Below are 56,502 nucleotides of genomic sequence, written 5' to 3' on the forward strand. Positions count from 1 at the left end.
TATGAACCTACTTCAAATGTTCCATAGCTTGCAGCATTCCAGAACGGTGTGGATTCTAATACTTGAACACTAACATCTATTCCAAAGCTTCTCCACATTTCAGCAGCTGCCTGTCCTAATACAATGGCATCGTATTCATATGTTGGTATATTGATTGTTATTTTCCATGGGGCTCCATTAGGCAATAACCACTTTCCATCAGGTCCACGCTTAAATCCTACTTTCTTTAGTAATTGCTCTGCTACATCAGGTGCATATTTCCACCATCCAATACCCCATGTATATGTTATTCTATCTTTACTCCACTCTTGTGTTATATATCCTTGTGCCTTTGCCCATTCATATATCTTAAATGGTATTATGTCGTCAAAAACTTTGAATTGCGTACCATTGGGTAGTGTTATAGCGAATTCTTTTAGCCATGGCAATAATCTTTCTTGCCAGTAGAGAGTAGGTCCTTCTGTGCCAACAGGTAGTATAACAATTCTTTGAATACCTCTGTAGGCTTCTATCATAAGCTTTGTCATGTTAATTGCTAAAGCTAATGCCCATCTAACCTCGGTTATGTTATATGGATACTTCATTATGTTAAAGTATATTCCTCTATTTGTTGGGTCATAACCCCAGAAGTATGGCCATTGAGGAAGCCATGTAACTATTCGATTACCCATGGACTTTAGTATTGTTTCAAAAGCTTCTGGGCTTGGATCAAATATTGTGTCTAGGTTTCCTGCAAGTGTTTCTAGAACCTTGGTTTGCTGATCCAAGAAACCTCTTTCAAGAACCCATGTGGGTCCTCCATACCAGCCATATTTCTGTATTAAATCACCTAAATCTGATCTTAAATAATCATCTCGTCTCTTCCATAGGAACCACATTCCACCTGTATCATAACTATGCAACACATAAGGTCCTATGCATACAGGTGGGTTAAATTTATCTTCATGGATTTTATCCATTGATATGCCTTTGTTTTCAAAATAATGCTTTGGCATTATGTACATAGCATTCCAAGCTTGGACGAGGAAGATGTAATGTGCATAGGGGTTTGGTTGTGTAAGTGTTATCTCCACAGTGTATTTATCGAGGGCTTTAACATCTTTAACCCATGTCTTTGCTGTGGCATACCATATTAGGTTGGGGTTGTTAAGCATGGCCTGAATAGTAAAGACAACATCATCTGCTGTAAATTCAACTCCATCACTCCAGTAAACACCTTGCTTAAGTTTTATAGTCAATTTTGTATAGTCTGGGCTATATTGTGGTGGTGCAGCAGCTAATATGTTAACTGGTTTGCCCATTGGATCAGAGAGATTGCCATACCACAAAGCATCTACACAAAATTGATGTATATGCCCTTGAGGCACTCCAACAACCCATACATTGAAGTTGCTAGGATCAGGTGTTCTGCCATGTATTATATCAAGTATAACAACATCCTTCCTGGAGACTCCTGGTGGGAGAGGAAGTTGTGCTGAAACTTTGGGCGTAAATCCTAGTATTAGTGATGCAAACATTATTACAATGAGAATTATTGCAGCAATTTTTACAACATTCATTGCTTGTTTCATATTGAAACCCATGTACATCACATATATCACCCATTATGCAACCTTTCACAGTCTGTGCATGTCCTGCGTTTTTAAGCTTTTTGTATGTATGAAGGTATAAAGGTAAGATAGGGTATGTAAAATTGTAGAAAACAAAATAGTATTATTCAATCGCTATTACTATTAACCGTTACGTAACATATAGCCAGCATCTAACGGCTCTACCATTAATTTTTATTTCTGGTGGTGGGGTTTCATAACACTTTTTGGTAGCGTAGGGGCATCTCATAGCGAATTTACATCCCTGAAGTAGAAATTCTTTCAATTCTATTGTTGATCTTTTAAGAGGCTTCACCTTTTTACGTATATCTAGACTGGGTTCAAGAACCGATGATAGTAATAGTTGTGTATATGGATGCAAAGGCTCGTTATAAACCTTTGTAATTGGGCCTAACTCTACAAGATCACCTCTATATAGAACTGCTATTCTATCCCCAACATAATATGCAGTCAAAATGTCATGTGTAACATATATTATTGATGTTTTTAGATTCTCTTTAACATCTTTCAAAATGTTTAGAATATCTACACGTAATGATGCATCAAGCATTGAAACAGGTTCATCAGCTAAAAGCAGCTTTGGTCTAGATAAAAGTGCTCTTGCTATTGAAATTCTCTGTAATTCTCCCCCAGAAAATTCGTTGCTTCGTTTTCCATCAACTTTTTCTAGACTTAAACCTACAAATCTAAGTGTTTGATCAATTAATGTTTTTCTTTCTGACGCATTTCTCACTTTTAATAAATACTTTAAAGTGTCATTTAAATAGTCCACAACAGGTCTTAAAGGATTAAATGTTTCGAATGGATCCTGAAATACGGCTTGCACCTCTTGTCTATACCACCTAACCTCAGAAGATTTCATTTTGAAGATGTTCTTACCCTTATACAAAACAGTTCCATAATCTGGTACCAGCATTCTTAGTATTATTTTTAAAAGAGTTGATTTTCCACTACCTGTTTCACCAACAATTACTAAGATCTCTGGTTCTATAGGCATAGTCAAGGAGACATTGTTTAATGCTCTGAATTTTCTCAATCCAAGTAAACCATAGCCAAAAAGCTTAGTTACATTATTTATGTGCAACAAAGTATCTGTATTATTCATATTTTTAATCACCTTTTTGCATATAGCCAGCATGTAACAAAACGATTCTTGCTAATTTCAATTATTGGAGGCTCTTCCTTTCTACAAATATCCATTGCAAATGGACATCTTGGATGAAACTTACAACCAGATGGAGGATTCCTCAAATCTGGTGGTGAACCAGGTATTCCTCTTTTAAGACCTTTATCTCCTCTAACTATTAAGGAACTCATAAGCATTTTAGTATATGGATGTAAAGGTTCTTGAAATACCTCTTCACTTTTGCCATACTCTACAATAGATCCTGCATACATTATTGCAATGGCTGTATCCATATATGCATGAACTCCCATATCATGTGATATTATAACAATAGAGCTTTTCTTACTATTTTGATATTCTCTTAAAAATGTTAAGATATTTAATTGTGTAACAACATCTACAGCTGTTGTAGGCTCGTCAGCAATGATTATTCTAGGATTTAACATCATTGCTAGTGTTATTACAACTCGTTGACGCATACCACCAGACAATTGATGGGGATAGGCGTTTAATACATCAGTTGGTAGTCCAACAAAATCAAATAAATCCCTTACGTACTTAGTAACCTCGTCTTTGCTTATCTCTATTCCATGAAACTTAAAAGTCTCAATTATTGTATCACGTATTCTCTTCATCGGATTTAGAACATTCATAGAGTTCTGTGGTATATAACTTATTTCTCTCCACCAAATCCTCTTAGCTAAATCCTCTTTATCCAATTTAGTTATATCTACTATTCTTCCTTCTGAAGTGTGTAAATATATGCTTCCTCTTCTTAAGACAAGTGGAGGATCTACAGCTCCATAAAGTATTTTAGCTAATGTAGATTTGCCACAACCAGACTCTCCAGCTATGCCCAAAATCTCATTGTAATTGAGATTTAATGATACGTTTCTTACTGCATGAACAAATCTCAACTCTTTTTCGCTTGACCCTATAACATAACCTCCATCCAAGTTAACTGCTCTTAGAACAAAATCTTGAGAGGTCATAATTAGGCAACACCTCCATAGAATATATGCTCATCTATTTTAATGCCGATAATGTATAAAGTTACTACAACGATTACTAGGAATATTGTTGGTATTGTATACCACCACCAAAGACCTAATAAAAATGATTGATAACGCAAAGCCCAATAAAGTGTTGTACCTATAGTTGGAACCTCCATTTTCATTGCTCCAAACATTGCTACTGTAGTCTCCATACCTATTGCCCAGAGCACTAAATTCACAAAGTTCACCAGTAAGTATCTAAGTGTGTAAGGTATGAAGTCCTTGAGCACAATAGTGTATTTTGGAGCTCCTGTTAAGTATGATGTGTATATAAATGTTCTCTCCTTTAAACTTATTAGAAGTGATACTAATGCTCTCGAGGGCCAAGCCCATCCAAATATAGATAAAATGAGACCTATCATAGGCAGTGTTATAATGTCACGCCATGCAAATACTAATGTGATTAACGCTGGAAGAGGTGGGAGACTACTCATTATATCTATAAACGTTAGTATTATGCTTATACCTCGTCTTATTAGAGCGGTAGTTGATGCTAAAACTATGGTGATTAGTATAGATACAGAAGCTGTTACAAAACCTATTGTAAGTGAATTTAGTAATGCAGCAGGTATAACATCAAATAGGTTTTGACCTGTTAATGTTGTGCCAAATGGGTATTGCAAAGATGGTGGAAGACCTTGTGGAACTTGATACCATCTACCTGGATTAGTTTTTACAAAATATCTCAGATGTATAATGCTGAATAATACAATGAACAAAAATACTGCAAGCGCAACTATAAATACTTTATCTCTGATTAATTCTCTGTAGCCCATATTTAATCACCATTCTTCACTGTCCAGGGTATCTTATCCTCGGATCTATCAATGGATATATTAAATCAAGTATAAAAGTGGCTATTGCAACACCTACAATTGATAGATATGTTATTCCCAACATTAAATTGTAATCAGCATTTATTACAGATACCACAAGCAATATTCCTATTCCAGGATAGGAAAACAAGTATTCTACAAGAGCATTACCTGTGAACATCATTCCTAAACTTAGTAGCAAGTATGTGAATTGTGGTGCTAATGAATTTCTGAATACATATTGGAATATGGTTCTGCTTGGAGCACCTCTAAGCCTAGCAAATTGTATGAAGTCTTCGTTCTTTAACTTTATAGCTAGGTTATGCATGGATAAGAAGTTGCCCATCCACCCCCAAAGAATTAGCGCACCCAATGGAGCTATGGATCGCTGTAATGCCATTATCATAATCTGATACCACGAAGCCCCTACGAATGTACCAGTAGCTATAGAACCTTTTAATACAAGTACATATAGTATTAAATATGCTGTAGCAAGTATTGCAAAAGGAATTGGGTTTAAACCTAGAGCTATAACTTCAAGAGTTCTTGCAAGTTTTCTTCTCTTTGTTAAAGCTGTTAAAGCACCTAAAATATTTCCAATAAGCCATGTTGTTATTGATGCTAAGAGGAGTAGAAGTATTGTCCAAGGCAAGGCATTCATAATTATTGATATTGCAGGTGTGGGGAAATATGCAAATGAAGGCCCTAAATTCCCTGTTAAATAGTTGCGTATAAATCTAAAATATTGCTCTATAGGAGATCCCGATAAACCAAATATCTCATACAATGTGTTTCTCATAGTAGCTATTTCTTCTGGGCGCATACTCATAGCATATGATAATAAGCGTGATACTAGTATATCAGCAGGATTAAAAGGCATAGCTCTCGATATAATAAATACTATTGTTAGTCCAATCCAAATTGTTACAAACATCCTAATAACACGAATTATTATGTATTTTGCTAAAGGATGCAGAGACTTCACCTAACACTTTTCACTGTTCATATGCACGATAGAGTAATGAGATTCAGCAAAATAAATCTTTATGGTTTTCATAAAAACATTTTTCCTAAATTTTCATACCAAAATGCTATCAAAAAATCACAATCTATCCATTTGCAGAATCCCAACATTAAGATATATGTGGTAAACATAATTGATGTCTCTACAGAGGTATGTACTGGATATACACATTCTTGAAAATTGTAGAATTCCTCTCATTTCATTATAGATTAGTTGTAATAACATTTTATCATGTCTCAAAGCATGTATTGCTTGAAAAATATTTGGAAAAAGCTCTAGGAGACTGTTAATATAGTAATTGATAATAAAGTGTTGGAATATATCACTTTGGAATAGCTCCTAAATAATTGTTGATGCTTCTACAATATACTAATAAATGTAAAGAAAAGGAATTAGTTAGAAGAGTTGTGATTCCAGAAATTTGTGTGAATATAACAATCCTAATATGCTGAAGTTAGTTTTATCAACAATTTAACATTTATTTAATTGCTTACCTACATACCACATTAATTGCTAAATAGTCTTTTCAATGCTAACTTTACTTGTTCACGATCTATTTGATTGCCTTTGAATTCTATTATGTCTACAACTTTAAACTTAGATAGTAGCTCCTTTAACTTTTTGCCTGCTACAGAACCCCATCCATAGGATGCTAAGATGAGTATTTTCTTGTTTTCAGGTATTTTTGCATTAATAAGATTTGCTATGTGTTTCATTAAGTGGAAAATGTCTGCATCATATGTTGATGTGGCTAGAACTATGTTTTCAGAGTCTAGCACATCACCAATTATATCGCTTTCCGCATCTCTATGAGTATCTGTGAATCCATATATTCTGTACTTTGCTTCAATATTTTTAATTTCTTCTTCAACAATTTTCACAGCTTTTTCAACAAATCTATACATGGAGGTGTAGACTATTGTGGTTTTGTTCTTTACAAACTGCTTTGAGCTCCAAAATTTGTATAACTCTAGAATTGGTTTCAAATCTCTGTATAATGGTCCATGACCAGTTGCAACAATTCTTATATCAAGATTCTGGTTTTGAAGTTTAGCTAAGTTCTTTTGAACCCAGTCTATGTACTTGCCAATTATGTTAGCAAAATACTTTTTTGAATACCATTTGAACAAGTTTTTCTCTTTCTCATCCATATCATCAAAAAACACTTTTGATGGTATTCCATAAGAACCGAAAACATCGCATGAAAACAGCATTTTCTCTTCCTGCAGGTAACTAACTATGGTATCTGGCCAGTGAAGCCATGGAACATGAATAAATTTCAGAGTGTATCCACTAAAAGTAATATTTTCATTATCTGATACAGCTTTAAACTTTGTATTTAAGCCGTAGAAAGAGTTCAAAAGATCTTTAACCATTGGATGACCAACAACAATTGCATCTACAATTGAAAGCAGGTTTTTAAGTGATCCACTATGGTCAGGCTCTGTATGGTGCACAACAACATATTTAATGTCTTTTAAATCAACATGCTGCTTCAATGTTTCAATAAATAATTCTCCATATGTATGCTTCCACCCATCAAAAACTATGGCACCTTCTGGAAGCGTGGCAATATAAGCATTGTATGTCACACCCTCTGGTATGTACCACAAACCCTCAAAATACTTTGTTTCATCATCACAAAGCCTAAGCATTAAAACATTTTTAGTTATTCTAGATACCTCAACCTTTGGTATGGGCAATCACCAAAAATTTTAGCCTGTTAAGCAAAATAATAAAAGCTTTTTAGTGACAACACCCTTAATGCTAAATGAAATTAGTAGTGCGCTAAGCAAAATCAGATTCATAACAAGTTGCAATACTATTGCTTGTGTTTTTCTCATTTATCACAAAAACTTTTAATGCGTGTCATTGCAACACTTCATTCTTTAGCTGGTGTCCAATATTGTGGAGATAGATCCAATGATAACACTGGGATATGTAGTATCAATACTAGCACTAGTTATTGGGGTTTTGGTAGGGGTATATAAAGAGGTTAGGAATAGAGGTGAATGATTATTGTGGTGCAGCAAACGGTTTTTGACATTGATGCAGCAATTATCTTTGTAGTAATAGCCACATCAATAGTAATTGGTTTTATAGGCTATAGAGCAAATAAGACAGTATCGCAATTTCTGTTTGCAAATAAGGCGCTGGGTTCATGGCTATTAGCATTTTCGATAATGTCAACATACTATAGTGCAGCGTCGTTTCTTGGTGGTGGTGGAGCTACATACTTGTATAATCTAGGGTTTGGTGCATGGCTAACAGCATGGCATGTTATAGGAGTTCTAATTCTATGGTTTGTTGTAGCAAGCAAGTTATTTGATTACGTGTCAAAAACTAATGTGTTAAGCATTCCAGAACTAATTGAGCATAGATATAAAAGCTTTGGAGCTAGGGTTATAGCATCATCGATAATAATATTGTTGTTCACGCTATATCTTGTGAGTGTATATAAAAGTGGAGCTATTGTCATTGCAAAACAGTTTAGTATAGACTTCTCAATAGCTCTACTGATACTTGTAATCCCGGTTTTGATATACATTGTTGTTGGGGGTATGAGAGCTGCAGCAATAAACAATCTATTCCTGGGAACATTGATGCTTGTAGCCGCTGCATTAACATTTTACTACATAATGTCATATGTTGGAGGACCAATGGAGGGCTTGAAGAAGCTATCCAACACTACTATACTCGGCAAATATCCAGGTGACTTGTGGCTTAGAATAGATGGTATGGGACCACCACAAGCAATGAAAGAAAATGCTGTTCCGCAACTTATTATGAGTATAGCATTCTCTATTGGAATGGCTCAAGTGGCTTTGCCAAATCTTTTACTGCAATTCTATGCAGCTAGAGATAAAAAAGCTATATCTAGAGGAAGAATAATTGGTCCTGTACTAGTTGCTTTATATGCCATGCTCATGTTTTCATTAGGTGCTTTTGCACATTTAATAATAGACAATAAGCTTTCGAAGGAACAGGTTACTGCATTGATGAAGGATGTGGACTGGGTAATACCAACAACAATTTCTATGATAGTAGAGCCCGGGTTGAGGGGAATCATAATAGCAGGCCCCATAGCAGCATCAATGACAACAATAGCACTTACAGTTTTAACAATTGCAAATACCGTTGTAAGAGACTTTATACAGCCATTTAAAAACATAGAAAAAGAGTCAACGCTTGTTCTAACAGCAAAAATAGCTTCAATTATGTTCTCACTCATACCAATACCGCTGGCGCTAACTCAAAACCAGCTAATAATAGATTTAGTTTCAGCATCATTTGGAACAATATTTGCATGTTTTATAGGTCCAGTAACAATAGGTTTATACTGGAAAAAAGCATCTAGAGAAGCTGCAATTGCTTCTATGCTTATAGGAGCTGTAACTGGTGTTACATGGTATATGCTTATATATAGAAAATACACATGGATACACTCAACAATACCAGCAACAATATTAGCAATTCTAACCTTTACAATACTAAGTATTACAACAAAGCAAAAATGACTATAAAAATCAACTAATTTTGTTTTTTATTTTATTTTTATTTTTAAATACACAGCAAAATAAATTAAAGCATTTTAGTCATTATGTAATAATGCTTTACTCTTTCAATGCCAGGTACCTGAGCATAGAAAAATAAATGCGAAGTCCAAGGTATTACAGCATGTCTAAATCCCATTTCCTTTAAATCATTCAATGCTTTAAAGAGAAGAACAGTGCCAACTCCAAGTCTTCTTTTACTTGGATCAACACCTATTGGTCCAAACTCGTTTTTCCCCATTCTAAGATATACTGAAAATCCTATTAGTTCATTTTCTTGTTCAGCTATCCATATAGATGGTGGTTTATTTCTAAACGCATATAGAGACTCTAAGCGCCAAAACGGAGAATCAAAAGTCTTTCCAACCCAGTGACTAACCCTCTCAGCCTCATTCTCAACACCTCTTCTAAACTTGACACCCTCAGAAACAAGCTTACTCTCTAATTTTCTAACCCTCTTTAAGTAAACGAATTGCGCCAGATTTACCTCATAATTAACTGTTTCTTCTTTCTTTGAGTATCCCCTAGACTCAAAAAATTCTAAATAGTTTTCGTAAAGAGTATTTATTCCAGGCATGAAATAATAAGGTGCATAGGCATAGAGAACAACATACTTCTTACCACGGCCCTTACTCATTAACTCAAACTCTAATAAAAGCTTATCCAAAACACCTCTCCACTCATCACTAGATAAATCTGGGTCTACAACAAGCTCTTTAATCCATATAACATCTCTATATTTCTCAACAACCTCACTAGGCTCTTTAGCAATTTCAACACCAGCCAAAAAACCTCTAACATTACCAAAATCATCAAATATGAAAAGGGTTAGCTCTTCATCAAAATTGGCATCATCTACAATAAAGGACTTGAATATGCCGCAATCAACATTATCAAAAGGAAAAGCCTTGTTATGAAATCTACATACATAATCTAAAAGCTTTTCATCTCTAACATCCCTATAAAGAGCTACTTTAAACATAACATTTCACCTAGATCCAATGAAAATACAAAAAGCAAAGCAATAATATGCATTTCGCTTTAGAAAGCAGCAATGCTAAAGCAAATCAATAAGAATTTTGGTACTCTATTAAGGTAAAAATAAATTTACGTCCTTCTCTCAACCTTTTTGTTAATTACACCTTCCTCAAGAATTTAATAAATGTTAACCCTAAGTTAAAGTAGCGATTAGTATATGATGATGAAGAGCGCTTGAAACTCAAACTAATAAGAACTAAGAACTAACAAAGTACTTTAAAATAAAGATTCCCATCCCTAGAATTGGAAGGAGGTTAAAACAGTCAAATCCTTCTGATTTGAAGATTAGCCTTTGTTAAAGAGCCTTTACACAAATCTTGCCTTTATTTGTGTCTTACATGTACTTAAGATTTGTAAGTCCAAGATTTCGTGTAATTAATTGTGTTTTTGGCATTATCTTATTTAGATAACTTGGATAAGAATTGAATTAAAATATGTGTTCAGTTCTTCACATTACAATATTATTGCATACTAACTAGTAAAGAGCATATGTATTGAGAATATAATGTTAGAAGAAAAGCTTTTATTCCCCTCCATAGCAAACAGACTTAGCTAAAATTGTTGAGGTTTCAAAAATTGGAGAGTATCAAGCTTATTAGGTACTCTCCGTGGCTTGTTCATTTCAATACTGGTGCTTGTAATGGTTGTGATATAGAGGTTCTCGCAGCTATAACCCCTCTATATGATCCTGAGAGATATGGAGTCAGACTTGCTCCTTCTATTAGACATGGAGATATTCTTGTTGTTACAGGTGTTGTTACCAAGAAGTCTGCGGAAAGGTTGAAGAGATTATATGAGCAAATGCCTGGTGTTAAATATGTTGTTGCTGTAGGTTCATGTGCATATGATGGAGGTGTTTTTAAGGGTAGTTATAGTGTTGTTGGTGGTGCAAACAAGGTTGTTCCTGTTCATGCTTATGTGCCTGGCTGTCCCCCGAGGCCTGATGAGATTCTTAGAGCACTTCTTCTACTTTTGCAAAGAGAAAAGCAAGAGGTGTTAGAAGCTGGCGGCAAGTAGAGGTGTGGATGATGTATTGAAGCAATATATGGTTAGAAAAGAGTTTATGAAGCCAAATAGAGATGTGTACGTAGTTAACGCAAAGAACATTAGAGATGTTATGAAGGCTTTGAAAGAATCTTATAGTGGGGGTATATACTTAGCAACAATAGCTGCTGTAGATAAGGTGAAGGAAAATGTTTTTGAGCTAAACTACTTTATTCACATAGTTTACCTAAGCAAAACAATTGTTATAAAAACAACTGTACCTAGAGATAACCCAAGAATAGACACAGTCATAGACATATTTCCAGGGGCTTACGAGGCTGAAGCAGAAGCCTATGATCTAATGGGTATAGAATTTGTAGGTAATAAATACTTGAAGAGACCATTCTTTGCACCAGTTGATGTAGTTGCTCAAAATATTTACCCACTAAGAAAAGATGCTCCGGTGTAGAAAAATGGCGGAGCGTGAAGCCACAACAGTAATTAAAATTCCAATAACACTTGACATACCCATAGGGCCTCAGCACCCAGCTATACATGAACCTGTTATGCTTAAGATCTATGCCGATGGTGAGGAGGTTGTTCATGCTGAGGTCAACACGGGTTATAATCATAGAGGAATAGAAAAGCTTATGGAGAAAAACTCCTTCTACAAGGATAAATTCATATCTTCAAGAGTATGTGGAATATGCAATGCTGTTCACGAGAATTGTTATACAAGAGCTGTTGAGTACTTAGCTGGGCTAGAGCCATCGCCACGAGCAAAATACATAAGGGTTTTGGCTATGGAGCTTGAGAGGATACACAGTCACATGCTAATTAATGCTATTATGGCTGAGGTAATAGGCTTTGACACTTTATTCATGTATATAATGAGGGATAGAGAACTTGTTATGAAGGCAAAGGAGATTCTAACAGGTAATAGAGTTGAAGCAGAAATACACATGTTTGGTGGTGTTAGAAGAGACATAGATGATGTTAAGAAGGATAAAATAATGGATATTCTAAAGAAGTTAGAACCCAGATTAAAATACTATAGAAAGCTATTTGAGGAGGATCCAACAATTAATAGTAGATTAGCTGAGATTGGAATACTAAAACCCGAAACAGTATTGGGATATTCTCTTCTCGGCCCCATTCTAAGGGGTAGTGGCATCAAGAGCGATGTTAGAGCTGAGGATAAATATGATGCTTATGGAGAAATACCATGGACTGTAATAACAAGACCTGAAGGAGATTCTCTTGCTAGAATGCTTGTGAGATGGGATGAGGCGTTAGAGTCTCTTGAGATTTGCAAATACATTCTTGAGCATCTTCCCCAAGGCCCTGCTGTTGTTGATGAAAGAAAACTTCCTAGAGTATTTCCACCTGGAGAGTCTTATGCTAGGGTTGAGGCTCCTAGAGGAGAACTTGTTTACTACATAAATAGTGTTGGTGGTGCAAACCCCTATAGAGTGAAGATAAGAACACCATCAGCAGTAAACATAATTAATAGTGCTTTTAGCTATGTTGGTCACAGTATTGCTGATGTGCCGGTAATACTTGTTAGCTATGATCCATGCATATCATGTATGGAAAGAGCTATTGTTTTAGATTTGAAGAATAATGTTGAAAAAAGAGTTCCGTTGAAATACATAGCCCAGAAGAAGGTGAGGCTATGAGCATAATAAAGGAGGTAATCAAAAACTTTTTCTCAAAACCATCAACAATTGAATATCCACGTAAAGCAGAAATACCTGTTGAAAAAGATTTTCGTGGAGAATTCTATGCAGATTTGAAGAAATGCACAGGTTGCACATTATGTGCATTGGAGTGCCCTGCTAGAGCTATTGAAATGAAGAAGTTGCCTGAGAATATAAAACTTAAGCATAACCCCCGAGGTCTATACCCTGTTGTTAACTACATGACATGTGTATACTGCTATCGCTGTGTAAGGGTATGCCCAGTAGATGCATTTATAACCACACCCAATTACAAACTATCATCAGTAAAAGAAGTTTACTCTGAAGAAAAAACTTTAAAAACATTGGGGATGGGGTAATGGATCTTGAAACCCATGTTACAACAGTTCTCTCTGCAGCTATTCCCATATTCACAGTATCAATAATTCTTTACTCAATAAGATTCTTCAAAGGGCCAACAATTCCAGATATGGTAATATCAGTTGATGCAATATCATATGCAATGGCTGTTTTTCTAACTGTTTTAGCTGTAATCTTTAAATCTCCTATACTCATACCATGTGCAATAGTTTTGATGCTATGGGCTTATGCTTTGGATATTTATGTAGCTAAATATCTTGAAGCAAAAGAGTATGGTGATTAGCTATGATAGATATGAATTGGGTACTTGTAATAATTGGGGAGACAATGGTGATTTGGGGTGCGATATGTAATTTAATAGCTTCAATAGGTCTTTTAAGATTCCCAAACTTTTATGTAAGGCTACATGCACTCACTGTGGGAACAATTTGGGGAGCTTTTGTGCCCTTGATAGGTGTAGGTCTAATTGCTGCAGGTTCTGAATTCCTTGGAGATTACAGATGGTTTATGGCTGGAGCAGCATTTGTAACAGCAACTCTACTTCTATTTCTTGCTCCAGTAGGTTCTCACGCAATTGCTAGAGCCGCGCACAAGTCTAAGGCAGCTATTGTGTATCCAAAGGTTGTTGATAAACTTGAGGAAGATAGAGAGAAGGGTGAGATAAGATGATAACACTAGAAGTCTACTATTTATTAATGGCTGTAGCCACTGTCTTATCTACAGTAGCAACGTATTTTGCTGTAATAGAAAGGGATTTAGTCAAGGCAGCTATATTCTCAGCTCTTCAAAGCAGTTTCTATGCATTGATTTTCTATTTATTGATGGCTCCAGACATATTTCTAACCTATGTCCCTGTGTCTGTGGGTCTATATACAGCTCTGGTTCTTATCTTAATAAAGAAGACTGAAAGGTATGAAGGTGAATAAAAATGAAGAGTAGAATGCATGCAGCAATACTTGCAACAATAATAATTATAGTTGTGGTTTTAGCTATGGCATTTGCCTTAAAAGGTATAGCACTATATATTCCTCCACGTAATGTGCGTACACTAGCAGAAATATTCCTCAACACAACCTTCAATCAATGGGTAAACATAAGCGCCATGGCACCTGAAGCTGTAACAGCTATTGTTTGGGATTATAGAGGTCTCGACACACTATTTGAAACATCAGTTATGTTTATAGCTATATTGGGTGCCTTAACTCTTAGCAGAGGAGTTGGTGAGAAACTATTTACTAATGGAGCATCTGAAGCAGGAGGGCTTTCAGTAATAGTAAAGACTATAACAAGAATAATTCTGGTTATGACGTCAGCTGTTGGAGCATCTATAGCACTTCATGGGCATTTAACCCCTGGAGGAGGCTTCCAGGGAGGAGCAACATTAGCTGTAGCACCAATGATACTCATAGTCACTTTTTCTGTTTACTTCCTAACTAAGAGAATAACAATAAACAAGGCTGTGATACTTAGAACTGCAGGACTAAGCGTAATAGCATTAGCAAGCTTCATTGTGCTCATAGTGGCTTTACTTCAAGGTAGTGTAGCTTATATATTTCAAAATCAGGTAAAGATGTTTTCACCATATAGTATACCTTCATATATGGGAGATTCTCTTGTTCTTGGAGGAACGCTTCTGCTCTTTAATGCGTCTGAAACTTTTGCAGTATTCTTTGGCTTCATTGTTTTATTAATTTTGATAACACTTCCTGAGGATCAATTTAGGAAAGTTGTGTTGGAGAGTGAGGAGTAATGGAGATAATACATGTGCTTTTCAACATAACTGTCCTTGCTCTAATTGTAAACACAGGGTTATCTCTATATGGAGTATTTGCAAGACCCAGTTTAGTGAAGAAGATAATAGCTCTCTCAATATTTAGTGACACCATTAATCTAATAGTTGTCTTAATTGGTTTTAGACATGCTGAGCCTAATCCAGTGCCACCTATACTTATATCTGTGCCTCCAACAAAGGAGGATATAATAACTTTTATGCAGAAAGCCGTAGACCCTGTACCACAAGCATTAGTGCTAACGGCAATAGTTATAGGCCTTGCTGTAACGTTGTATCTAATGTTCTTAACAATTCAAATTTATAGAATCTATGGAACAACAGATGTGAGGAAAATAGCAAAGCTTAAGGGGTGAGAGCAATGGGTAGACTTGCAAGAACCATACCTGCAATCATGTTAGCATTCATAACATATATTGTTTTCTCAGGATCAACATCTATATATGATTTAGTAACAGGTACAATAATCTCTATAATTGTTGGGGTTATAACATCAAATATTTTGCTTGAAAATCCGTCGAAAATAATTGATGTAAGAAGATGGTTTTGGCTCATAGTCTATGCTTTGCACTATTTCTTCATAGACGAGGTTAAAGCTCATATGGATGTAATTAAAAGAATTCTTCATCCAAAAATGCCTATAAATCCTGGCATAGTCAAGGTGCCTATAAAGGTTAAAACTGATTATACATTAACAGCTGTTGCAAACTCTATAACTAATACCCCTGGTACAGTTGTTGTTGAAGTAGATAGGGAAAAGGGTTACTTCTATATACATTGGATAGATGTAGCAACAGTGGAACCTGAGGAGGCTAGAGCTCAAATATCTGAAGTTTTTGAAAAATTTGCGAAACATGTTTTTGAATAGGTGATGAACATGAGTATGCCTCCAAATCCGCTCTATGGATTAATTCCACCACTACTAATATCACTTGCATTTATAACGCCTTTGTTAGGCATGATCGTTAAAGACAAAAGATTTTTACAGTTGTATGCATGTAGTATAGCAGTAGTAACATTTTTATTGTCAATTGTTATACTTGGTGATATATTTGCTAAAAATGTTGTTGTTTACCCATTTGGTGGGTGGCCACCTCCAGTAGGTATAGCTTACGAAATAGATAAGCTAAATGCATTCCTAGCCTTTATAGCTTCAGCAATAATTTTAGCATCTGTTATATCATCAACAGCATATCTCAATAGGTATAAAGCCTCAACAATATCCTATCTCTATACAGCTATAATAGGTTTTGCAACAGGTGTTTTAGGGGCCTTGTATACAGGGGATATATTCAATTTGTTTGTAATGATGGAGGTGCTGTGCATATCACTATATGTCATGGTCTCGTTCCATAGAACTAAAGCTGAAGCCATTGAAGCTTCAATAAAGTATTCGCTTGTAAGTATAGTTGCCTTGGTCTTCTATTTTCTCTCCACAGTACTAATATATTCAGCATACCAAACACTGACTATGGCTGATTTAGCTATTAAATCAACACTCAACACAAATTTGGCAACTCTTAGTGGAGGATATTTTGGTGACATACATGTTGTTACAGCCATAGCTATGGCATTAATAATTTGGGTATTCACACTAGAATCAGCTTTGTTCCCAAATCACTTTTGGTTACCTGACGCAATTAGCGAAGCACCAACACCTATATCAGCAATGATTCCTGTAGCAGAAGCTGTTGCAACATATGTTATCATACGTTATCTCTTCACAATCTTTGGTCCCAACACCATTCTAAGTATGAACAATGTTAGAAATGTGATGCTGTACCTACTTCTGATATTAGGCATTATAGCATCTATTGTGGGAAGCATTATGATGGCTCTTCAAAGAGATGCTAAAAGACTTCTAGGATACAGCTCAATAAGTCACATAGGCTTTATATACACAGCCATAGGTTTAGCAGCCTTTGCATCATCTCCAGAAGCTGTAGAGCTACCTCTGACAGCTGCAATATTTCACATGGTGAACTATGTAATTTCAAGTTCCCTTCTATTCCTTGCCGTTGGAGCTATTGAAATAAGTGCTGGTAGTCGTATTATTGATGAGATTACGGGATTAGGTAAATATGCTAAAGTAGCTAGTATCAGCATAGTTTTAGGTGTTTTCAATTTACTTGGGCTACCACCTCTGGGTGGTTTCTTCAGCAAATTGATGATATATCAAGCAGCGCTTACCTCTAATCAACCACTAATATTCATATTAGTTGTTATTGCAACAGCTATAAGTGTCATGGGATATGCAAAACTATTGTTGATACCCTTTGGTATTAGCAGAAAAGAAGTTAAGATTAGAGAAAGTCTAGGTTTCTCCATTCCAAGCATAGCTTTAGCTATTTCAATTATTCTTCTAGGTTTGCTACTACCTATAGGGCTAATGGATCTACTCAAAAATGTTGCTCAGGCAGCTTATGCAAATAGTCAATACATAGCCGAGTTTATTAAATATATGAAAAGTCTTTGGCCATGAGGTGGGCTTAACATGGCTATTCAAACACTTGTATTAGATCCAATAACTTTAACGCTAGTACTTTCAGGGGTAATGACATTGGCAATAGTAATTATCTATGTAATTGCTGCTGTTCTGAGGAGAGGGAGGATATCGGTAGAGGGTGATGAGATGTATATAGGTGGTGAAAGTGAGGAAGTGCTTAGAAATAAAGTACCAAGTGTTTTAGCTCTTTACTGGGGCATTTTGAGTAGAGCATGGAGAAGAAGTGTAAAGTATCTGAGGGATAGTATACACACAGGTGTGTTAAATGATTGGTATGGGTATATGGGTATGTGGCTAAGCTTATTGCTAATAGTTGCAATAGTGGCGATACTAATCTATGTAAAGTAAAGGTGATGTAAATGGATATAGCAATAACCATACTCAATACACTTGTTGCAACCATTATATTTCCAGGTCTTATCTTCATAACAGCCTTAGGACTATTTAGTGAATGGTTTTATAGAAAAGCTGTTGCAAGAATGCAAAATAGAATGGGACCAGCTTATACAGGTCCCTTTGGAATTTTGCAGCCCTTAGCCGATATGCTCAAACTCTTTCTAGCTAAGGAGGTTAAGAAACAGAGATACTCATCGATACTCCTTGCTGAATTAGGATTAGTTATAGCCATTGCAAGTATTGTGGCATCGCTATTCATGCTACCTCTATCACCTATAAGGTTTTCAGCACCATACGATATAATCGTATTAATGTATCTCTATGGTGTTTGGCACTTCATAGGCCTAGTTATAGCAGCGCTAGCATATCCAAATCCATTTGTTGTTGCAGGATTATCAAGATTAATAGCATTAACAGTTGTTATAGAGCCTTCAATATTCGCATCTCTGCTAGTTCCAGCAATACTTGTTTCATCATCTTGTCAACAACCGTTTTCGATAATCTGTATAGCTACAAACTCATGGAGTGCATGGTTTAAATCCCCCCTGGCATTTGTAGCTATGGCCTTAGCTCTAGCTTCACTAATTGTATCACTACTCGCAAAGCTGTGGCTAAAACCATTTGACATACCAGAAGCAGAACAAGAGCTTATAGCAGGACACATAACAGAATTCTCAGGAGGTTTGCTAGCACTATACAATCTCTCTCATGACATCAAATTTGCGTTTGCAGCAATACTAATAACGTATCTTTTCCTAGGAGGTCCATATCCATATAGTCATCTAAGCATAGAGGGTATGGTATTATTAATAGTTAAGTACTTAGCAGCTCTATATGTATTAACACTAATCAGAGCATCTTTTGGTCGAAGAAGAATAGAGCAAGGAATATCCTTAGTTATGAAGTATAGCTTAATCCCTTCAATAATAGCCATAGTATTAAGCATAACAGCTGTTATAATAACATAAAACAAACAGTGTTTAACAGCTTTTTAACAAATACAAGTATTGCTGTTCTTCACACTTTTGCTCAAATCCAATATATGTAACATTCTATATTAAGGAGATTAACACCTTCAAACAATTCTTTGCAATAACACTGGTAACACTTCAATAATGAATTCACAATTAAATTATTTCTCATACACAAACACTCCATTAACCATAGTTTTGACAACTCTATAATTCTCATCTAGAACAACTAAATCTGCACGATAACCCTGTTTTAAATCGCCTATCATTAGATTTTCCATGTTCACACTCTTAATAGGAGTTAGACTAGCCATTTTAGCTATGCTGCTTAGAGAATATCCAAGCTTAGCTATATTTGCCACAGCTTTTTCCATAGTTAAAGTACTGCCAGCCAAAGAACCCGATTCTAGTTTACATATACCTCCCTGAACCACAACCTTTAGCCCACCAAGCTCGTAAACACCATCTGGCATATCTGTAGCAGCTATGGAATCTGTTATTAAGACTACTCTATCTGGCGATGCATAGTCTATCACCATTTTTACAACTGCTGGATGCAAATGAATGAAATCTGCTATAACCTCTAGATAAACTTTAGGTGACTGGAGAAGAGCCATGGAAATTCCAGGATCTCTATGATGAAATCTTTTCATGCCATTAAATAAATGAGTTGCCTTGGTAACACCCATTTCCACAGCCTTCAAACCATCCTCATAAGACGCATTTGTGTGACCAGCACTTACAACAATTCCAACAGCTTTTGCATACTCTATAACTTCATTTGCTCCTCCAACTTCTGGAGCTATTGTTATTTGCTTTAAAACACCTTTGCAATTCTCATACAGATTTTTGAATTCCTTAAGATTTGGGAAACGTATGTATGCAGTATTTTGTGCACCAGCAGCTTCAGGATTTATATAGGGCCCCTCAAAATGAATTCCCAGTATTCTTGCCCCATACTCGCTTCTCCAATAGCTCATAGCCTCTTCAACAGTTTTGCATACATTCAATAATGTATCCAACGGAGCTGAAACAGTTGTTGCCAAAAAACCTGTTACACCATGCTCTGCATAGTATTTGGACATGGTAAGAATGTCATATGGACTTTTACATGTTGTTACATCAAAACTTTTTATCCCATGAGTGTGAGTGTCTATAAATCCTGGCATAACAATGAGGTTATCCAAATCTATTTGAGATCCAAATCCAATTGATGGACTTCCAACACCTATTTCAGTTATTAAACCATTTTTAATGACTACATAACCATTTTCAATAACATCACTTGTGCTAACAATTTTTACACGTTTTAAAACAGTTTCATTCAAAACAATCACCAAACACAATATTAACTTCTGGATCTAATAACTTAATTACAATGATTGAAAACTAAAATCGTTTTAATCAATTATTTAAGAGCATCAATTGTAATTTACTTTCCATACTAAAAAGGTTGAACGAATATCTATTTCCTTCTTAAGATTTTTGATCTTGTTATAAAGGCTTCTACGCTTTGCATTAATGAGTATGTTGATAGAAATAAAAATGCTTTTATTGACAATATTAATAATGCGATTCTATCGATGTAGTTGTTACAACACATATTAATTTCATATAACCTACTCATGATGGTCCATACTTTTGGCAAATTCTTCATCATTTTTATTGATAAAGCAAGGGATATTCCCAGATTAGGGGATAGTTTACGAAATACTTCTATAAGCTTCGAAATGTTGATGCAGTTAATCATAGATAGCGACAATATTGCTACGGAACTAAACTTAAGAATATTTATAAAAATAAGATCTATGTTGATAAAACCTAAAACAATAATTTGGCTTGCAACCATCAAAGCTGAGTATAGTAGCATCATTAACATAACGACTTTGAATATAGCTTTAAAAATTCTTAAGCTTATAGCAACAGAAATCAAGAGTATAAACATGAATAACACCATTAGCAAAGCTCTATTGTTCAGAAATATTATTGTAAGTGATGCTACCACAACTATAATTAGCGTTGATATTGGTTCCAGTAAAACTCTACATGTTTTTACCATTTATTGACCCTTCATAAGCTTGCCTTTCTCAAGAATATAGACAGTATTGAAAAGCTTTGCAAAGCTAAGATCATGTGTAGCTACAATAACTGTTTTTTCATTTTCTAGAAATTTGTTAAAAATATTTACAAGAATCTTTCTAGATTTACAATCAAGACCAAGGGTAGGCTCATCAACAATTATAATACTGGAATTTGAAATATGTGCTAGTGCCATGGAGAGAAGTCTTGCCTTGCCTACGCTAAGACTATAAACATTCTTTTTTGACTCTCTGTCAAGATTAAAAACACTTAAAACATTTTCAATATTACCATCAAATTTACATTTACGAGCAAATAACTTTGCAACATCCTCTACACTTGCACTTGGAAACCAGTAAACAGGGTTTTGGGGAACCATAAATAATTTTGTCCTTTTGCTGATATTAACAAATCCCTTAGAAGGCTTTGCAATACCTGCTAAAATATTTAGCAGTGTTGTTTTTCCACAGCCATTCCTACCTGTAATGGCTATTGCCTCTCCAAAACCTATTGACATAGTTATTCCTTTAAGTATGTGTTCATAATCATAGGTTATATGTACATCTCTAAGCTCTATAGCAGTACTTGTTACATTATTTCTAGCTCCTAGTAGTTTTGGCAGATTCGGGCATTCGGTTGTAGAAGCATCGAGTTTCACAATACTACTACAAAAATTTTTAATTAAATCTATTCTATGCTCAGCAACTATAATGACAAGCTTATTACTTTCAGCAAAGCTCTTTAAATATTCAAATACTTTTTCCACACTCCACCAATCTATGTGAGACAAAGGTTCATCAATAGCTATAACCTTGGCTCCTCCAACTAAAGCTGTATTCAAAAGAAATCTATATAGTTGCCCATCAGAAAGCCTGTCAATGTCCTTATCCAAGTTGATATCACTACAGTAACTCTCAATTCCAATAGCTGCCAGCTCCTCTCTAGGAGTAGAACCAATGAAAAAACTATAGACATCTTGTGGAACATAAGCAACAAGACCTCTATGCAAAGCTTCGGAGGGGCTTAACCCAAATATGCTTATCTCACCATCAATCTTAAAATCCTTGTATAGCTCAGGTATGAGGCCTGTAACCACCCTCAAAAAAGTTGTTTTTCCAGCACCTGTAGAACCTGTAACACAGATGATTTCACTTTCACTAATCTCAATAGATAAATCCTTGATAATTTCATGGTTGTTGACACTAACACTTAAATTATGAACCTTAACAATTTTGCTCAATAACAACACCTCTTTGCTTTAAATAAGAAGAAATAGCTTTTGCAGTAGATATTGCAATTACATGATCCATTAAAACATCCTGTGGAATGAAAATAGCTACAGAAACTAGAAATATAGCCAGTATCCTGTCATTGCTTGAAAAACCAATGACATTTGAAACTTTTATTACCCATGAAAACAAATTTTTATTTGATAAAGCATAGTAAGCAAAGACTATAAAACCTAAGATGTAAATAGGCAAAGCAGCTACAACTGAAAGAAGAAGTAAAGCTATGAAATCCTTTACACCAACATCATAAAGCTTTATTTTTCTCAAGTTAAGATAGGCTCTTGTGAAAATGCTCATTAAAAAAGAGGCTATTGGAAATCCAGCTATGTAACCACCGGTATAGCCAAGCAAAACATGGAGACCTCCCTTAAAACCAGAAGCCATGGGCAAACCCAAAGCTATCAAGACTATGTAGAGAAGCTGAGAAAAAAGGGCATGCTTTGGTGGAAGAAGCAAACCACCTAATATAATTCCCACATTTTGCATGGTATAGGGTATGGGGCCTAGAAAAAAGCTAGCTTGAGCTAGTATACCAGTTAAAACAGCTATTAATGTTGAAAATGCGAGGAGTAGAACTTGTGTAGCTATGGATTTGCTACATATAGTCATGCAAATCCCATCAACAATTCTAAATTGGGGTTATATATAGCTTTTAAGATGCGAAATTACATTGTAAAAATTGAATTAAGTCTGCATAGAAATATTAAGAAAAAGGAATACTTTATCACTTGCTGCACAAGATCTTTAATTATCAAATGACATTAACTCTGGAAGATATGTATTCTAATAAAAATATAGTTAATGCCGCGGCCGGGATTTGAACCCGGGTTTCCCGCGCCTTTTTCAATTCTGCGGCGTCACGGGCTCGAGAGGCCCGCATACTTGACCGGGCTATACTACCGCGGCACTGTTGTTACGATTGTGTTTTGTTGCCTTAAAAGCTTATTTTCCTATCTAATCTTTCTTTGGCATGGCATGAAAATGAAGAGACGTGAGAGCATTAGTATTAGAGATATTGCTTTAGAGAGAATGGATATTTTATTTAGGTTAGGTGTTGAAGCTGTTAAGAATGGTTACATAGACTTGGCTAAGAGGTATGGAGAGTTGATAAGAAGAATTTCTATGAGGAATAGAATTAAAATTCCGAGAGAAATGCGAAGGTGGATTTGCAAAAACTGCTACACTATTATGGTGCCAGGATTCAATGCAAGAGTCAGAACACGTAGAGATGGAAAAGTTTTAAGAGTTGTAACAAGATGTCTTTATTGTGGTTGGATACATAGGTATCAATTTGTGAGGAGAGGAAGTAATGAAAGTTAAAGGAAGTTTTAAGGAGCTTAAAAAGCTTAAGATAGCTCAGCATAGAGCTGATGTGAATATAGGAAAACTTGGTTTGCATGAAGGTGTTGTCGAGGAAATAAAGAGACGCTTAAAAGATCATGGAATTGTGAAGATAAGAATATTGAAAAGTGCTCGAAACATTGTAAGCGGAGATGATGTAAAGAAGCTTGCCGAACTTCTTAATGCTTTTCTTGCAGATGAAAGAGGATATACATATGTGCTTATAAGCAGAAAGCGTGAAAAGAAAGCAAGAAAAGGTATTTAGTTGTTGGTTTGATAAGCCATGGTCACTGTTAGAGATGTTCCAGCAGATATGCTGATAAAGAGACTAGCCGAGTATCTAAAAAGCAATGTTCCTATGGTTAAACCTCCACAATGGGCTTTATTCTCAAAAACAGGTTCTCACAGAGAAAGAGTTCCTGATAATGCAGACTGGTGGTATGTAAGAGCTGCTGCAATTCTTAGAAAGCTTTACCTAGCTGAAGAACCTCTGGGAATAGAAACCTTCAGAACAATTTTTGGTGGTTTAAAAAGAAGAGGGTCGGCACCACCTCACTTTAGGAAATGTGGAGGATCTAATATAAGAAAGATTTTACAGCAACTAGAAAAAGCTGGACTTGTAAAAAAGACGGAAAGAGGAAGGGTAATATCAGATGAGGGGAGAAAACTATTAGACAGAATGGCTTTGGAAATATTCAAGGATTTATTAAGAACATCGCCAGAACTTTCAAAATACGCCCCCAAATCACTTATTGCAGCAACAAGTTAATTAGCCACTAGCAACAAGATTATTATATTTGACTTATGGCTAATGGGTGATGCAAATTGTTTGAAGATGCTCAGATTTATAGTGATAGTGATGAGGTAGAGGCGTTACTTGAAAAAAGATATAGGGAGATTCTTGCTAGAAGACGCGAAGAGGAGAGGAGAAAAAGAGAGTTAGAGGAAGAAGTAAGAAGACAGGAAATACTAAGAACTATTCTGACTCCAGAAGCTAGGGAAAGACTTTCAAATATTAGGCTTGTTAGACCAGAAATTGCTAGAGCTGTTGAGGATAGGTTAATAGCTCTTGCATTACAGGGTAGAATATCACAGCCTATAACAGATGAGGAGTTAAAGAGTATACTAGCAGAGATCTATGAAAGAACAAGAAAAGATTTTAGGATTAGTATACGTGAAAAATGAGAGATGTCGAAAATGGCTAGAAATAAGCCATTGGCTAAAAAGCTTAGGCTCATAAATAGAGAAAAATCTAATCAACCAATACCTGTGTGGGTAGCTATAAAAACAATTAGAAAAGTTATGAGAGGCTATAGACTAAGGAATTGGAGAAGATCCAAGTTGGGTGATGTTTAAAATGCCTAAGGACAAGAATGAGGGTATATATCTAATACCACTTAGACATGTTTATAGAGCTGGAAGTAGAAGAGATAGGGGTAAGAGAGTAATAAGCTATATAAGAAAGTTTTTGGAAAGGCATTTAGGTGGAAAGGTTATTCTAGATCCAGCAATAAGCATGTTTATCTATAGCAGAAAGATAGAGAAACCACCAAGAAAAATACTGGTGAGGTTTTTAAAGATAGATAATGGTATTTACAAAGCAATGCTTGCTGTTGAGGTGAAGAGGTAACAGAATGGTTATTATTGAGAGAACAAATTATAAGGGAAATCCAAATATAGGCGTATTTGTTTTTGCAACAGACAAATTTGTTTTAATACCATCTGATTCTGACGAAAAATTTTCAAAGCTTGTTTCAAAAACTCTTCAAGTTCCTGTAATAAGAGTGTCTATTGCTGATACAAGTTTATTGGGAATATTCATTGCTGGTAACAATAGAGGTGTTTTGGTTCCTCACATTGTTAAAGATTGGGAATTCAGAATTTTGAAGAATAGTATTGATGTAAATGTTGAGGTTGTGAAGACAAGGTTTACAGCACTTGGAAATGTTTGTTTAGTTAATGACAAAGCTGCATTAATTCATCCGGAGGCATATGAAGAATTGAAAAAAGTTGTCGTTGATGTTCTAGCTGTTGAAACAGTTGAGAAAGGTATTATTGCTGGTTTTCCAACAGTTGGTTCAATAGCATTTGTTAATAATATTGCAGGTCTTGTTCATCCTGATGCTAATGAAAATGAGCTTGAGTATTTATCAAATACTTTCCAGGTTCCATTTGACATAGGAACGGTTAATTTTGGAGTTGGATTTATAAAGTCTGGTCTTGTTGGTAATACAAAAGGAATTTTAGTCGGAGATAGAACTACAGGTCCTGAGATTTTGAGAATAAGTAAGGTGTTTAGGGTGGTAACCTCATGACCAATGTGAAGATATATAGAGTAGAGGGTGTAATGCTAATATCTGCTGACAAGCTGCCAACGTGGCAGAGGTTCTCAGTTGAGGTAAGAGCATTAAATGAGAAACACGCATTAGAATACATATATTCAGTGCTTGGAAGTAGGCATAAGGTGAAGAGAGCAAATATAAAGATACTTAAAATTGAGGAAATACCTTTGGAGAAAGCTGAAAGCAAGTATGTAAGAGACTTGTCCACACTAACTAGAATGGTGATTAAATGAGTGTAGACAGGACCAGAGCTGAGGAAGTTATTCAACAACTACTTATACAGCTTGAGGAGCTTAGAGAAGCCATTAGAGTTGTTCAAACAAGATCTTTAGCATTATCATCTGAATTACAAGAGATTAGAATTGCTTATGACACACTTGGGGAAATTCAGAAGCTTTCTCAGCAAGATGTGTTTGCTTCATTGGATAGAAATGGCTATGTATTTGTTAAAGCAAAGCTTTTGTCAGTTGATGAAGCTATTGTTAGACTTGGCAAGGAATACTATATATCTTTGCCAATTGATAAAGCTAAGAATGTTCTTATGGAATATGAGAAAGAATTGACAGAAGAGCTTAGAGAAACTGAAACTGAATTAAGAAAATTAACTGAGTTATATAATCAAATTCAGAAGAAAATTCAAGAATATGTAGCTATGCTGCAAAAAAGTAGTATAAGTGAGAAACGAAGCTAATTTAAGGTTTTTTCATTGTTTTCAAAGATAAAGAAAGTTCTTCAAGATTTTGCACAACAAATTTCAGAAGCTATTCTATATAGAACTCTAAGTGAAAAGGAAATTGATGAGTACTGTAATAATCTTTTCATACAGCTTATAGAATCTGATGTTGCATATGATGTAGCAGAAAAAATTGTAAATGAAATCAAGCAGCAGTTAATGGGTAAAAAGATTAGGCGAGGAGATGATGCGAAAAATTACATAGATACAGCTGTGGAAAAATCGCTTGAGGAAATGTTAAAAGGTGTAGGCACCTTTAAACTAATGAATTTTGTGAAGAGTGTATTGGCCAAGGAGAAACCAGTTAAAATTATGTTCATGGGTGTCAATGGAGTTGGAAAGACAACTACAATAGCTAAGATAGCACACATTCTGAAAACAAATGGGTTTAAAGTTGTGGTAGCTGCAGCAGATACATTTAGAGCTGGTGCTCAGGAGCAGCTAAAAAAGCATGCTGAAAGAATTGGTGTAACATTTATTGGTGGTAGATACGGCTCAGATCCAGCAGCTATAGCATTTGATGCCATTGTTTATGCTCAGAAAAATAATTTTGATGTTGTTTTAATTGATACTGCTGGTAGAATGCATGTTGACATAGATTTAATGAATGAGCTTAGAAAAGTGGCAAGGGTTGTTAAACCTCATTTAAAGCTTCTTGTTTTAGATGCTTTAACTGGCAATGATGCATTAGAACAACTAAAGGGTTTTGAGGAAGCTGTTGGTGTAGATGTTGTTGTATTGACAAAAGTTGATGCTGATGCAAATGGTGGTGCAGCATTAACAACAATCATTGGTGTTGGCAAACCAATTGCATACCTAGGTGTTGGTCAGGGATACAATGATTTAATTGAGTATGATCCTGCTATTGTGCTTAAAATGCTTTTTAGGTAAGCTTGTATAGACAGCAGGTTTGTGAGGGTTAAAAGGTGTCAAAAACATTAAGAGAAGCATTTAAAGACATGGGCAAAGTGCTTGAACTGGCAGAGAAACCTGATGCAAATGAATTTAAGCAGATTTTAAAGTTGACACTACTTGGATTTACACTTACAGGCTTAATATCATTTGGTATAGCAACTGGGCTTTATTATCTAATGACTGCACTTGGCATAGCTTCAATTTCTTAAATGGTGTTGAAAATGTTAGAAAAAGAAAGACAAGACAAAGATATTCAAAAACAAGAAAGTGATGTAAGTATCACAAGACAAAGTACCTTCTTTGCTGTTAGAACTACAGCTGGTCAAGAACTTAACGTATTGCTAATGCTTGAAGTAAGAGCTAAAACATTAGATTTGCCTATATACTCAATTGTTTCCTTGCCAAATCTAAAAGGTTATGTGGTTATGGAGACTCCAGGTCTTCATGTTGTTTATGAAGCTATAAGAGGATTGAAACATGTAAAAGGAAGAGCTTCAGGTACTCTTAAATGGGAGGATTTGGAATCATTGCTAAAACCAAAGCCTCTTATCGATATGCTGAAGGAAGGTGAAGAGGTAGAAATTATAGCAGGTCCATTTAGAGGAATGAAAGCAAGAGTTGTTAGTGTTGATAAAGTTAAAAACGAGGTTTCATTAAATGTTTTAGAAGCTAGCTACCCCTTAACAATAACTGTTCCTGTAGACTATATTAGGCTAGCCAAAAGAGAGTGAGTGATATGGCAAGAATAAAGGTGGTAAAGGCCCAAATAGAAGGAGGTAAAGCAACAAATGCACCTCCTCTGGGTCCTGCAATAGCTGATGCTGGGCTTAACATAAGTGAGGTTATTAATGAAATAAATAAGATGACTGAGGCTTACAAAGGTCAAACAGTAACGGTTAAACTTGTTATTGATTTAGACACGAAAAAATATGATGTGTTTCTGGAATTGCCAACAACAACAAGCTTATTGCTTAGCATGGCTAAGGTATCTGAACCATCTGGAGATCCTGCACACAAAAAAATTGGTAACATAAGCTTGGAAGATGTGATTAAAGTAGCTTTACTTAAAAAAACAGAGCTGAATGCTAAAAGCCTTAAATCTGCTGTGAAAATAATTCTTGGATCAGCTAGGTCAATAGGCCTTACAGTAGAGGGGAAGGATCCGAAGGAGGTTAGCGTAGAACTAGATAAAGGTCTATATGATGAGATTTTGAAAAAGTATGAAGGTGAGTGGTCTAAGAGGTGATGTAGATGAGCTCCTCATTAAATGAGTTAAGAGAGCCTTTGAAAAATGCAATTCAGCTAGCTTTGCAGGTTAAAAGACCTTGGAAATATGTTCAGTCTATTGAGTTAATATTAACCTTTAGAGGTGTGGATGTGAAGAAGCAGCAGGAGTTTAGATTCAGAGATACAGTGTTTCTTCCTAAAGGTGTTGGCAAAGATATTAAGGTATGTGTTGTTACAGATGATGCTATGGTTCAGAAAGCAATTGAGGCAGGAGCTTTTATGGGTATAGGAAAAAGTGATTTGGCGAAAATTGATAAGAAAAATGCTAAGAAGATTGCTAATAGATGTGACTGGATATTAGTTAAATCTGATTTGATGGGAGTTGCAGGCAGGGTTCTGGGCCCAGCTCTAGGACCTAGAGGAAAAGCGCCTATACCATTTCCACCAACAGCAGATATACCACAATTAATTACTCGCTATAAAAATGCTATCAGACTACACTCTAAAGAACAGCCATGGGTTGGATGTAAAATTGGTGTAGAGAAAATGTCTATAGATGAACTAGTTGAAAATGCAATACATGTTTTAAGCTATGTAGAAGAAAAAATTAAAAGACCTTTGTTAACAGTTGCAAAGATATATGTTAAAACCACGAGCAGCCCGGCTATAGAGGTTGTGTAGAGGTGGTTAAGAGCCATGAAGGCAAAGTTTGTAAGAGAGTTAAATAAAATAGTTAAGATGCATTCTAAACAAGTTGCTGAAGAACAGCGTGCTAGAAAAGCTATTGAGGAAAAGAGAAAAGTTGTTGAGGAGGCGAAGAAGCTTTTATTAGAATACAGAACACTTATTTTAATAGATTCATCAAATCTCCCATCAAGATATTTGACATTTCTTAGGAAAAAACTGGAAGGTGTTGGTGTAGTAAAGCTTTTCAAGAATAACTTGCTCTACATTGCGATGAAGGAGCTTGGCATGGCTAATGTGGATGAGTTTGCAAAGTTTTTGCAACAACAAAACATAGCAGTATTTATTAATGCTAATCCATTTGAGGCAAAGCTATTACTAGACAAGATTGTAATGCCCTGGAAAGCAACACCTGGAGAAAAGATAGAGCATGAAATTGTCGTTCCATCAATGAAAACAGATGTTAAACCAGGTCCCATGATGAGTCTTTTCAGCAAACTTAAAATACCAATACAAGTAAGAGATGGCGTTATTTGGATAGCTAAAGAATCTGTTGTGGCTAGACCAGGCGATACTGTTACACCTGAACTTTCATCATTATTTGAAAAGCTAGGCATTGAACCAAAGTTTGTAAGAGCATCTATAAAAGCTGCTTATGAGAGGGGTGTTGTCATATCTGGGGATAAGCTTGTTCTAGACATTGATGCATATAGAAAAGACTTTGCAGAAGCGATATCAAATGCTATAAACATAGCATCAGAAATTGTTGTGCCAGACCCCATTGTTGTAAAAACATCACTATTTAAAGCATATTCAAGAGCGTTAAGACTTGCAGCAGAATCAGGTTTAATAACAAAAGAGACAGTGGCAATAGTATTCTCATCTGCCATTTCAAAGGCTTATGCCTTGGCGCAGCTACTAGCATCCAAATCACCGGAACTCGCACAACAACTACAAGTTAGTGTTGTACAGACACAAACCGAGGTTCAGCAGGCTCAGCAGCCTCAGAAGGTTGAGGAGAAGGAGGAGAAGAAGGAGGGTGTTTCTGAGGAGCAGTTGGCTGAAGGTTTGTCGGCTCTCTTTGGTTAAAAATAAGTACATGCAACAATTTTCTTATATTAATTTTATACCTCTATATTTGCATGGCGTCTTCTAAGCTCATTTTCATCCTTTCCAAGTCTATGCATAAGCTCTGCTATAATAGCATCTAGAAAAACCATTGTGCAATCCTCAAACAGTGTTCCAAGTGGTGCCAAGGGCTCGTGTAATCCAAGTACTTGTCTAGCGAAATAGTCTTCAATATCACTTATCTTTGTTCTTCCAGGAACCTCAACCACGATATCAGCTATTTTAGCTAGTGGAGAATCTATATAAGTTGTTATTGCAACAACTATGGCATTAACCCTTTTTGCAGCTTCTGCAGCTGTAACTATTAACGCTGTTCTTCCAGAGCCTGAAATGGCTATAACAACATCACCTTTTTCTACAGGTGAAACAATGGTATCGCCCAAAACATATACATCATAGCCTAAATGCTTAAGCCTCATAGCAAATGCTCTTCCAACAAGACCACTTCTACCAGCACCCATAACAAGTACTTTTCTATTACCTTTATAAGCTTCCTCTAAAACCTTAATGAAAGCCTCAACTTGGGTTCTCTTAAGAATAGACAGAGAACTCATAACAAAATTTGCAATTTGCAAAAAAGCTCTATAAAACATTGGAACACTTTCAGCTAATTCAGGATTGCTCAAAGTCTTCAACACCATATAAAACATTTAAGTAAATAACATAAAAAGTTTTTCTATACACAACCATTTGTCTCTTAATGTTTATTTCTAACCATCTTTGTTCATGGTCACTCTAAGGAACTTCTGCCTTGTCTATACATTACATGTTATCAACATGAGTTCATGGGCAGCTGCCGAAAGGAATGGTATGCGCACCTCATTTGAGATAATCATATAGACTTGAAGCAGTATTCTTATTGCCTAAGCAAGCTTTAGGAAATAGATGAGACCAGTGCTTATAAAACTTTGCATTTCACAATTAACTATAAAACAACCCAATTTACAGGAATTAACAGCAAAATTCAAAAACCCTTCACGGTATAGTGTACCAACAGAGCCGCCGTAGCTCAGCCTGGTAGAGCGCCGGCCTTGTAAGCCGGTGGTCGCGGGTTCAAATCCCGCCGGCGGCTTCAAACAATTGATCATCAGTTAATAAGAGTCTTGCTTCCTTTAATTAGCTTGCTCCATGATTTTAGAGCTTAATTTGAGAAAGTTAATCAGATTTTCAAAACTGTTGAGACTTTGCGTAAATTGCTGAAAGCAGAAATTAATTCACGGTTAACATAAATTAAAAAGCTCATAAACTTTTCTATTTCTAGAAGAAACGAGATTTTTAATTGTAGACATTATAGAGTTGTTGAAGAATACACTCAAATACTTTGATTAGTTTTTATAAAAGGGTTTTTCATGACAAAGTTTAATGGCTTTAAAATTGTGCTTACTGGTGATGAATCTCTTGTAAGTACATATCACCATACTTATCTTGGTTTTGCCTCAGGTTTGCCTATGGATGTTTTTCCTAGTATCTTGGGCAACTTTATTTTCCCTACTTTAAGTGATGAACGTGGCAGAATGAAGACGAGTCAATATGGACTATGCAAAATTGAAGCAGCTTTACTTGATAATGGTTTTTCCAGAAATGATGTAGCTATTGTTGATCCTAGAAAGTTAGATAGGGCCATAGGATCTGAGACACGTGTTTTGGGTATTAGTGTTTTAGATCCTCTTGGCATAAACTATGGCACAGCTCTTTTGCGTGTTGCTCTTAGTCTCATGGGTGTTGAAACACGGCTTCAATCATACATGTCTTGGGCAACGATGAAGATATTCAATAGTGATGTTGTGAAGAGGTATAGAAGTAGAATTAAGGTTGTAGTTGGAGGTCAAGGTGTTTGGGAAATAGTGGATAGTGGACTTCAACAAAGGCTTGGCATAGATTGTATTGTCGAGGGTGAGGGAGAATTAATTGCACCAAGAATTTTTAGAATGGTTTTAGATGGTATGAAGATTCCACGTTATGTAAAAGGCTCACCAGTACCTGTAGATAAAATACCTGTTATTAGAACACCTTCGAGAGGTATTGTAGAGGTTACTAGAGGTTGTGGAAGAGGCTGTTTATTTTGTAATCCAACACTATTAATGTTTAGAACAATACCAATTGAAAAAGTAGTAAGGGAGGTGATGGTCAATGTTGCTGGTGGTGAGAGAAACATAACATTGCATTCAGAAGACTTTTTGAGATATGGCTCAACATCTTTGTTGCCCAACGAAGAAAAAGTTGTGGAGTTGTTGTCTAGAGTCATGAAAGCTCCAGGTGTTGATGATGTTTCAATAGATTTTGTAACAGCATCAACGGCATTAGTTAATCCAAGATTAGTCAAAATTATTAGTGATATGCTAGGGCTTAGCGATAGAAACATGTCAATAATACAAATGGGTATAGAAAGTGCAAGCCCAAGAATAATAAAAATGATTGCTCCTGGAAAGCCAAAGCCGTTTAGCTATGAGGAGTGGCCAAGGATAGTAGAAGATGCCGTGGCTTTGCTAAATGAATGTGGATGGTGGATATGTGCAACCATAATTATTAATCTACCACAGGAAACTGTTGAGGATATAGAAATGAATATAAAACTTTTGGAGAGACTTGAACACTACAATGTTTTTATATTTCCACTGCCATTTATACCATCTGGCAGTCTCAGAAAATCTAAAGATATGATGAAAACACATAAAGATTTGAATACAAGAAATCTAGAGTTAATCGCTCTATCAATTTACGATGCCATAAAAAAGATAAAATCATTGTCAAAACATCTGGTTGCAAAAGCACCTATAGGTGTTAAACAGTTTCTTGGTGCATTACTCTATGTAGCATCTGCTATAGGTTTAAAAAGAATTCAAAGATTTGCTTTAGACAACATTGCAACATATTTTCCAAGATCTGCAACTCATTAGCAGGTTTTAAGTGATTCTAGCATAGAAATAGTTTAACCATAGAAAGTGTTTTTGTGGCGGGCCCGCCGGGATTTGAACCCGGGACCTACGGGTTAAAAGCCCGCCGCTCTACCTAGCTGAGCTACGGGCCCTCTCCAAAAATGTTTCTTTTAGAGTTGTGTTAAAAGGCTTATATGCTTCTTTTTCTGAGTTGAGCTTATAAGCAGTATTTCAAAATACACTATTTCACACTGAATTTGATTTTTATGCTGCTTTGGTGTAATTAATGGCTGGTAAAAAAAGATCTTTACAGGACTTGAGCAAGGTATTGGAACATGAGCTTGTGCCAAGGCATGAGGTTTTAAGTATTGAGGAAGGAATTCAAGTATTGCGAAAATATGGTGTTAAGCCAGAGCAACTGCCTTGGCTTAGAGCAAGTGATCCCGTGGCTAGAGCTATTGGTGCTAAGCCAGGGGACATAGTTAGAATCTATAGAAAAAGCCCAACAGCTGGAGAAGTAATTGTATATAGATATGTTGTACCTGGGTAAATAAGCATGAGCAGCATATCTATATTAAATAAACAAAGTGTTCACGCTTCTTTAGGTCCTATACCTCAATCTCATCCAGAGTCAAAAATAATTTCTGCAGATGATAGATGGGCTATTATAGAAGCTTTTATAAAGGAAAAAGGTATTACAAAACACCACATAGAGTCGTACAATACATTTTTGGAGAGAACTTTAAAAGAAATTATAATGGAGGAACCAGTTATAGAGACATCAATACCAGGATACAAGCTTATTATAAAGGGGTTTAGGCTGGGAGAACCACAGATAAGAGAAGTTGATGGAAGTATAAATAGAAACATAACACCTATGGAATGTAGACATAGGGACTTAACATACGCTATACCCATATACGTAACCATAGTACCTGTAGAAAACAACATTGCTGGAACACCAGTCGAGGTGATAATAGGAGAGATACCTCTCATGGTTAAATCAAAGGGGGATCCAGTAACAAAACTAAGTGAAGAGGAGTTGGTTAGAATAGGTGAGGATCCAAAAGATCCTGGAGGATACTTCATTATAGATGGTACAGAAAGAATAATTGTAGCTCAAGAGGATTTGGCTCCCAATAGAGTTATTGTTGATTATGGTCAAGAAGGATTAAATGTTACTCATACCGCTAAGGTGATATCATCAACAACAGGGTTTAGAGTACCTGTAATTCTTGATAGGCACAAAGATGGAACACTACATGTTTCATTTCCTGCAGTACCAGGTAAAATACCATTTGTTGTGCTGATGCGGGCGCTTGGGATGGAAACAGATAGAGATATTGCACTAGCCGTGTCACCTGATCCAGAGATTCAGAAAGAGCTTTTTGCATCATTTGTTCAAGCAAGTGATATAGCAACAGTTGACGATGCTTTAGACTATATAGGATCAAGAGTTGCAATAGGGCAGATGAGAGAGAGTAGAATTGAAAGAGCAAAGTATATACTTGATCATTATTTCCTTCCACATCTTGGCAATAAAGCAGAGGATAGAATAAAGAAGGCGCTTTTTCTTGGGCAAATGGCTTGCAAGTTAATAGAATTTGTGCTTGGTAGAAGACCTGCTGATGATAAAGATCATTACGCAAATAAGAGAATAAGACTTGCAGGAGACATGCTTGCTCTACTCTTTAGAGTTGCATTCAAAGCTTTTTTAAGGGATTTGAGATACCAAGTTGAGAGAGCCAAGGTTAAGGAGAAAAGAGTTAACATAGCACTATATGTTAGAAGCGACATAATTACTGAGAGAATTAGACACGCTATGGCAACTGGCACATGGATTGGTGGTAGAACTGGAGTAAGTCAGATAATAGATAGAACAAACTGGCTATCTTCACTAAGCCACATGAGAAGAGTTATTTCACCATTAAGTAGAAGTCAGCCACATTTCGAGGCAAGAGATCTTCATGGAACACAGTTTGGTAGGCTATGCCCATTTGAAACACCTGAAGGACCAAATTGTGGCTTGGTCAAAAACCTTGCGCTCATGGTTACAATATCAGTTGGTGTACCTGAAGAAGAAGTGGTAAGTACACTATACTCACTAGGTTTAATGCCATTGCTAGAAGTTTTTAATAAGCTTAGAAATAACGAAATTGATTATGAAATTGCAAAAACATGGTCTAAAGTATACCTAAATGGAACGTTAGTAGGCTATGTTCAAAATGGTGAAGATTTTGTTAAAGCTATTCGTGAGCTAAGAAGAGCTGGCAAAATTAGTTATGAGGTTAATGTAGCTCACTATAAAACTCAGTACATAAATGAGATTTATGTTAATTGTGATTCAGGTAGAATGCTTAGACCTCTTCTAGTTGTTGAAAATGGAAAGCTGAAGTTGTCAAAAGATCATATAGAGAGGTTGAGGAGTGGAGAATCATTTGAAATGTTGATAAGAGAGGGTGTTGTGGAGCTTCTTGATGCAGAGGAAGAGGAGAATGCATTAATAGCTGTGAATCCTGAAGAAGTTTCAGAAAAAACAACACATGTTGAGATATGGCCACCAGCAATAATGGGTGTATCAGCATCAACAATACCATATGCTGAGCATAATCAATCACCTAGAAATGCATATCAATCAGCAATGGCTAAACAAGCACTTGGTTTCTACATGGCCAATTTCCTGGTCAGAGTTGATACAAGAGCGCATCTATTACACTATCCTCAAATACCATTAGTTCAAACAAGAGCTCTTTCAATAATAGGTTACAACGATAGGCCATCAGGTCAAAACATGATTGTGGCTGTGATGAGCTATACTGGATATAATATGGAGGATGCAATAATAATGAATAAGTCATCTGTTGATAGAGGTCTTGCAAGGTCAAACTTCTTCAGGCTTTACTCAACTGAGGAACTTAGATATCCAGGTGGTCAAGAAGATAGAATAGAGATTCCAGATACAAAGGTTATAGGATATAGAGGTAAAGAAGCCTATACAAAGCTTGATGATGATGGTATTGCAAAGGTTGAGGTTGCGGTTAGGGGAGGCGAAGCTGTGATAGGTAAAACAAGTCCTCCGAGGTTTATAGAAGAATTTAGAGGATATGGCATTTTAGCTCAAAGAAGAAAAGATGCTTCTGTAACTGTTAGGCATGGAGAAATTGGATGGGTTGACACAGTACTTATTTCAACATCTGCTGAAGGACATAGAATAATAAAGGTTAAGGTAAGAGACTTGAGAATACCTGAAATCGGAGACAAGTTTGCATCTAGACATGGCCAAAAAGGTGTTTTAGGAGCTTTGATACCACAATATGACATGCCATTTACTGTAGATGGCATAACACCAGATATTATAATCAATCCACATGCACTACCATCTAGAATGACTCTTGGCCAGCTCATGGAGAGCATAGCTGGTAAGGCAGCAGCGCTTAGAGGAAAATTTGTCGACGGAACACCATTCTTTGAGGAGAACATAGAGGATTTGAAGAAGCAATTGTTTGTATTTGGCTATCCAATGGATGGAACAGAACCTATGTATGATGGAAGAACAGGAGAATTAATAGGAAACCCAGTGTTTATTGGAATAGTGTATTACCAGAAGCTGCATCACATGGTGGCAGATAAAATACATGCAAGACCAAAGGGACCTGTACAGCTATTAACTAGACAACCTACTGAGGGTAGAGCCAGAGAGGGTGGGCTTAGATTTGGTGAAATGGAGAGAGATGCTATAATAGGTCATGGAGCATCTTCACTATTGAGAGAAAGAATGCTTGAAAGCTCAGACAAAACAGTGATTTATGTGTGTGAATTATGTGGGTTTATTGGCTGGTACAACAAGAGAAGGGAGGTATATGAATGTCCAATACATGGTGATAAAGGCATATTGTACCCAGTTACTGTACCATATGCATTTAAGCTTTTGATTCAAGAAATGATGAGTATGGGAATTAAGCCAAGACTTATTTTGTCAGATAAACATGAGAAATATGCTTCATAAATGGTGATTCTATGAGCGAAGAAAAAATTATTTCTGGAATTAAATTTGGCATACTCTCACCAGATGAGATAAGAAAAATGTCAGCAGTTCAAGTAACTTCTCCAGAAACTTATGAAGAGGATGGAACACCGCGAGCACATTCAGTAATGGATTATAGATTAGGTGCTATAGAACCAGGCCAGGTCTGTCCTGTTTGTGGCAATACTTTAAAGGGGTGCCCAGGACATTTTGGCCATATAGAGCTTGCTGTTCCTGTAATAAATGTACTATTTATTAAACATATACATGATTTGTTAAAAGCAACATGTTTTAATTGTGGAAGAGTAAAGATATCTCCACAAGCTTTTGAGAAATACAGAAGATATCTTGCTAGATTGAGAGAAAGATATCCATATTTAGCCAAACTTTTTACAGAATACATAAAAAGACAAGCTATAAAAGCTAGTACATGTCCATATTGTGGTGCTAAACAGCCAAAGATAAAACTGGAAAAGCCAACAACATTTATAGAGCAGCATCCAGAATCTAAGGATACAATAAGATTAAATCCAAGAGAGGTTAGAAAGAGACTAGAAGCTATACCTAATGAAGACTTAGAGCTTCTAGGTTATGATCCAAGAGATGCAAGACCAGAGTGGATGGTTTTTACGGCATTTCCTGTTCCCCCAACATCAATAAGACCTTCAATACTAATAGAATCTGGTATTAGGTCAGAAGATGACTTAACCCATAAATTGGTTGATATTGTTAGAACTAACGAGAGATTAAGAGAGCATATAGCTTCTGGAGCACCTGAGATAATTATTGATGATCTTTGGGAACTTTTACAATATCACATAACGACGTATTTAGATAATGAGGTTCCTGGAATTCCACCTGCTAAGCACAGATCCGGTAGACCTTTAAAAACCTTGGCTCAAAGAATGAGGGGTAAAGAGGGTAGGTTCAGAGGAAATCTATCTGGCAAGAGGGTAGACTACTCTGCTAGAACTGTGATTAGCCCCGATCCATATTTAAGTATTAATGAAGTTGGAGTTCCTTTAGATGTTGCAAAAATATTGACTGTGCCTGAAAAGGTTACTGAGTGGAATATTAATGAGCTTAGAAGATATGTGTTAAACGGACCCTTTAAATGGCCTGGTGCAAACTATATTGTTACCCCAGATGGTAGAAGAATTGATTTGAGATATGTAAGAGATAGAAAAAGTGTTGCAGAGTCTCTTGCTCCTGGTTACATAGTTGAGAGACATCTTAAAGATGGCGATATAGTGCTGTTTAATAGACAGCCATCTCTTCATAGAATGTCTATGATGGGCCATGTGGTCAAGGTTTTGCCGGGAAGAACATTTAGACTTCATTTATCTGTTTGTCCACCATACAATGCAGATTTCGATGGAGATGAAATGAATTTGCATGTACCACAAACAGAAGATGCAAGAGCTGAGGCAAGAACTCTTCTAAAAGTTCAAAACCACATTCTTACACCGAGATATGGAGGTGTGATCATAGGAGCTATACAGGATTATGTTAGTGGTGCTTATGTGCTTACAATAAAGTCTACACTACTTGAGAAAGAAGAGGTTGTAGAGCTTTTGGCAGCAGCAAATACTGTTAAAGAGATTCCTGAACCAGCCATTTTATCACCAAGGAAGTTATGGACTGGAAAGCAAGTCGTTAGTATGTTCTTTCCAGAAGACTTTAATTTCCACGGGAAAGCAAACATATCATCTGGACCTCTAAGATGCGATGACATTAACTGTTTCTGGGATTCTTATGTTGTTGTTAAACAAGGTAAGCTGCTTCTTGGTGTTCTGGATAAGAAAACTATTGGTGCTGAACAGCAAGATAGTTTACTTTACTGGCTTGCAAAAGAATATGGTGCTGAAGTAGCAGCAATGTTTATGGATAAACTGTTTAGGTTATTTATAAGGATGTTGGAGTTAAGAGGATTTACGTTGAGGCTAGATGATGTTGCTATAGATGAGGAAACCCAGATGCAAATTCTTAAATTACTGAATGAAGCTTTTGAAAAGGTTAGGGATCTAGTCGAGAAGTATTCAAGTGGAACACTAGAGGTTGTACCTGGAAGATCTTTAGAAGAAAGTTTAGAGATAAAAGTGTTGGAGGTTCTTGCCGAGGCTAGAGATAAGGCTGGTGAAGTAGCAGTTTCATCTCTAAATCCATTCAACTACGCATTTATCATGGCCAGAACAGGTGCAAGAGGAAATGTACTGAATTTAACGCAAATGGCTGCAACACTAGGTCAAATGACTGTTCGTGGTGAAAGAATATGGCGTGGGTATATGGGGAGACCATTACCTCATTTTGAACGTGATGATCTAGGTCCTATTGCCAGAGGGTTTGTTGTAAATAGCTTCTTTAGAGGATTGTCTGTAACTGAAATGTTTATGCATGCAGCAGGTGGTAGAGAAGGTTTGGTTGATACAGCTGTCAGAACATCTCAAAGTGGGTATATGCAGCGCAGACTTGTGAATGCTTTAATGGATCTTCATGTAGCTTATGATTTCACTGTTAGAGATTCCTCAGGATCGATAATACAGTTTGCATATGGTGAGGACATGGCTGATCCGTCAAAAGCTCCTCACGGAAAAATAGTTAATGTCGAGAGAATTGTTGAAAGGGTTCTTGGTGAGATATGATGGAGTCTTCAAATACTTTACAAAGCACTGACTTTAACAGTTTTGAAATTATTGAGAAGAGGTTAGGAAATGAAGCTCCACAGTCTATAATAGATGAGCTTAAATCCATAGTGTCTAAATACAAGATTTCTAAAGATAAACTTGAAGAAATGATCAATAGAATTGAGAGGGAAATAGAAGAAAACAGTGTTGAACCTGGTGAACCTGTTGGAATGGTTGCTGCTCAAAGTATTGGTGAGCCAAGTACTCAAATGACTCTACGAACATTTCACTATGCAGGTGTAAGAGAACTTAATGTCACTCTTGGTTTGCCAAGGCTTATAGAGCTTGTAGATGCTAAGAAAACACCATCAACACCACTAACATACATATACCTTAAACCAGAGTATAGAAATAGTAGGGAGAAGGCTATAGAAGTTGCTAGAAGAATTGAGATGACAAAAGTTTTAAATGTTACATTACGCATTGATATAGACTTTTTCAATAATTCGATAAACATTATTCTTGATAGAGATATGCTTGAGGATAAGGGAGTTGATGTTGAGGAGGTTCTGAAGGTCTTGCAAAAGGCTATGAAGAGGGCCCGAGTTATTCAAAGCGAGAACAATCCATATGAAATTATAATACAGTTTGAAGAGCCTATAGATCCTACAAAAGTTGAGAAACTTAGAGAAAAGATACTGAATTTGAGAATAAAGGGTATTAAGGGCATAAACAAAGTTATTATTCAGAGAAGGGGAGATGAATACATTCTTGTTTGTGAGGGTAGCAACTTGAGTGAGCTTATGCAAATAGATGAAGTTGATTATAAAAGGATTAGAACAAATAATGTGAAGGAAGTTGAAGAAGTTCTTGGAATAGAAGCTGCAAGAGCACTTCTCATAGAAGAGATTATGAATGTACTTGAGGAACAAGGTCTTGAGGTGGATATAAGACATGTAATGTTAGTAGCTGATATGATGACTAGAACAGGAACTGTTAAGCAAATCGGTAGACATGGTGTGATGGCAATAAAGGATAGCCCACTTGCAAAAGCAGCATTTGAAGTAACAGTTAAAAACCTTGTTAATTCTGCTGCAAGAGGTGAAGTAGACAAGATTGCCGGCATAACAGAAAGTGTTATAGTAGGAAACTATATACCTGCAGGCACAGCAAAAGTTGGTCTTGTTTTTAATCCTTATACAAAGTCAGAGAGGTGATAAAACAAAATGTCTGATCAGCAATCACTAGATAATTTGTTAAAGTATGTGGCAAGAACTGGAAAAATTGTGATAGGATTCAACGAGACTTTGAGATATGTGAAAACAGGAAGGGTAAGATTTATAGTGATAGCATCCAATATACCAGAATCCATGAAAAGTGATATAGAGTATTATGCAAAGCTTTCAAATGTTGGCATAATAGAGTATCCTGGATCGAATAGAGATTTAGGAACATTGCTTGGAAAACCATTCTCGATATCAACACTAGGAATAGTGGAAACAGGGCAAGTATCAGAAAATGCGTTAAAGGCTTTTGTAAAATCTACAACTAGGTGATTGCTACAATGGCAGCAAGAATTAATGATATAAAGCCTCAGTTCAACGTCAAATTGACCATGGAGGAAATGCGATATATGACAATATTTCAAGATGTTACTGGTGTAACACCCAAAGATTGTATAGTAAGTGATGAGCTTAACTCTATAATATTCATTGTTGATGGTGATAAGGTTGGGCAGGCTGTGGGTAAGAAGGGCTATAATGTGAAGTATTTAGCAAAATTATTTGGAAAGAACATTGATGTTGTTGGCTGGGCCGATAATTTAGAGGATTTTGCTAAAAACATATTCATACCAGCAAGAGTTTATAGAGTTCAGCTTATTGAATCATCTGAAAGAAAGTCACTTTACGTGTATGTAGATCCAAAGGATAAGGGCATTGCGATTGGTAGGAATGGCAGAAATGTTGCAAAAGCCAAGATACTTATGAAGAGGTATTATAATATAGATAATGTTGTAATTGCATAGAAAGTATCATAAGTTTTTAAGCTTAGCTACATGTTTAAATTCAGAAACTTAGAAATAACATAATAACTAAGGGGAGGATTGGTTGGCAGGGAAAAAAGGAGCTTATGGTCTCTATGCTGCGAGAAAGCTAAAACTAAAAAGATTAAAGTTCAGATGGTCTCAAAGAGACTTTAGAATAAGAATGTTAAAGCTGAAGGAGAAGTATGATCCATTGGAAGGAGCTCCAATGGCTAGGGGAATAGTTTTAGAGAAGGTTGGTGTTGAGGCAAGACAGCCAAATGCAGCTGTGAGGAAATGTGTTCGTGTGCAAATTGTTAAGAATGGCAAGGTTGTAACAGCTTTTGTTCCTTATGATGGTGGTCTAAACTTTATTGAGGAACACGATGAAGTCTTGATTGCTGGCATTGGGGGTACCAGGGGCAAGTCCATGGGTGATCTGCCAGGTGTCAAATATAAAGTTATTGCTGTTAATGGTGTTGCATTAACAGAATTATTAAAAGGTAAGAAGCAAAAACCATTGAGGTAAGGTGCGTGCTTAATGAGTGAACTTCAGCTAAGATTATCTGAAATTGTTGCTGATTTAGATCATATAAAGCTTTTTGGGAAGTGGAGTTATAGAGATGTTGTAGTTCTTGATCCAAGTCTCAAGAAATATATTTCACTAAAACCTGTTGTAGTTCCTCACACAGCTGGTAAGCATGCTCATAGAAGATTTGGAAAGGCTGTGGTTCCAATTGTTGAAAGACTCATCAATAGGCTTATGAGAAAAATGAAGAATACAGGTAAAAAACACTTAGCGTTTAATATTGTTAAAAATGCATTTGAGTTAATATATGCTAAGACAGGAGAGAACCCTATCCAGGTTTTGGTTAGAGCAATTGAGAATTCTGCTCCTAGGGAAGAAACGACGAGAATTATGTATGGTGGTATTGTTTATCATGTTGCTGTTGATGTATCTCCTATGAGAAGAGTTGACCTAGCACTTAGACATTTAACAGAAGGAGCATTTCAATGCTCATTCAGATCTGTAAAGCCTATAGAGGAGTGTTTAGCTGATGAAATAATAGCTGCTTCAGCTAATGATAGTAAAAGCTATGCTATACAGAGAAAGGAGGAAATTGAGCGTATTGCTCTAAGCTCTAGGTAGCAAATTTAACTTATTTAATTTGATGCAACAATACACTTATAAGGCCTACCTGCTATTTTTGTTATCTTGAAAGAGTATTGGTAAGGGATTAAACATGAGCACAAAACCACATTTAAACATAGTTATAATAGGTCATGTAGACCATGGAAAAAGCACACTTGTGGGTAGACTACTGGTAGAAGTTGGTGCTGTTGATGAAAAAACGTGGAAAGAAACTGTAGAGGCCGCTATAAAAGCTGGGAAGGAGAGTGAAAAATATGCATGGCTCATGGATAGGCTGAAGGAGGAAAGAGAAAGAGGGTTGACAATAACACTTGCTTATAGAAAATTCGAAACCAAGAACTATTACTACACAATTATTGATGCACCTGGTCATAGAGACTTTGTAAAGAATATGATTACTGGTGCTAGTCAAGCTGATGTAGCAATGCTTGTGGTTTCTGCTAAGAAAGGTGAGCTAGAAGCTGGTATGAGCCCAGAGGGACAGACAAGAGAGCATATACTTTTAGCAAGGACAATGGGCATTGACCAGCTAATAATAGCTGTAACGAAAATGGATATTACAGAGCCTCCATATTCTGAAAAAAGATTTATGGAAATTGTTGAGCTATTGACAAAGTTCCTTAGATCTGTTGGTTATAGATTAGATACAGTCACATTCCTTCCTGTATCTGGTTGGGTAGGAGACAATGTAACAAAGACTAGTACAAACATGCCTTGGTGGAACGATCAGAAAATTGCTGAGTTGAAGAAGAGATATGGTATTAATGGTGCTAGAACACTTCTAGAGGCATTAGATTCTGTTAAAGAACCTCCAAAACCAATTGATAAGCCATTGAGAATACCAATATCAGAAGTCTTTGTAATATCTGGTGTTGGCACAGTTCCTGTTGGTAGAGTTGAGACAGGTGTTTTAAAGGTTGGCGATACAGTTGTTTTTATGCCTCCAAATGTGTCTGGTGAAGTTAGATCTATTGAAATGCATCATCAAAGAATAGAAAAGGCTATACCTGGAGACAATATAGGATTCAACGTAAGAGGTATTTCGAAAGAACAGGTTAAAAGAGGAGATGTGGCTGGTCATCCAACAAATCCACCAACAATTGTAGAAGAGTTCACGGCTAGAGTAATGGTTGTGTGGCATCCAACAGCAATAGCACCAGGGTACACACCAGTTATCCATGCACATACAGCAAGCATACCATGCAGAATTGTTGAAATAGTTGCAAAACTAGATCCTAGAACAGGTCAAGTAGCAGAAAAGAATCCACCATTCCTAAAGCAGGGCGACATAGCAATAGTGAAGTTCAAACCACTTAAACCAATGGTTATAGAGAAGTATAGCGACTTTCCACAGCTTGGAAGATTTGCAATGAGAGATATGGGTAAAACAGTTGGAATAGGAATTGTAATGGATATTAAACCAGCAGCAAAAACATAAAGAAGGACTGAAGACAAAATGTCGTCAATGGTTAGAATAAGGCTTTGGAGCACAGATTCAAACAATTTAAACTATGTGGTTTCACAAATAGTTGACATAGCAAAAAAAGCAGGTGTTAAAATAAGAGGGCCTGTACCACTACCAGTGAAAAGACTTGTTGTACCAGTGCCAAGACTACCACATGGCGAAGGAACAAAGGTTTGGGACAAGTGGGAGCTTAGAATACATAAAAGAATAATAGATGTAGAAGCAAATGAGCATGTAATAAGACAGATCATGAGAGTAAGGGTACCAGAAAATGTATATATAGAAATAGAAATTAGAAGAAAACAATAATTTTTAAACAACATAAGAATTCTACAAACTAAGGTAGATAAATACAAACTATGCAAATTTTGTGAGCGCCGGGGTGCCCGAGTGGTCTAAGGGGCCGGCCTTGAGAGCCGGTGGGGAACATCCCCGCGCGGGTTCAAATCCCGCCCCCGGCGCCAAAGATATTTTCCCTATTTTGTTGCTTTCAAATACATGTTTAAATTCAAGCCTCAATTCAATTTACAATAAATTTTATTAACTCTCTATACAATATTTTCATTGTATTCTGTAAAAAATTTTATTCTGTCTAAGTTTCTAATTAAGTGGTGAGGAGAGGTACCTATCTGACCTCCTCCTCCCAGACCTGAAGGGTGAGGGTTTCCTCAGGGCGGTTCATGATATTGGTTAAGGATGATCTCTTACACTGATGTGGCTATGCCTAAAAGGGGTGGAAGTAGTTTTGGGGATGTGAGTCTTGTGCTGTTGGACTCTAAAGAGTCTCATGACCCACCTACCGCTAAGCTTAGTAGGTGTTTGAAGGCTAAGTCCCTATACTCGATTATGAATGAACATAAAATGATTGAAATGGAAGTGTAGGGACAAACGGTAATAGCAATAGCAGTACTTTTGATGGTTGTTAGTACAATACTTTATGCAGGACCTGCATCAATAACATCATCAATCGCGAGTTTCTCAAAAAGTTTCTTCAGAATAATATATGAGAAGCCTCTATATTCATATACACAAGGGCTGTTCAATAGCATATCATCAATAAAAGAAGAAAGAGCATGTCATGGATACTGGATTCATCACCATATTGAGAAATCCACCTAGTTGTAGGTTTAATTTTAAATATTCATTTGCTATGGATGTTTACATAAAAGAAGAATTTCAATGATGGAAATTTAGAAAAGTCATAAAGTTTCTTGCTGACTATATGCAAAAAGTGAGAGTGATTTTCTTTACAACTTAAAAGCGGTTTCAAAGCAAATTTTAAAAGACTTAAAGTAGTGTTATGTTGATAGTGATTTAGATGTCATCGGCTTTAGGAGGAGGCTATAGACATATTGTGAGAATAGCTGAAACTGATATACAAGGTGATGTTAGCTTGGCCTGGGGTTTAGCGAGGGTAAAGGGCATAGGATACAACATGGCTATTGCAATTTGTAGAAAACTTGGTTTAGATCCAAACATGCTTGTAGGATATTTAAGAGATGAGGATGTTGCACAAATTGAGGAATTAATTAAGAATCCAATAAAATATGGTATTCCTAGCTGGATGTTGAATAGAAGAAAGGATTATGAAACTGGTGTTGATATGCATCTTGTTTCTTCTGAGCTCATATACTATGCTAGACAAGACATTGAGAGAGAGATTAGAATTAGGAGCTGGAAAGGAGTGAGACATTCACTAGGTTATAAAGTAAGAGGGCAAAAAACGCATACAACTGGGCGTGTAGGACCTGTTGTTGGTGTTCAAAGAAAGAAAGCTGCTCAGCAACAGCAAAAGTGATTTTTATTGTGGTGTAGGTTATGGGTGATCCAAGGAAATCTAGAAGAAAATGGGAATCGCCTGGCCATCCATGGATAAAATCAAGGCTGGAAGCAGAAATAGAGTTGCTTGGTACCTATGGTCTTAGAAATAAGAGAGAGCTTTGGATTGCTGAAACAATGCTTAGAAGAATTAAGCACTTAGCCAGGTCACTACTTGCTTTACCTGAGGATGAAAGAGAGAAGAGATTTCATCAACTAGTTACAAGACTTTACAACATAGGTGTTTTGTCAACACCTAATGCAACTATTACAGATATTCTCAATCTATCTGTTGAATCTATATTAGAGAGAAGACTACAGACGATTGTGTGGAGAAAAGGCCTTGCAAAAACGATTCATCAAGCTAGGCAATTTATAGTTCATGGCCATATAGCCATAAGGGGAAGAAGGGTCACATCACCTGGCTATCTAGTAAGTAGAGAAGATGAAAAATACATAAACTTTTATCCGAATTCACCATATGCAAAAACCAAAGTTGTTGAAGCATCTTAGACTATGGAGGTGGTAAAGTTTAATGTCTTTTGGAAGTAGAGAACTTAAATGGGGTATAGCACATATTTATGCTTCATTCAATAATACAATAATTCACATAACAGACATTAGTGGTGCTGAAACAGTTGCTAAAGGCTCTGGTGGCATGGTTGTTAGAGCTGATAGAGAAAAGCCAAGTCCTTATGCAGCAATGATGGTTGCTTATAGAGTTGCTCAAGAGTCTATGGAGAAAGGAGTTACAGCAATACATATAAGGGTTAGAGCTCCAGGAGGACATGGACCTAAAATACCAGGGCCAGGTGCACAAGCAGCTATTAGGGCTTTGGCTAGGGCTGGGTTTATTATTGGCAGAATAGAGGATGTTACTCCAATACCACATGACACTACTAGAAGACCTGGTGGTAGACGCGGTAGAAGGGTGTAGTTATTGAATATATCAGTTAGGGAGTGGAGCAACGAGGCTATAGAGCTTTTTGTTGATGAAGCTCCACTACCATTGTTAAATGCTATCAGGAGATATTCTCTTGCAAAGGTTCCTACATATGCCATAGACGAAGTTACTGTAGTGTCCAACACCTCGGCAATGTTTGATGAGATTCTTGCCCACAGACTTGCAATGGTTCCTTTGAGAAGTGAGGAAAGTATTGATAAGCTATCGTCAATTGATGTAACAACATGTGAGAAATGCTCTTTGGATTCGGAGGAGAAGCCTCCTAAGGATGTATGTGAAAAATGCTTTGTTAATATGTTCATTGAAGTGGAGGCACACGATAGTGAGGTAACAGTTTATTCAAGAGATATAAAATCTGAAGATCCATATGTAAAGCCTGTTTTCGATAATATACCAATAGTTATTCTTGCACCAGGACAGAGAATAGCTCTTGAGATTAGAGCTAGAATTGGTAGAGGTCTAGAGCATGCAAAATGGAGTCCTGCAACAGTTGCTGTTAACAGGAATTTAGCAAATATTGAAATAGATAAGAATACATGTGATGTATGTGGGAAATGCGTTGAGGTATGCCCTAAAAAAGTGCTTTACATAGATGGTAGTGAAGTTAAGATAAGAAATATTTTTGATTGTACAATATGTAGGCAATGTGTGTATGTGTGTCCGCATAAGGCTATAGCTGTTGAGGGCTTGAAGAATAAAAATATTTTAAGGATAGAGTCTAGTGGTTCTTTAGAACCTGAGACTATAGTTAGATTATCTCTCGAAATATTGAAGCAGGAAATCTCGCTTATTCAAAAATTTATTGAGACACTGAAAAAAGGTGGTGGAATGTGGGGAGAACAGGACCCACAAACTATATATTAAGAAAAACTATTAGAGAGCTTAGAAAAGCAGCTAAAGCTAATAGGGTAAATATTTGGAGGTATGTTGCTGAACTACTTGAGAAACCAGCTAGGAGAAGAATTGTGGTAAATGTTTACAAAATAAATAAGTATACTGTAGATGGAGATGTTGTAGTTGTTCCTGGCAAGGTTCTTGGGATAGGCAAGCTAGATCATAAAGTAACTATTGCAGCCATAAGCTTTTCTAAAAATGCTGTAGAAAAAATTATGAGTGTTGGTGGTAGAGCTATTCACGTTCTTGAGCTTGTTAAGGAGAATCCTACTGGGAGTAGGGTAAAGGTGATAATATGAGAGTTATTGAAGTATCCTCAAAAGAACTGTATACAAATGTGTTGTCTAGGAATATTCAGGAACTTGTTATTGATGCAGATTCGATGGTGCTGGGGAGATTGGCAAGCATAGTTGCAAAGCTTGCACTTATGAATATAAAGATTCATGTTGTTAACGTTGAGAAGGCTGTGTTAACAGGCGATAAGAACAGGGTTATTGAGGGCTATAAACTGCTATTTAATGTGAAAACGCATAAGAATCCCTATAGACATGCTATTCACAGACCTAGAAATCCGGTAACATTATTTAAGAAAACTGTGAAGAACATGCTTCCAAAACATAATTGGAGAGGTGTAGAGGCGCTCAAGAATATAAAAGCATATATAGATATTCCATCTAGTTTCCAGGAAAAGGATGTTGTAAAAATTGTTGATATATCTATATATAACCGAGAGGCAGAAAAATACATTACATTAGCTGAGCTAGCTAAGGCATTGGGTTGGCATCAGAAGGTGTAAAACTTTATGTCTCAAGAAAAGCAGGAGATAAATGTATTGGGAGCATATCCTCAGCTAGTTGCCGGAAAGAAAATTGTTCTTAGTGTAGGAAAGCGAAAAACAGCAATTGCACGAGCTGTTATAAGACCTGGGCAAGGAAGATTTAAAGTTAATGGTGTTCCTGTTGAGCTTTGGCCAATAGAACTAGCTAAGCTGAAAATGATGGAGCCTTTAAATCTTTTGAGTGAAAGTCTTAGAAATGCTGTTGATATAGATGTTCAAGTAGAAGGAGGTGGTGTTATGGCACAGGCATATGCAGTTAGAACAGCTGTTGCAAGAGGACTTGTGATATATTTTGAGAACCCAGTTATAAAAAAACTTTTTAGTGAGTATGATAGATCCATGTTGGCTGGAGATCCAAGACAAACAGAATCCGAGAAATGGATGAGATATAGCGCTAGAAGATTTAGACAGAAATCATATAGGTGAGAAGACTTGATAATACCAGTTAGATGCTTTACCTGTGGTTATCCAATAGGTGCTAAGTGGGAGGAGTTCAGAAAGCGTGTTGAGAATGGTGAAAATCCTTCAAAAGTCTTGGATGATCTTGGAATAAAGAGATATTGTTGTAGAAGAATGATGATATCCCATATAGAATTGTTTAAACAGGTAATAAAGTATGGAAATGTAAAGTAGGTGGGGGCATGTGGAGGAGGAGCAGAAGGCATTAGCACAACAACAAATAGAGCTTTTAGTTCCTCTAGAATTATATCTCCAAGCAGGAGTACATATAGGTACTCATACATGTACTAAGCAGATGGAAAAGTTTGTTTTTAGAGTAAGACCAGATGGGCTTTACATTTTAGACATTAAGAAAACAGATGAAAGGCTTAGAATTGCTGGAAAGTTCCTAAGCAGATTTGAGCCATCAAAAATAATGGTTGTTTCAACAAGGCAATATGGCAAACAGCCAGTATTGAAATTTGCTGAATTTGTTGGTGCAAAACCAGTTGTTGGTAGATTTGTACCTGGAACACTCACAAATCCAAAGCTTGAATGGTATTACGAGCCAGATGTTATTGTGTTGACAGATCCTAGAATAGATTCACAACCTCTTGACGAGGCTTTAATGGTTGGAATACCGATAGTAGCATTTGTTAGTACAGATAACAGGCTAGAAGGTGTGGATCTAGCCATACCAGCTAACAACAAGGGAAGAAAGTCTTTGGCTTTGCTCTATTGGGTATTAGCAAGGCAAGTGCTTCGAGAAAGAGGAAGCATAGGGCCAACAGATAATCTTCCTGTAACTCATGAAGTGTTCGAGTCCTCTACATAGAAATTCAAAGTGGTTTAATGGGTAAAGTTTTAAACAAAAAGTTTTCTGCACCTTTTCCAGTAATTGGAATTCCAATAAAAGGCTTCTACACACCATTTATTTCTATGCCTTCAAACATTGATTGTGTATTGATGTTAAAAATTGGTAAAGAGAAGAAAGGAGTCAAATTCACAAATTTAGAACCATTGGAAAAAAGCATTGATATATTGAGTTACATAAATATGTTACTAAGTGAATTGGGCTATGATGAGATTAGTGGAAGTATTGAAGTTTCTTGTAATAGCACTCTACCATCAATTTCTATTTTTGCAGTAACAACAATTGAAATAATAAAGAATTTGTTAGATGTAACTCCAAGAGATTATCTACTGGTTCTCAGAAATATTGCACCATTTGATGAGAAAGTATTGGGCGTTGATCCTGGCTATATAGAATCTCTTAGATGTTCTCATCTCTTTAATAGTATATGCATTGTTAAAGGCTTCAATGAAATTGTTAGATTAAAAAGCATGAAAATATCTATTGAGAAGAGTGAAGAAGTTGCATGTAACATAAAATCGTGTAAAGCCCTTGAGCATCCATATGATAACTATACCTTGTCATTATTCTATAAATTCGTGTCACATGTTATAGGTGTGTTTGCACAGATAGTTAATAGTGGTTCTGATGAGGATAGACAAAAGCTTGAAAAGCTCTTTAAATTGTATTTAGCATGGGAAAGCAGAATCGTCAAAGATTATTTGAATAATGAAATTAGTTATGATAAAATATGTGAATCAAAATCTGTTATGGATTATAGTTTCATAAGGTTTTTCAAAATTCACTTTGCATTCTAAAATAGCGGTGTTACTTACTTGGTGCTGGTCAATATTTTAAAGATTGGAGGCTCAGTAATAACAAATAAGGATGTAGAGTATTCTCTAAAAATTAGTGAGGTGTATAGAATAGCTTATGAAATAAGCAAAGCCTACAAATACTGTACAAAACACATGATTTTAATACATGGTGGTGGTAGTTTTGGTCATTCAACAGTTATAGAGCATGGAAATGTGGAAAAACCTTATTCAATAGCTCAAATAATCTGGTTTATGAAAGAATTGAATATGATTGTTACAGACGCTTTAAACGCATATGGAGTTCCAGCAGTGTCTTTTGATACTCACGCAATTTTTTATCGAGATTTTGATGGAGATCTTAAATGTTTTTACAAACCTCTTGAAAAAGCTTTAAAGAAAGATATTGTGGTTGTGTTATTTGGAGATATAATTTTTGGTGATAGGGATGCAGAAATACTATCTGGCGATGAAATAGCGTGGAAATTATCAACAATTTTTAAACCAAGTAGAATACTATTTGCAACTGATGTTGATGGCGTCTATGATAGAAATCCAGAAGAGCCTGGTTCTCGTCTTTTAGAGGTTGTTAGAATTAGTGAAGTAGGTTCTGTAGATATGGAGTCTAGAAAAAAGGTTGATGTGACTGGGGGGATGAAGGCAAAAATTCTACATGGTTTAAGGTATTGGAATAGTGAGTTGAGGGAGGTTCTTATTTTTAATGGTCTTAAAAAAGATTTTATTTTTAAGGCTTTGTGTGGGGAGAGTGTTTTGGGGAGTAGGGTAGTATTATGAGTATAGAGAATAGAAAGCAAGAACATATAGAGATGGCGCTTACACCTAATTCTCAAGGGCCTTTAACAACACTGTTTGAAGATGTTATATTAATTCATAATGCTATCCCTAATATAGCTTATGACAAGGTGGATACGTCAACAAGTTTCTTGGGGTATAAACTTGGAGCTCCAATAATAATTTCTGGAATGACTGGTGGTACTGAGAAAGCATATGAGATAAACAGGAGGTTGGCTGAGCTTGCTGAAGAATTTCGCATAGCTATTGGTGTTGGAAGTCAGAGAGCAATGATTGAAAATCCTTCTTTAGCATACACATACAAGATTGTGAGAGAAGTTGCAAGGTCAGTTCCAGTTATTGCTAACATAGGTTTTGCACAAATTAAGAATCTTAGCATGGATCAAATAGAAAGCATAGTTTCAATTGTTGAAGCCAATGCCCTTGCTATTCACTTAAATCCTGCACAAGAGCTTGTTCAAATAGAGGGGGATAGAGATTTTGAGAATGTTTTAGAATCAATTGAAAAGATTTTGTCAAGGCTTTCAATACCTGTAATAATCAAGGAAATTGGCAATGGCCTTTCAAAAGAAGTTGCTGAAAAGCTGTATGTAATAGGTGTTAAAATATTTGATGTTGCAGGTGCTGGAGGCACTAACTGGGTTAGAATAGAATTAATGAGAAGCTTAAAAAGTAAAACTGATGTAGCAAGAGTTGCTGAGGCATTTATTAGCTGGGGCATACCAACAGCTGCTTCAATATGTGAAGTTAGATCAGTTTCACAAGATATTATCGTTATTGGTAGTGGAGGTATTAGGTCAGGTGTTGATATTGCAAAAGCCATTTCCTTGGGTGCCGATCTTGTAGCTATTGCTCAGCCAATTTTGAAGAATGTGTTAATGGGAAAAGGTAAAGAATATCTAAATATCATAATAAATCAGCTAAAAATTGCAATGTCTCTTGTGAATGTGAGAAATATAGATGAGTTGAAGCAGTCTCCTATGGTGATCACTGGTAAATTAGCTCAATGGATTTGTGCAAGAAAATTAAAGCTAAGAAACAACTACGCTTATATATATTGTTATTGCTGAAAATATGGGGGAAGAATCATGGATTTAACAAGTTACGCTAGTATTATAGGTAAGAAAGTTGAGCAATTTATCTATACAGTTGTTAGTGGGCATCCCAAAAAACTTTATGAAGCATCTCTTCACTACATTAAAGCTGGTGGAAAAAGGTTAAGACCAGTAATAGTAGTGCTTTCTAGTAAAATTGGTGGTGGTAGTGAGGAGATAGCTATACCTGGTGCCGCAGCTGTAGAGGTTTTGCACACATTTACACTTGTGCATGATGATATTATTGACAAGGATGAGCTAAGAAGAGGGGTTCCAACGGTTCATAAGTTGTGGGGTGTTGAAATGGGTATTATAGCAGGGGATTTACTTTTTGCCTATGCATATAAGTGCCTAGTAAAAGCTATGGATTATGGTGTGCCAAGTGATAGAGTTGCTAAATCCTTGGACGCGTTAACAGAAGCAGCAATAACTGTTGCTGAGGGGCAAGCACTAGACATGCTGCTTCCTGAAATGCCTAATGCAAGTGTTGAAGACTATATAGACATGGTTTCAAAAAAGACAGCTGCACTATTTGCTTACTCAGCAAAAATTGGTGGGCTTTTAGCTGGAGCTGACAACGCGTTAATATCAAACTTGTTTAACGCCATGATGAATGCAGGCATAGCTTTTCAAATAAGAGATGACATTCTTGGTCTCATAGGTGATGAGAAAGTCCTTGGAAAACCTGTTTACAGTGATTTGAGAGAGGGTAAGAGAACAATTTTAGTAATCTATGCTTTGAAGAATGTAGATGAGAATAAAAAGAAAAGAATACTTAGTGTTCTTGGAAATAGAGATGCAGATGTGAATTCATTGAGAGAAGCAGCCCAGATTATAAAAGAAAGTGGTGCAATAGAATATGCTGATTCTCTTAGCGAGTTCTACGCTAACAAAGCTATTGAAATCGTTGAAAATGTGAAGGCAGCAGACACTGAAGCTCTTAACATGTTTAAGGAGCTTGTAATGTTTATGATAAGGAGAAACTATTGAATCTGAGGAAATAAATAAATGAACATGGAGCTAGGCTTTGAAGAAACATTTCCAATAGCTTACATAGATAAAGAGTATGTAGATCTACTTGCTAAGCAGCAAAGCATTTCTAATTATATAAACACTGCCTCAAAAATATACGTAGATACTGAGAAGAATTGTTTTAGTGTTGAGTCATTCAAGGAAAAAGGAAAATTATTTGCAGAATTTGTGGAGATAGTGTATGAGTATCTACCTAAACTAGCAATTGATTCTGAGAAAGGGGTTACAATAACAAAATTCGCAATTTACTTACCAAAATCCAGGCAACTGCTATATGTTAATGCTGGTACAAGGGTTTTTATTGTTGAAGCATTTGGTAGAAGTGTATATCCTCTTGTTTTAGAAGGTGAGAAAGTTTCTGAACATGATAAAATATTTTATATTGTTACAAACAAATTTGAGATAAGGGCTGTTAGAGCAGAAGCTAAAGGTATTGTTGTTTATGTTGGTGATGTGCTGGATCAAAGCGAAAATAAGATGATGGCTGTAATTGTTGGTGAGGAAAATGTCATCAGGTTTTCAAGATGCGATTAAACAACAAATAGAGAAATCAGCATTGAAATACGCTGTAGAGAATAGGTTAAAATATGGTGAAGCTAAGCAAGGACCTGTAATGAACAAGGTTTTAGGAGAGTTTAAAGAGTTTAGACACTTAGCAAGGGAAATAGCTGGAATAGTTGCTAATGTGGTGAAGCATGTTAACAGTTTAAGTGATTCAGAATTAAAGGATCTTGCAGAGAAACTTAGTTTAACAGAATCTCGAGAGTCTAGGAAAGAGGAAAGGGTATTACCACCTTTACCAAACGTTGATAAGTGGAAAAATGTTGTAACAAGATTTGCTCCCAATCCAGATTTTCCAATACATCTTGGAAATGCTAGAGCTGCTATTTTAAGTCACGAATATGCTAAAATGTATAAGGGAAAATTCATATTAAGGTTTGAGGATACTGATCCTAGAACAAAACCTCCTCTACCATTTTCATATACAATTATAGAAGATGATCTTAAATGGCTTGGAGTATTGTGGGATGAAAAATATGTGCAGAGTATGAGAATGGAGAAATATTACTCAATTGCGAAAAAGTTGATTGAGCTTGGCTATGCCTACATAGATTTGTGCAAAAGTGAAGTGTTTAAGGAGTATAGAAATGCTGGAAAAGCATGTCCTCACAGAGATCTTTCACCGGAGCAGCACCTAGAACTATTTGAGAAGATATTTGCTGGCGAGTTTGGTGAAGGTGAGGCTGTAATAAGAATAAAAACTGATTTGAATCATCCAGATCCAGCTATAAGAGACTGGGTCATGTTTAGAATTATAGACACTTCAAAAAACCCCCATCCAGTAACAGGGGATAAATATAGGCTGTGGCCAACATATAACTTTGCGGCTGCTGTGGATGATTATCTTCTTGGTGTATCACATATATTGAGAGGTAAAGAGCATGCTTTGAATACTGCAAAACAGGTATACATATATAAATATCTTGGGTGGAAATATCCGGAGGTTGTCAATTTTGGAAGAGTTGGATTGGAGGGGCTTATATTAAGCAAGACCTGGATTAAGAACCAACTAAAAATGAATCCAGAGAAGTTTACAGGTTTTGACGATATAAGATTTGCTACAATTTCGTCTTTGAGAAGAAGAGGAGTATTGCCTGAAACAATTAGGGAAATTATTTTAGGTCTTGGATTAAGCCCAGTTGATGCAAAAATTAGCTGGGTTAATCTAGCTGCAATCAATAGAAAGAATGTTGATCCAATAGCAAAAAGAGTCTTCGTTGTTTGTAATCCAATAAAACTACATTTAGAAGGTGTTAAAACACCTGTGGAAGTTGAGATACCTTATCACCCATCAAAAGATCTTGGCAAAAGAAAAATCATGTTGACAAAACCAGAGGTTTGGATATCTATAAAGGATGTGGAAAACATGAAACGGGGGGTTGTGATAAGGCTTATGGAGCTTTTTAACATAGTTGTCAAGGAACAAACAAAAGACTATGTAATTGCTTATTATCATAGTAATTCCTTGGAAGAAGCTAGAAAACATAATGCTTCAATAATTCAGTGGAGTCCCTGTGAGCAAAGCACCAAAGTTGATATTTTGAGGGCAGA

The 56,502-nt window shown here is 36.2% G+C and carries 69 protein-coding genes and 4 tRNA genes (2 of these 73 only partly in view); 59 read left to right on the top strand and 14 right to left on the bottom strand.

The features are described 5' to 3' along the window. The 6 genes from QPL79_RS03875 to QPL79_RS03900 all read right to left on the bottom strand — a co-directional run. Window positions 1–1,589, bottom strand: the 5' portion of a protein-coding gene (locus tag QPL79_RS03875; RefSeq protein WP_285273740.1) for an ABC transporter substrate-binding protein. It extends 655 nt beyond the left edge of the window; the window shows 1,589 of its 2,244 coding nt (coding positions 1–1,589); its start codon is at window positions 1,587–1,589; its stop codon lies beyond the left edge, outside the window. A gap of 151 nt (window positions 1,590–1,740) precedes the next feature. Next, a complete protein-coding gene (locus QPL79_RS03880; protein ID WP_285273478.1) occupies window positions 1,741–2,715 on the bottom strand; it encodes an ABC transporter ATP-binding protein in 975 nt (324 codons plus the stop codon). Window positions 2,716–2,723: 8 nt separating this feature from the next. Then, window positions 2,724–3,728: an ABC transporter ATP-binding protein gene (locus QPL79_RS03885; RefSeq protein WP_285273479.1), complete on the bottom strand. Its 1,005-nt coding sequence runs from the start codon at window positions 3,726–3,728 to the stop codon at window positions 2,724–2,726. A 2-nt stretch (window positions 3,729–3,730) separates the two neighbouring features. Continuing rightward, the gene (locus tag QPL79_RS03890; RefSeq protein ID WP_285273480.1) at window positions 3,731–4,567 is read right to left on the bottom strand and encodes an ABC transporter permease; all 837 of its coding nucleotides are present in this window, start codon (window positions 4,565–4,567) and stop codon (window positions 3,731–3,733) included. 16 nt (window positions 4,568–4,583) lie between these two features. Continuing rightward, window positions 4,584–5,591 carry an ABC transporter permease gene (locus QPL79_RS03895; RefSeq protein ID WP_285273481.1) on the bottom strand — a complete coding sequence of 336 codons (1,008 nt, stop codon included), beginning with the start codon at window positions 5,589–5,591 and terminating at the stop codon, window positions 4,584–4,586. A gap of 545 nt (window positions 5,592–6,136) precedes the next feature. Continuing rightward, a complete protein-coding gene (locus QPL79_RS03900; protein WP_285273482.1) occupies window positions 6,137–7,333 on the bottom strand; it encodes an FprA family A-type flavoprotein in 1,197 nt (398 codons plus the stop codon). A 318-nt stretch (window positions 7,334–7,651) separates the two neighbouring features. Here QPL79_RS03900 and QPL79_RS03905 point away from each other — a divergent pair, with 318 nt between their 5' ends. Next, window positions 7,652–9,148 carry a sodium:solute symporter family protein gene (locus QPL79_RS03905; RefSeq protein ID WP_285273483.1) on the top strand — a complete coding sequence of 499 codons (1,497 nt, stop codon included), beginning with the start codon at window positions 7,652–7,654 and terminating at the stop codon, window positions 9,146–9,148. A gap of 64 nt (window positions 9,149–9,212) precedes the next feature. Here QPL79_RS03905 and QPL79_RS03910 read toward each other — a convergent pair whose 3' ends face one another. Further along, window positions 9,213–10,166 (bottom strand): GNAT family N-acetyltransferase, encoded by a 954-nt coding sequence (locus QPL79_RS03910; RefSeq protein ID WP_285273484.1) that lies wholly within the window; start codon window positions 10,164–10,166, stop codon window positions 9,213–9,215. 632 nt (window positions 10,167–10,798) lie between these two features. Here QPL79_RS03910 and QPL79_RS03915 point away from each other — a divergent pair. From QPL79_RS03915 to QPL79_RS03975, 13 genes are read left to right on the top strand one after another with little or no spacing between them, the layout of a single operon-like run. Next, window positions 10,799–11,239, top strand: a complete 441-nt coding sequence (locus QPL79_RS03915; RefSeq protein WP_285273485.1) for an NADH-quinone oxidoreductase subunit B family protein — start codon at window positions 10,799–10,801, stop codon at window positions 11,237–11,239. A gap of 16 nt (window positions 11,240–11,255) precedes the next feature. Further along, window positions 11,256–11,675, top strand: a complete 420-nt coding sequence (locus tag QPL79_RS03920) for an NADH-quinone oxidoreductase subunit C (protein WP_285273486.1) — start codon at window positions 11,256–11,258, stop codon at window positions 11,673–11,675. Between the two features lie 4 nt (window positions 11,676–11,679). After that, complete coding sequence (locus QPL79_RS03925) at window positions 11,680–12,885, top strand: hydrogenase large subunit (protein WP_285273487.1); 1,206 nt, start codon at window positions 11,680–11,682, stop codon at window positions 12,883–12,885. Beyond that, a complete protein-coding gene (locus QPL79_RS03930; RefSeq protein WP_285273488.1) occupies window positions 12,882–13,265 on the top strand; it encodes a 4Fe-4S binding protein in 384 nt (127 codons plus the stop codon). The genes QPL79_RS03925 and QPL79_RS03930 overlap by 4 nt, the downstream gene beginning before the upstream one ends. Further along, window positions 13,265–13,549 carry a monovalent cation/H+ antiporter complex subunit F gene (locus tag QPL79_RS03935; RefSeq protein ID WP_285273489.1) on the top strand — a complete coding sequence of 95 codons (285 nt, stop codon included), beginning with the start codon at window positions 13,265–13,267 and terminating at the stop codon, window positions 13,547–13,549. The genes QPL79_RS03930 and QPL79_RS03935 overlap by 1 nt, the downstream gene beginning before the upstream one ends. A 2-nt stretch (window positions 13,550–13,551) precedes the next feature. Continuing rightward, complete coding sequence (gene mnhG, locus QPL79_RS03940) at window positions 13,552–13,935, top strand: monovalent cation/H(+) antiporter subunit G (RefSeq protein ID WP_285273490.1); 384 nt, start codon at window positions 13,552–13,554, stop codon at window positions 13,933–13,935. Next, a complete protein-coding gene (locus tag QPL79_RS03945) occupies window positions 13,932–14,192 on the top strand; it encodes a Na(+)/H(+) antiporter subunit B (RefSeq protein WP_285273491.1) in 261 nt (86 codons plus the stop codon). Before mnhG ends, QPL79_RS03945 begins: the two co-directional genes overlap by 4 nt. A gap of 2 nt (window positions 14,193–14,194) precedes the next feature. Beyond that, window positions 14,195–15,016 carry an MnhB domain-containing protein gene (locus QPL79_RS03950; protein ID WP_285273492.1) on the top strand — a complete coding sequence of 274 codons (822 nt, stop codon included), beginning with the start codon at window positions 14,195–14,197 and terminating at the stop codon, window positions 15,014–15,016. Then, a complete protein-coding gene (locus tag QPL79_RS03955; RefSeq protein ID WP_285273493.1) occupies window positions 15,016–15,411 on the top strand; it encodes a sodium:proton antiporter in 396 nt (131 codons plus the stop codon). The genes QPL79_RS03950 and QPL79_RS03955 overlap by 1 nt, the downstream gene beginning before the upstream one ends. Before the next feature lie 5 nt (window positions 15,412–15,416). Beyond that, complete coding sequence (locus QPL79_RS03960; RefSeq protein ID WP_285273494.1) at window positions 15,417–15,923, top strand: Na+/H+ antiporter subunit E; 507 nt, start codon at window positions 15,417–15,419, stop codon at window positions 15,921–15,923. Between the two features lie 9 nt (window positions 15,924–15,932). Continuing rightward, on the top strand, window positions 15,933–17,537 hold the full coding sequence (locus QPL79_RS03965; protein WP_285273495.1) for a proton-conducting transporter transmembrane domain-containing protein: 1,605 nt from the start codon (window positions 15,933–15,935) through the stop codon (window positions 17,535–17,537). Between the two features lie 12 nt (window positions 17,538–17,549). Then, on the top strand, window positions 17,550–17,909 hold the full coding sequence (locus QPL79_RS03970; RefSeq protein WP_285273496.1) for a hypothetical protein: 360 nt from the start codon (window positions 17,550–17,552) through the stop codon (window positions 17,907–17,909). 11 nt (window positions 17,910–17,920) lie between these two features. Beyond that, complete coding sequence (locus tag QPL79_RS03975; RefSeq protein ID WP_285273497.1) at window positions 17,921–18,925, top strand: complex I subunit 1 family protein; 1,005 nt, start codon at window positions 17,921–17,923, stop codon at window positions 18,923–18,925. Window positions 18,926–19,089: 164 nt separating this feature from the next. Here the strand turns inward: QPL79_RS03975 and nagA are convergent, their stop codons facing one another. The 5 genes from nagA to QPL79_RS04000 all read right to left on the bottom strand — a co-directional run bounded on the left by nagA (window position 19,090) and on the right by QPL79_RS04000 (window position 23,202). Beyond that, the gene (gene nagA / locus QPL79_RS03980; protein ID WP_285273498.1) at window positions 19,090–20,256 is read right to left on the bottom strand and encodes an N-acetylglucosamine-6-phosphate deacetylase; all 1,167 of its coding nucleotides are present in this window, start codon (window positions 20,254–20,256) and stop codon (window positions 19,090–19,092) included. 137 nt (window positions 20,257–20,393) lie between these two features. Beyond that, window positions 20,394–20,987 carry a hypothetical protein gene (locus QPL79_RS03985; protein WP_285273499.1) on the bottom strand — a complete coding sequence of 198 codons (594 nt, stop codon included), beginning with the start codon at window positions 20,985–20,987 and terminating at the stop codon, window positions 20,394–20,396. Continuing rightward, window positions 20,988–22,247: an ATP-binding cassette domain-containing protein gene (locus QPL79_RS03990; RefSeq protein WP_285273500.1), complete on the bottom strand. Its 1,260-nt coding sequence runs from the start codon at window positions 22,245–22,247 to the stop codon at window positions 20,988–20,990. After that, window positions 22,231–22,905 carry a biotin transporter BioY gene (locus QPL79_RS03995; RefSeq protein ID WP_285273501.1) on the bottom strand — a complete coding sequence of 225 codons (675 nt, stop codon included), beginning with the start codon at window positions 22,903–22,905 and terminating at the stop codon, window positions 22,231–22,233. The genes QPL79_RS03990 and QPL79_RS03995 overlap by 17 nt, the downstream gene beginning before the upstream one ends. A 193-nt stretch (window positions 22,906–23,098) precedes the next feature. Then, window positions 23,099–23,202, bottom strand: a tRNA-Glu gene (locus QPL79_RS04000). A 75-nt stretch (window positions 23,203–23,277) separates the two neighbouring features. On the opposite strand from QPL79_RS04000, the gene QPL79_RS04005 reads away from it, so the two are divergent. The 15 genes from QPL79_RS04005 (at window position 23,278) to QPL79_RS04075 (ending at window position 30,627) form a co-directional block, all read left to right on the top strand. Continuing rightward, entirely contained in the window at window positions 23,278–23,616 is a 339-nt protein-coding gene (locus QPL79_RS04005; protein WP_285273502.1) for a ribonuclease P protein component 4, read from the top strand. After that, window positions 23,606–23,902 carry a YhbY family RNA-binding protein gene (locus tag QPL79_RS04010; protein ID WP_285273503.1) on the top strand — a complete coding sequence of 99 codons (297 nt, stop codon included), beginning with the start codon at window positions 23,606–23,608 and terminating at the stop codon, window positions 23,900–23,902. The genes QPL79_RS04005 and QPL79_RS04010 overlap by 11 nt, the downstream gene beginning before the upstream one ends. Window positions 23,903–23,920: 18 nt before the next feature. After that, complete coding sequence (locus tag QPL79_RS04015) at window positions 23,921–24,406, top strand: 30S ribosomal protein S19e (protein ID WP_285273504.1); 486 nt, start codon at window positions 23,921–23,923, stop codon at window positions 24,404–24,406. 74 nt (window positions 24,407–24,480) lie between these two features. Then, window positions 24,481–24,822, top strand: coding sequence for a DNA-binding protein (locus QPL79_RS04020; RefSeq protein ID WP_350309079.1), 342 nt, complete (start codon window positions 24,481–24,483; stop codon window positions 24,820–24,822). Window positions 24,823–24,834: 12 nt separating this feature from the next. Then, window positions 24,835–24,993, top strand: coding sequence for a 50S ribosomal protein L39e (locus QPL79_RS04025; protein WP_285273506.1), 159 nt, complete (start codon window positions 24,835–24,837; stop codon window positions 24,991–24,993). Window position 24,994: 1 nt separating this feature from the next. After that, entirely contained in the window at window positions 24,995–25,267 is a 273-nt protein-coding gene (locus QPL79_RS04030) for a 50S ribosomal protein L31e (RefSeq protein ID WP_285273507.1), read from the top strand. Between the two features lie 4 nt (window positions 25,268–25,271). Then, entirely contained in the window at window positions 25,272–25,952 is a 681-nt protein-coding gene (locus QPL79_RS04035; protein WP_285273508.1) for a translation initiation factor IF-6, read from the top strand. Next, window positions 25,949–26,212 (top strand): 50S ribosomal protein L18Ae, encoded by a 264-nt coding sequence (gene rpl18a, locus QPL79_RS04040; protein WP_285273509.1) that lies wholly within the window; start codon window positions 25,949–25,951, stop codon window positions 26,210–26,212. The genes QPL79_RS04035 and rpl18a overlap by 4 nt, the downstream gene beginning before the upstream one ends. Next, window positions 26,209–26,670, top strand: coding sequence for a prefoldin subunit alpha (gene pfdA / locus QPL79_RS04045; protein ID WP_285273510.1), 462 nt, complete (start codon window positions 26,209–26,211; stop codon window positions 26,668–26,670). Before rpl18a ends, pfdA begins: the two co-directional genes overlap by 4 nt. A gap of 15 nt (window positions 26,671–26,685) precedes the next feature. Next, window positions 26,686–27,603, top strand: coding sequence for a signal recognition particle-docking protein FtsY (gene ftsY, locus QPL79_RS04050; RefSeq protein ID WP_285273511.1), 918 nt, complete (start codon window positions 26,686–26,688; stop codon window positions 27,601–27,603). A gap of 35 nt (window positions 27,604–27,638) precedes the next feature. Then, window positions 27,639–27,836 carry a SecE/sec61-gamma family protein translocase subunit gene (locus QPL79_RS04055; RefSeq protein ID WP_285273512.1) on the top strand — a complete coding sequence of 66 codons (198 nt, stop codon included), beginning with the start codon at window positions 27,639–27,641 and terminating at the stop codon, window positions 27,834–27,836. A gap of 12 nt (window positions 27,837–27,848) precedes the next feature. After that, window positions 27,849–28,358 (top strand): transcription elongation factor Spt5, encoded by a 510-nt coding sequence (locus QPL79_RS04060; protein ID WP_285273513.1) that lies wholly within the window; start codon window positions 27,849–27,851, stop codon window positions 28,356–28,358. Window positions 28,359–28,363: 5 nt separating this feature from the next. Next, on the top strand, window positions 28,364–28,873 hold the full coding sequence (locus QPL79_RS04065; protein ID WP_285273514.1) for a 50S ribosomal protein L11: 510 nt from the start codon (window positions 28,364–28,366) through the stop codon (window positions 28,871–28,873). Window positions 28,874–28,878: 5 nt separating this feature from the next. Continuing rightward, the gene (locus QPL79_RS04070; protein ID WP_285273515.1) at window positions 28,879–29,535 is read left to right on the top strand and encodes a 50S ribosomal protein L1; all 657 of its coding nucleotides are present in this window, start codon (window positions 28,879–28,881) and stop codon (window positions 29,533–29,535) included. A gap of 15 nt (window positions 29,536–29,550) precedes the next feature. Continuing rightward, on the top strand, window positions 29,551–30,627 hold the full coding sequence (locus QPL79_RS04075; RefSeq protein ID WP_285273516.1) for a 50S ribosomal protein L10: 1,077 nt from the start codon (window positions 29,551–29,553) through the stop codon (window positions 30,625–30,627). 35 nt (window positions 30,628–30,662) lie between these two features. Here QPL79_RS04075 and hxlB read toward each other — a convergent pair whose 3' ends face one another. After that, entirely contained in the window at window positions 30,663–31,259 is a 597-nt protein-coding gene (gene hxlB / locus QPL79_RS04080) for a 6-phospho-3-hexuloisomerase (protein WP_350309080.1), read from the bottom strand. Between the two features lie 405 nt (window positions 31,260–31,664). Between hxlB and QPL79_RS04085 the strand changes: the two genes are divergently transcribed. Together QPL79_RS04085 and QPL79_RS04090 are read left to right on the top strand one after the other, a co-directional pair. Beyond that, a tRNA-Thr gene (locus QPL79_RS04085) sits at window positions 31,665–31,738 on the top strand. Window positions 31,739–32,015: 277 nt separating this feature from the next. Beyond that, a complete protein-coding gene (locus tag QPL79_RS04090) occupies window positions 32,016–33,563 on the top strand; it encodes a B12-binding domain-containing radical SAM protein (protein WP_285273517.1) in 1,548 nt (515 codons plus the stop codon). A 54-nt stretch (window positions 33,564–33,617) separates the two neighbouring features. Here QPL79_RS04090 and QPL79_RS04095 read toward each other — a convergent pair. Then, window positions 33,618–33,694, bottom strand: a tRNA-Lys gene (locus QPL79_RS04095). A gap of 134 nt (window positions 33,695–33,828) precedes the next feature. Here QPL79_RS04095 and QPL79_RS04100 point away from each other — a divergent pair. From QPL79_RS04100 to QPL79_RS04230, 28 genes are all read left to right on the top strand, one after another. Continuing rightward, window positions 33,829–34,092: a DNA-directed RNA polymerase subunit H gene (locus QPL79_RS04100; protein ID WP_285273518.1), complete on the top strand. Its 264-nt coding sequence runs from the start codon at window positions 33,829–33,831 to the stop codon at window positions 34,090–34,092. Window positions 34,093–34,098: 6 nt separating this feature from the next. Beyond that, window positions 34,099–37,548, top strand: coding sequence for a DNA-directed RNA polymerase subunit B (locus QPL79_RS04105; RefSeq protein WP_285273519.1), 3,450 nt, complete (start codon window positions 34,099–34,101; stop codon window positions 37,546–37,548). A gap of 11 nt (window positions 37,549–37,559) precedes the next feature. Beyond that, window positions 37,560–40,208: a DNA-directed RNA polymerase subunit A' gene (locus tag QPL79_RS04110; RefSeq protein ID WP_285273520.1), complete on the top strand. Its 2,649-nt coding sequence runs from the start codon at window positions 37,560–37,562 to the stop codon at window positions 40,206–40,208. Further along, window positions 40,208–41,407 (top strand): DNA-directed RNA polymerase subunit A'', encoded by a 1,200-nt coding sequence (gene rpoA2 / locus QPL79_RS04115; RefSeq protein WP_285273521.1) that lies wholly within the window; start codon window positions 40,208–40,210, stop codon window positions 41,405–41,407. The genes QPL79_RS04110 and rpoA2 overlap by 1 nt, the downstream gene beginning before the upstream one ends. A gap of 9 nt (window positions 41,408–41,416) precedes the next feature. Continuing rightward, a complete protein-coding gene (locus tag QPL79_RS04120; RefSeq protein ID WP_285273522.1) occupies window positions 41,417–41,746 on the top strand; it encodes a 50S ribosomal protein L30e in 330 nt (109 codons plus the stop codon). 8 nt (window positions 41,747–41,754) lie between these two features. Continuing rightward, window positions 41,755–42,216 (top strand): NusA-like transcription termination signal-binding factor, encoded by a 462-nt coding sequence (locus QPL79_RS04125; protein WP_285273523.1) that lies wholly within the window; start codon window positions 41,755–41,757, stop codon window positions 42,214–42,216. An 82-nt stretch (window positions 42,217–42,298) separates the two neighbouring features. Beyond that, the gene (locus tag QPL79_RS04130) at window positions 42,299–42,742 is read left to right on the top strand and encodes a 30S ribosomal protein S12 (protein WP_285273524.1); all 444 of its coding nucleotides are present in this window, start codon (window positions 42,299–42,301) and stop codon (window positions 42,740–42,742) included. 12 nt (window positions 42,743–42,754) lie between these two features. Further along, entirely contained in the window at window positions 42,755–43,363 is a 609-nt protein-coding gene (locus tag QPL79_RS04135; protein WP_285273525.1) for a 30S ribosomal protein S7, read from the top strand. 94 nt (window positions 43,364–43,457) lie between these two features. Beyond that, complete coding sequence (gene tuf, locus QPL79_RS04140; RefSeq protein ID WP_285273526.1) at window positions 43,458–44,804, top strand: translation elongation factor EF-1 subunit alpha; 1,347 nt, start codon at window positions 43,458–43,460, stop codon at window positions 44,802–44,804. An 18-nt stretch (window positions 44,805–44,822) separates the two neighbouring features. Then, window positions 44,823–45,140 carry a 30S ribosomal protein S10 gene (gene rpsJ / locus QPL79_RS04145; RefSeq protein ID WP_285273527.1) on the top strand — a complete coding sequence of 106 codons (318 nt, stop codon included), beginning with the start codon at window positions 44,823–44,825 and terminating at the stop codon, window positions 45,138–45,140. 67 nt (window positions 45,141–45,207) lie between these two features. Further along, window positions 45,208–45,295: transfer RNA gene (locus QPL79_RS04150), tRNA-Ser, on the top strand. A 232-nt stretch (window positions 45,296–45,527) separates the two neighbouring features. Further along, the gene (locus QPL79_RS09270; protein WP_350309074.1) at window positions 45,528–45,713 is read left to right on the top strand and encodes a hypothetical protein; all 186 of its coding nucleotides are present in this window, start codon (window positions 45,528–45,530) and stop codon (window positions 45,711–45,713) included. A 33-nt stretch (window positions 45,714–45,746) separates the two neighbouring features. Beyond that, entirely contained in the window at window positions 45,747–45,950 is a 204-nt protein-coding gene (locus QPL79_RS04155; RefSeq protein ID WP_285273528.1) for a hypothetical protein, read from the top strand. Window positions 45,951–46,149: 199 nt separating this feature from the next. After that, window positions 46,150–46,629 carry a 30S ribosomal protein S13 gene (locus tag QPL79_RS04160; protein WP_285273529.1) on the top strand — a complete coding sequence of 160 codons (480 nt, stop codon included), beginning with the start codon at window positions 46,150–46,152 and terminating at the stop codon, window positions 46,627–46,629. Between the two features lie 20 nt (window positions 46,630–46,649). After that, window positions 46,650–47,162 (top strand): 30S ribosomal protein S4, encoded by a 513-nt coding sequence (locus QPL79_RS04165; RefSeq protein ID WP_285273530.1) that lies wholly within the window; start codon window positions 46,650–46,652, stop codon window positions 47,160–47,162. Between the two features lie 22 nt (window positions 47,163–47,184). Beyond that, window positions 47,185–47,586, top strand: a complete 402-nt coding sequence (locus tag QPL79_RS04170) for a 30S ribosomal protein S11 (protein ID WP_285273531.1) — start codon at window positions 47,185–47,187, stop codon at window positions 47,584–47,586. Window positions 47,587–47,589: 3 nt separating this feature from the next. Further along, window positions 47,590–48,477 (top strand): DNA-directed RNA polymerase subunit D, encoded by an 888-nt coding sequence (locus tag QPL79_RS04175; protein WP_285273532.1) that lies wholly within the window; start codon window positions 47,590–47,592, stop codon window positions 48,475–48,477. Then, window positions 48,444–48,806 carry a 50S ribosomal protein L18e gene (locus QPL79_RS04180; RefSeq protein WP_285273533.1) on the top strand — a complete coding sequence of 121 codons (363 nt, stop codon included), beginning with the start codon at window positions 48,444–48,446 and terminating at the stop codon, window positions 48,804–48,806. The genes QPL79_RS04175 and QPL79_RS04180 overlap by 34 nt, the downstream gene beginning before the upstream one ends. After that, window positions 48,803–49,303: a 50S ribosomal protein L13 gene (locus tag QPL79_RS04185; RefSeq protein WP_285273534.1), complete on the top strand. Its 501-nt coding sequence runs from the start codon at window positions 48,803–48,805 to the stop codon at window positions 49,301–49,303. Before QPL79_RS04180 ends, QPL79_RS04185 begins: the two co-directional genes overlap by 4 nt. Window positions 49,304–49,309: 6 nt before the next feature. Continuing rightward, window positions 49,310–49,771, top strand: coding sequence for a 30S ribosomal protein S9 (locus tag QPL79_RS04190; RefSeq protein ID WP_285273535.1), 462 nt, complete (start codon window positions 49,310–49,312; stop codon window positions 49,769–49,771). A gap of 6 nt (window positions 49,772–49,777) precedes the next feature. Next, window positions 49,778–49,978 carry a DNA-directed RNA polymerase subunit N gene (locus QPL79_RS04195; RefSeq protein WP_285273536.1) on the top strand — a complete coding sequence of 67 codons (201 nt, stop codon included), beginning with the start codon at window positions 49,778–49,780 and terminating at the stop codon, window positions 49,976–49,978. A gap of 10 nt (window positions 49,979–49,988) precedes the next feature. Next, window positions 49,989–50,618: a 30S ribosomal protein S2 gene (gene rpsB / locus QPL79_RS04200; protein WP_285273537.1), complete on the top strand. Its 630-nt coding sequence runs from the start codon at window positions 49,989–49,991 to the stop codon at window positions 50,616–50,618. A 17-nt stretch (window positions 50,619–50,635) separates the two neighbouring features. Next, window positions 50,636–51,454 (top strand): hypothetical protein, encoded by an 819-nt coding sequence (locus tag QPL79_RS04205; protein WP_285273538.1) that lies wholly within the window; start codon window positions 50,636–50,638, stop codon window positions 51,452–51,454. 21 nt (window positions 51,455–51,475) lie between these two features. After that, a complete protein-coding gene (locus QPL79_RS04210) occupies window positions 51,476–52,246 on the top strand; it encodes an isopentenyl phosphate kinase (protein ID WP_285273742.1) in 771 nt (256 codons plus the stop codon). Beyond that, a complete protein-coding gene (gene fni / locus QPL79_RS04215) occupies window positions 52,243–53,334 on the top strand; it encodes a type 2 isopentenyl-diphosphate Delta-isomerase (protein ID WP_285273539.1) in 1,092 nt (363 codons plus the stop codon). The genes QPL79_RS04210 and fni overlap by 4 nt, the downstream gene beginning before the upstream one ends. Before the next feature lie 18 nt (window positions 53,335–53,352). After that, window positions 53,353–54,348, top strand: a complete 996-nt coding sequence (locus QPL79_RS04220; RefSeq protein WP_285273540.1) for a polyprenyl synthetase family protein — start codon at window positions 53,353–53,355, stop codon at window positions 54,346–54,348. A gap of 18 nt (window positions 54,349–54,366) precedes the next feature. Further along, entirely contained in the window at window positions 54,367–54,924 is a 558-nt protein-coding gene (locus QPL79_RS04225) for a DUF2118 domain-containing protein (RefSeq protein WP_285273541.1), read from the top strand. Further along, window positions 54,896–56,502: the 5' portion of a glutamate--tRNA ligase gene (locus tag QPL79_RS04230; RefSeq protein WP_285273542.1), read on the top strand. 151 nt of this gene lie beyond the right edge of the window; the window shows 1,607 of its 1,758 coding nt (coding positions 1–1,607); the start codon lies at window positions 54,896–54,898; its stop codon lies off the right edge, out of view. Before QPL79_RS04225 ends, QPL79_RS04230 begins: the two co-directional genes overlap by 29 nt.

The sequence above is a fragment of the Ignisphaera cupida genome, from assembly GCF_030186535.1.
Lineage (GTDB): Archaea > Thermoproteota > Thermoprotei_A > Sulfolobales > Ignisphaeraceae > Ignisphaera > Ignisphaera cupida.

Bases quoted from the DNA above. Each gene is read 5' to 3' on its own strand.
- QPL79_RS03880 (WP_285273478.1), bottom strand. From the start codon at position 2,715: ATGAATAATACAGATACTTTGTTGCACATAAATAATGTAACTAAGCTT.
- QPL79_RS03885 (WP_285273479.1), bottom strand. From the start codon at position 3,728: ATGACCTCTCAAGATTTTGTTCTAAGAGCAGTTAACTTGGATGGAGGT.
- QPL79_RS03890 (WP_285273480.1), bottom strand. From the start codon at position 4,567: ATGGGCTACAGAGAATTAATCAGAGATAAAGTATTTATAGTTGCGCTT.
- QPL79_RS03910 (WP_285273484.1), bottom strand. From the start codon at position 10,166: ATGTTTAAAGTAGCTCTTTATAGGGATGTTAGAGATGAAAAGCTTTTA.
- QPL79_RS03925 (WP_285273487.1), top strand. From the start codon at position 11,680: ATGGCGGAGCGTGAAGCCACAACAGTAATTAAAATTCCAATAACACTT.
- QPL79_RS03930 (WP_285273488.1), top strand. From the start codon at position 12,882: ATGAGCATAATAAAGGAGGTAATCAAAAACTTTTTCTCAAAACCATCA.
- QPL79_RS03935 (WP_285273489.1), top strand. From the start codon at position 13,265: ATGGATCTTGAAACCCATGTTACAACAGTTCTCTCTGCAGCTATTCCC.
- mnhG (WP_285273490.1), top strand. From the start codon at position 13,552: ATGATAGATATGAATTGGGTACTTGTAATAATTGGGGAGACAATGGTG.
- QPL79_RS03945 (WP_285273491.1), top strand. From the start codon at position 13,932: ATGATAACACTAGAAGTCTACTATTTATTAATGGCTGTAGCCACTGTC.
- QPL79_RS03950 (WP_285273492.1), top strand. From the start codon at position 14,195: ATGAAGAGTAGAATGCATGCAGCAATACTTGCAACAATAATAATTATA.
- QPL79_RS03955 (WP_285273493.1), top strand. From the start codon at position 15,016: ATGGAGATAATACATGTGCTTTTCAACATAACTGTCCTTGCTCTAATT.
- QPL79_RS03960 (WP_285273494.1), top strand. From the start codon at position 15,417: ATGGGTAGACTTGCAAGAACCATACCTGCAATCATGTTAGCATTCATA.
- QPL79_RS03965 (WP_285273495.1), top strand. From the start codon at position 15,933: ATGAGTATGCCTCCAAATCCGCTCTATGGATTAATTCCACCACTACTA.
- QPL79_RS03970 (WP_285273496.1), top strand. From the start codon at position 17,550: ATGGCTATTCAAACACTTGTATTAGATCCAATAACTTTAACGCTAGTA.
- QPL79_RS03975 (WP_285273497.1), top strand. From the start codon at position 17,921: ATGGATATAGCAATAACCATACTCAATACACTTGTTGCAACCATTATA.
- QPL79_RS03985 (WP_285273499.1), bottom strand. From the start codon at position 20,987: ATGGTAAAAACATGTAGAGTTTTACTGGAACCAATATCAACGCTAATT.
- QPL79_RS03995 (WP_285273501.1), bottom strand. From the start codon at position 22,905: ATGACTATATGTAGCAAATCCATAGCTACACAAGTTCTACTCCTCGCA.
- QPL79_RS04005 (WP_285273502.1), top strand. From the start codon at position 23,278: ATGAAGAGACGTGAGAGCATTAGTATTAGAGATATTGCTTTAGAGAGA.
- QPL79_RS04010 (WP_285273503.1), top strand. From the start codon at position 23,606: ATGAAAGTTAAAGGAAGTTTTAAGGAGCTTAAAAAGCTTAAGATAGCT.
- QPL79_RS04015 (WP_285273504.1), top strand. From the start codon at position 23,921: ATGGTCACTGTTAGAGATGTTCCAGCAGATATGCTGATAAAGAGACTA.
- QPL79_RS04025 (WP_285273506.1), top strand. From the start codon at position 24,835: ATGGCTAGAAATAAGCCATTGGCTAAAAAGCTTAGGCTCATAAATAGA.
- QPL79_RS04030 (WP_285273507.1), top strand. From the start codon at position 24,995: ATGCCTAAGGACAAGAATGAGGGTATATATCTAATACCACTTAGACAT.
- QPL79_RS04035 (WP_285273508.1), top strand. From the start codon at position 25,272: ATGGTTATTATTGAGAGAACAAATTATAAGGGAAATCCAAATATAGGC.
- rpl18a (WP_285273509.1), top strand. From the start codon at position 25,949: ATGACCAATGTGAAGATATATAGAGTAGAGGGTGTAATGCTAATATCT.
- pfdA (WP_285273510.1), top strand. From the start codon at position 26,209: ATGAGTGTAGACAGGACCAGAGCTGAGGAAGTTATTCAACAACTACTT.
- QPL79_RS04060 (WP_285273513.1), top strand. From the start codon at position 27,849: ATGTTAGAAAAAGAAAGACAAGACAAAGATATTCAAAAACAAGAAAGT.
- QPL79_RS04065 (WP_285273514.1), top strand. From the start codon at position 28,364: ATGGCAAGAATAAAGGTGGTAAAGGCCCAAATAGAAGGAGGTAAAGCA.
- QPL79_RS04070 (WP_285273515.1), top strand. From the start codon at position 28,879: ATGAGCTCCTCATTAAATGAGTTAAGAGAGCCTTTGAAAAATGCAATT.
- QPL79_RS04075 (WP_285273516.1), top strand. From the start codon at position 29,551: ATGAAGGCAAAGTTTGTAAGAGAGTTAAATAAAATAGTTAAGATGCAT.
- hxlB (WP_350309080.1), bottom strand. From the start codon at position 31,259: ATGTTTTATAGAGCTTTTTTGCAAATTGCAAATTTTGTTATGAGTTCT.
- QPL79_RS04090 (WP_285273517.1), top strand. From the start codon at position 32,016: ATGACAAAGTTTAATGGCTTTAAAATTGTGCTTACTGGTGATGAATCT.
- QPL79_RS04100 (WP_285273518.1), top strand. From the start codon at position 33,829: ATGGCTGGTAAAAAAAGATCTTTACAGGACTTGAGCAAGGTATTGGAA.
- QPL79_RS04105 (WP_285273519.1), top strand. From the start codon at position 34,099: ATGAGCAGCATATCTATATTAAATAAACAAAGTGTTCACGCTTCTTTA.
- QPL79_RS04110 (WP_285273520.1), top strand. From the start codon at position 37,560: ATGAGCGAAGAAAAAATTATTTCTGGAATTAAATTTGGCATACTCTCA.
- rpoA2 (WP_285273521.1), top strand. From the start codon at position 40,208: ATGGAGTCTTCAAATACTTTACAAAGCACTGACTTTAACAGTTTTGAA.
- QPL79_RS04120 (WP_285273522.1), top strand. From the start codon at position 41,417: ATGTCTGATCAGCAATCACTAGATAATTTGTTAAAGTATGTGGCAAGA.
- QPL79_RS04125 (WP_285273523.1), top strand. From the start codon at position 41,755: ATGGCAGCAAGAATTAATGATATAAAGCCTCAGTTCAACGTCAAATTG.
- QPL79_RS04135 (WP_285273525.1), top strand. From the start codon at position 42,755: ATGAGTGAACTTCAGCTAAGATTATCTGAAATTGTTGCTGATTTAGAT.
- tuf (WP_285273526.1), top strand. From the start codon at position 43,458: ATGAGCACAAAACCACATTTAAACATAGTTATAATAGGTCATGTAGAC.
- rpsJ (WP_285273527.1), top strand. From the start codon at position 44,823: ATGTCGTCAATGGTTAGAATAAGGCTTTGGAGCACAGATTCAAACAAT.
- QPL79_RS09270 (WP_350309074.1), top strand. From the start codon at position 45,528: ATGATCTCTTACACTGATGTGGCTATGCCTAAAAGGGGTGGAAGTAGT.
- QPL79_RS04155 (WP_285273528.1), top strand. From the start codon at position 45,747: ATGGTTGTTAGTACAATACTTTATGCAGGACCTGCATCAATAACATCA.
- QPL79_RS04160 (WP_285273529.1), top strand. From the start codon at position 46,150: ATGTCATCGGCTTTAGGAGGAGGCTATAGACATATTGTGAGAATAGCT.
- QPL79_RS04165 (WP_285273530.1), top strand. From the start codon at position 46,650: ATGGGTGATCCAAGGAAATCTAGAAGAAAATGGGAATCGCCTGGCCAT.
- QPL79_RS04170 (WP_285273531.1), top strand. From the start codon at position 47,185: ATGTCTTTTGGAAGTAGAGAACTTAAATGGGGTATAGCACATATTTAT.
- QPL79_RS04185 (WP_285273534.1), top strand. From the start codon at position 48,803: ATGAGAGTTATTGAAGTATCCTCAAAAGAACTGTATACAAATGTGTTG.
- QPL79_RS04190 (WP_285273535.1), top strand. From the start codon at position 49,310: ATGTCTCAAGAAAAGCAGGAGATAAATGTATTGGGAGCATATCCTCAG.
- QPL79_RS04205 (WP_285273538.1), top strand. From the start codon at position 50,636: ATGGGTAAAGTTTTAAACAAAAAGTTTTCTGCACCTTTTCCAGTAATT.
- fni (WP_285273539.1), top strand. From the start codon at position 52,243: ATGAGTATAGAGAATAGAAAGCAAGAACATATAGAGATGGCGCTTACA.
- QPL79_RS04220 (WP_285273540.1), top strand. From the start codon at position 53,353: ATGGATTTAACAAGTTACGCTAGTATTATAGGTAAGAAAGTTGAGCAA.
- QPL79_RS04225 (WP_285273541.1), top strand. From the start codon at position 54,367: ATGAACATGGAGCTAGGCTTTGAAGAAACATTTCCAATAGCTTACATA.